Consider the following 57671-nt stretch of genomic DNA (forward strand, 5'->3'; position numbering starts at 1 on the left):
CTCCTGTGCGCTGGGAGAGGAATGGTCGATCACGGCCGCGGCCAGAAGGAGAGTCACATGAGCATAGAGTCCCGGGTATTGTCTCCGGCCCGTTTCAGCGCTCAAATCAGGTCCCACGCCCTGCAAACGCGCATTATGGACCTCATTCTGGAACAAGGTCTGGACGTTGGGGACGCGCTGCCCACCGAGAGCGAGCTTTCGGCGGTGCTGGGTGTTGGGCGCAACACCGTGCGGGAGTCGCTGAAGGTACTTCAGGCGCTTGGTGTGATCGAGATCCGGCATGGTTTTGGCATGTTCGTGGCACCCAACAACTTCAGCGCACTCACCGACGGGCTGGCCTTCCGCGGCCGGCTGTCACTCCGGCACCGGGGTGAAGAGGCCATGGAGCTGATTGACGTGCGTCAGGCACTGGAATCCGGCCTCATCGGATCCGCCATCGACCTCATGACCGAAGAACAACTCGGCGATCTCCGCGGCACCATGGAACAGATGGAAGCGGCCGCGGAAGCGGGGCAACCCCTGGCGGAACTGGACGCGGAATTCCACCGCAGGCTCTATGCGCCCCTGAATAACGAGCTGCTCATCAATCTCATGGATGTCTTCTGGAAGGTCTACCGGCAGATCCATCAGGCTCTCGGCTCAGGCCCGGTCGATCTGGGGGAGCAGGCCCGGGTCCACCGGGAGATCTACCGGGCCGTGGCTGACAAGGACAAGACCCTGGCCTCCGAGCGCCTCCAACGCCACTTCGACGGTATCCGCCTGAAACTCAAGGACGTCGCGGCCCGGTAGACGACCCGCGGGCCGAACCGCCCACGCATCAGCCCGAACCACCTAGAAAGCGACTGTGTGATGGAAATTTTTGTCGTGCCCAACGCGGAGGGAACCGGAGCAGTTGCCGCCGGCATCCTGGCTGCCGTTATTCGCAGCCGACCCGACGCCGTCCTCGGCTTTGCTACGGGAGGCTCACCCCTGCCCGTGTACGCGGCCCTTGCCGGCCACGGGCTGGGCATGTCCGGTGTCCGCGGTTTCGCGCTGGATGAGTATGTCGGGCTGCCGGCAGGCCATCCGCAGAGCTGCGCGGAAGTGGTGCGCCGCGAAGTGACGGAACGGCTAAGCCTCGACCCGGCAAAAGTCTTCGTCCCCGATGGCGGTGCGGAGAATCCTGAAGTCGCGGCGCGGGACTACGAGCGCGCGATAGCCCGGGCCGGCGGGATCGACGTACAAATCCTGGGGATCGGACATAACGGGCATCTGGCCTTCAACGAACCGGGCTCAGCCCTGGACTCCCGTACGCGGGTGGAAGCGTTGACCGAGCGTACAAGTCAGGCGAATTCCCGGTACTTCGACAGCCCCGGTGACGTACCGGAGCGCTGCATCACCCAGGGCCTCGGGACGATCCTTGAAGCCCGGCAGTTGCTCCTGGTGGTCAACGGGGCGGACAAGGCGGACATCCTGAGCGAGGCGCTCACCGGTCCCGTTTCGCCGGAGTGCCCGGCTTCAGTGCTACAGCTGCACGGGCATGTGACTGTGGTCGCCGATGAGGCTGCGGCAGAGCGGCTCGACGCCGCCCGGACGGGCTCCGTCCGCGGGACGGGACCGGTCAGGGTGCGGGCGGGAGCAGCCGCCGTCTGAGCCGGATGACGCCTGCGCGGTGGCACCGGTGCCGGGATCAGGCGGGGGAGTCCAGAATCCGCCCGCCGCGCAGGACGGTCACGAGTTCGAAGCTTGGGTCAACGGCGATGATGTCGGCGCGCGCTCCAGCGCGGAGGCTTCCGATGTCGGTTTCCATGCCCAGGACGCGGGCCGGCACGAGGGTTGCCGCCATGACGGCATCGGCCGGGCTTACCCCAGCCGCCGCGCGGCCTGGCTGTCAACGCGTATTCATCGATTTCGTTGGACCCGCCACTCATCATGGCGTGTGTGCAGCGCACTTCGTCCACTTACCCGGCCCTGTTCGCCAGCACGCATTTGGGAGTGAACATCCTCAGCAACGAACAGCGCGGCGTGGTCTCGGTATTCGCATCCAAGGCTGAGGACAAGTTCGCCACCATCGGCTGGCACGAGGGACCCCACGGTTCGCCCCTTATTGACGGTTCTTCGGCGATGCTGGAAGCCGAAATCCGCGAACGGTTCCAGGCCAAGACGCACACGGTGTTCATCTGCCGGGTCCGTCACGCCGATGTCAGCGCCAAGTCCCCTATGGTTTACAGCGCGGGAAAGTTCTTCGACGGCGCCGAGTTGACCGAGCTGAATAAGGACTGATTTGTAGGACGCCGGTTCCAGTGAGTTCCTGGGTCCGTTCTGTGGCCAGACAAAGAAGAGTCCGCACGGGCTGCCATTGCGGAAGTGCTGGCAGCGCGTGCGGACTCTCTGCGGACTGAACCCTGTCAGCCCTGCGATCTAGCTAGACGCCGTAGTTCTAGACGCCGTAGTACAGCTCGAACTCGTACGGGTTCGGGCGCAACGAGAGCGGACGGATCTCGTTCTCGTACTTGTACTCGATCCAGGTGTCGATCAGGTCCTGCGTGAAGACGCCGCCGGCCTGCAGGAACTCGTTGTCCTCGGTGAGGGCATCCAGGGCCTCCTCGAGGGTGCCGGGAGCCTTGGGGATGTCCTTGGCTTCCTCGGCGGGGAGCTCGTAAAGGTCCTTGTCGATCGGAGCGGGCGGCTCAATGCGGTTGCGGATGCCGTCAATGCCGGCCATCAGCTGGGCAGCGAAGGCCAGGTACGGGTTCGAGGAGGGGTCCGGGGCGCGGAACTCGATGCGCTTGGCCTTCGGGTTGGATCCCGTGATCGGGATACGGATACCGGCGGAGCGGTTGCCCTGCGAGTAGACCATGTTGACCGGCGCTTCGAAGCCCTTGACCAGGCGGCGGTAGGAGTTCACCGTCGGGTTGGTGAAGGCGAGGACAGCCGAGGAGTGCTTCAGCAGGCCGCCGATGTACCAGCGGGCCATGTCCGAAAGCCCGGCGTAGCCCTTTTCGTCGTAGAACAGCGGCTCGCCACCGTTCCACAGCGACTGGTGGCAGTGCATGCCCGAGCCGTTGTCGCCGAAGACCGGCTTCGGCATGAAGGTGACCGACTTGCCCCAGGCGTCGGCGGTGTTCTTGATGACGTACTTGAACTTCTGCAGGTCATCAGCCGCGTGGGTCAGGGTGGTGAACTTGTAGTTGATCTCGGCCTGGCCGGCGGACCCGACCTCGTGGTGGCTGCGCTCGACCTCAAGGCCTGCTTCATCGAGGGCGATACACATGGCATCGCGGAGGTCAGCCTGCTTGTCGGTCGGGGAGACCGGGAAGTAGCCGCCCTTGATCGGAGTCTTGTAGCCGAGGTTTCCGCCCTCTTCCTCGCGGCCCGTGTTCCAGTGGGCTTCCTCGGAATCGATCTTGTAGAAGCTGCCCTGCGGGGAGGACTGGTACTGCACGTTGTCGAAGACGAAAAACTCTGCCTCCGGCGCAAAGAAAGCGGTGTCGGCGATGCCGGTGGAAGCCAGGTAGGCCTCTGCCTTCTCGGCCACACCCCGGGGATCACGGTGGTACGGGTCGCCGGTGCGCGGGTTCACGATCGAGAAGTTCAACGCGAGGGTCTTCTCCAGGCGGAACGTGTCGAGGAACGCCGTCGTAACGTCCGGGATGAGCTGCATGTCCGACTCGGCGATGCCCTGGAAACCGCGGATCGACGACCCGTCGAAAAGCTGGCCGTTGACGAAGAAGTCCGCGTCAACGCTCTTGGCGGGCACGTTGAAGTGCTGCTGAACGCCAGGGAGGTCGGTGAAGCGGATATCGACGAATTTCACGTCTTCGTCTTTGATGAACTTGAGGACTTCGTCCGCAGTCTTGAACATCTATGCTCCTTATGCATGTGAAATATCTGGCCGTCAGGCCATGTGGTCCAGCGCAGTCCGACAGCGGGGAAAACGTAAAGTTCGCCCCGCTCCTATGCCGCCAGCAACTGTTACCACCCTAAGGACACGGGATTTCCCCATGGTGTCCGCTTTGTTTCGGGCAGGTTACAGAATCCCCTGACAGGTAAACGGTAGTCGGTGTCCACAGTGTGGCCTATCCGGTCCCACAGTGTGGCCAGGCGAGGTCCACAGTGTGAACGGCCTGAGGCGGCTGGCTTTGCCGATAGCGCTGGCTTTCCCGATAGGCTGGGAGAGTGGTTGATCGCAAAGACATAGGCTCATGGCTCAGCGGCCCGGACACGTCCGGCATTTCCAAGTACCCGGGGGAGCGGCTGGGCCTGCCGGAATCCGGACCGGGCTCGATCGCACGCGCCGGTCGCCGGATCCTGGCCATCTGCGTCGACTGGGGGATTGCGCTGCTGATCAGCAATTTCGCGTTCACCGGAAACCCCTGGGCCACCCTGGCCGTCTTCGCCGTCGAGCAGGCCCTGCTGATCGGCACTCTCGGCTACAGCATCGGCCACCGCATCATGGGGATCCATGTGACCCGGCTGGGCGGCGGTCCCGCCGGCCCGCTTCCGGCCCTGGTCCGCACCCTGCTGCTGTGCCTCGTCATCCCCGCTGTCATCTTCGATCCTGACCAGCGCGGCCTTCACGACAAGGCAATGAACACTGTGCTGGTCCGGTTGTAACTTCGGACGGCTGAACCTCGCCGCTGCGCTCTCTGCGGCCGGCATCCCCAGAGTTCGCCAGGAATGGCCGCTTTGCGCGTCTGCATAGCGGCCATTTGCGTCAACCGGGCGTGGACGCGGGGCCGTCGCGTGGTGTTCGGTCCCGGGGCGGGCCGCTACACCCCCGCGGTTTCCTCGACGGGCTGGCCCGCCGGCTGTGCCGGCGTGAGGAAACCGTGCCGCCCGGCCCAGCGTTCAAACCAGACGGTGGCGAACGGGAAAACCGCGGAGAGCCCTGCGAACAGCGCCACCCGGAACGGCCACCGCTGCAGTCCCCAGAGGCCCAGGGCGGTGGTGCCGTACGCGATGAAGAACGCCCCGTGGATGGGGCCGGCAATCTCTACGCCGAGCTCCGTGGTCCGGGTGACCCACTTGAGGAACATGCCGATCAGCAGGGCGGCCCAGCTGAAGCCCTCGGCAATGGCGAGTACCCGGAAGATGCGGATCAAGGCCGGCTTCGATGGCAGTTTCATGGGGAGTCTCCGGATTCTGTCCTGCTGGACGTTGATAAGCGTCGTTGATAAGCGTCGGGGATGAGCAAGGGGAGTGAGCCCCGGGGAATAAGAAATCGCCCCGGCTGCCGGCCTGAAAGGCGGTAACCGGGGCGACTCCCGAAGTTTCTGGTGGCCGGGCGCTGCGGCAGGCTAGCGCCCGCGGGCGGCCTTCCGGTCCGGGCGGGCCTTGTAGGGATCAATGCCCTTGGGGATAGGCAGGCGGCTTCCCAGCGATGAAATGCGCTTGGACACGGCGCTGACCTCGATCTTCGTCAGTTCGTTCTTCAGCTTGTTCATCTGCTTGGCGACCTGGCTGATGGGCACCTGGCCTTCGCCGCGTCCGCTTTCGATCACGTGGATGGTGACGTTGGGGAGGATGCGTGCGAGGCGCTTTCGTTCGGCGTCGACCAGCGGCTTGACCCGGTTGCTGGGGCCTTCGCTGACCAGCACGACGCCGGGCCGTCCAATGGCGCGGAAGACGGCGTCCTGGGTGCGGGGGTTCACCGCGACGGGCTGGTCTTCGGTGATCCAGCCGCGCTTGAGGGTGCCCAGTGCAGCGCCCGAGGCGCCCGGCTGGTTTTCAATCTGTGCGAACGCGGCGCGCTCCGCCCGGCGGGAAAGAATCAGGGTGGCGGCGAGGATGCCCAGCGGAATGCCGATAATCAGACCGGTGATCCAGTTGTCCAGCACGAAGCCAACAACGAAGCTGACGGCCACCACACCAAGGAACGCGAGCAGCATCAGCCACGGCACCATCGGATCGTGGCGCCGGGTCATCTGGAAGACCTCGCCGATCTGCTTCAGCCGGCTCGGCTTCTTGACCTTGGCTTCCTTCGGCTTACGGGAGAAAAGGCCACGCTTCGGAGCATCGGCAGCCGGAGTGGAGGTGCTGGAATCAGAGGAATTCGCCATAGTGCCTTAATTCTACGTGATTTATGGCTAAGGGCCGGACGCCGGAAATGTCCGGTGCCAGCCCTTGGCCACAGTCGTTTACAACCGGAGTCAGGAGTGTGCCGCGAGCAGTGAGCTGGCTTCCTGGCGGGTAGTTCCGGAGCTTTCGATGTGGGCCAGCTCGGCCGGGATTTCCCAGCCCTTCTTGCGCATCGCGGTGGCCCACAGGCGGCCGGCCCGGTACGAGGAACGCACCAGCGGCCCGCTCATGACACCGAGGAAACCGATCTCATCGGCTTCCTGCTGCAGGTCCACGAATTCCTGCGGCTTGACCCAGCGGTCCACCGGCAGGTGCCGTTCGCTCGGGCGCAGGTACTGCGTGATCGTGATCAGGTCGCAGCCGGCGTCGTGCAGGTCCTTGAGGGCTTCGGAAATCTCTTCCCGGGTTTCGCCCATGCCCAGGATCAGGTTGGACTTGGTGACCATGCCCAGGTTGCGGCCCTGCGTGATGACGTCCAGGGACCGGTCATAGCGGAAGGCGGGGCGGATGCGCTTGAAGATCCTCGGCACTGTTTCGACGTTGTGCGCGAAGACCTCGGGCTTGGAATCGCAGATGGCCTGGATGTGTTCCGGCTTCCCGGAGAAGTCAGGAATCAGGAGTTCGACGCCGGTGCCCGGGTTCAGTTCGTGGATCTTGCGGACCGTTTCGGCGTAGAGCCAGACGCCCTCGTCGGCGAGGTCGTCGCGGGCCACACCGGTGACGGTGGCGTAGCGCAGCTGCATTGCCTGGACGGAGCGGGCCACCTTGGTCGGCTCGAAAACGTCAACGGGGGAGGGCTTGCCGGTATCGATCTGGCAGAAGTCGCAGCGGCGGGTGCACTCGGAGCCGCCAATCAGGAAGGTCGCTTCCTTGTCTTCCCAGCACTCGAAGATGTTGGGGCAGCCGGCCTCCTCACACACGGTGTGGAGCCCTTCCTTTTTGACGAGGTTTTTGAGCTGGACGTACTCGGGGCCCATCTGGACTTTGGCCTTGATCCATTCCGGTTTGCGTTCCACCGGTGTGGCCGCATTTCGCTGCTCGATACGCAGCATTTTCCGGCCTTCTGGTGCCAGTGTCACAGTAGAGCTCCTTCTTGGGTTGCAACTAGGGCTTCTTCATTGTTGCGCAGTTCTTCGGTGATCCGCGACACGAGGTCTGCCGGGGTGACGTCCCTGCCGGTCTCCTGGGCGATCGTGGTGACGCCGGCGTCGGCGATTCCGCAGGCAATGATCTGGGCGTAGGGCGCAAGATCGTTGTTGCAGTTAATGGCGAAGCCGTGCATCGTGACGCCGTCGTGGACGCGGATGCCGATGGCCGCGATCTTGCGGTCCGGGCCCTTCTCATCCTGTTCGATCCAGACGCCCGCACGGCCCTTGATGCGTACGGCGGCGATGCCGTAGTCGGCCAGGACGGTGATGATGACCGCTTCCAGCCGCTCCACGTAGTCGCGGATGCCCGCCTTGTTTTTGAGCTTGATGATGGGGTAGCCAATGAGCTGTCCGGGACCGTGCCAGGTGAGTTTGCCGCCGCGGTCCACGGGAACCACCGGAGTTCCGTCAAAGGGGCGTTCGTGGTCCTCGGTGCGTTTGCCGGCGGTGTAGACGGCGGAATGTTCGAGCAGCAATACGGTGCTGGGTGCGGTGCCGGCGACGACCTTCTCGTGGAGTTCGCGCTGGAGATCCCAGCCGCGGGTGTAGTCGACGAAATCCGGGGCGAGACCCAGCCGGGAGAACTCAAGAGTCATGGCATCCAGCTTAGACCTCGACCGCCGTCGTACCCGATTGTGTGTTCAAGCTCTCACGACTGTGGATAACTTCTGCGGGATTTCGGGGGATCGGCTATTTCTTGGGTATGGATGATTTCGCACAGGCGCACAGTGCGGCCCCGGTCGTTCCCGGCTACGACGTCGGCCGGCGCCTGGGCCGCGGCGGCAGCGCTACGGTCTGGCTCGTCACCGAACAATCGACGGGCCGCGACTTTGCCCTGAAGTGCTTCGCCGCCGGCGGCACCTCGCCGGAGTCAAAGGAAGCGGAAGAGGAGACGCGGCGCGAAGTCCGCATCCTCTCCGCTTTGGACCACCACCACCTGGTCCGGGCGCACACCGTGGTGCGCCTGCACTGGCCCCCAGAGGAGCACGGCGGCGGAGGCGATGGGCTCGGGCTGGCGCTGGACTACGCTCCCGGCGGCTCGCTGGCAGCGCTCGTGGCGGGCCGGGGACGGCTGGGCCCCGGCGAGACGGTGACGGTTCTGACTCCGATCGCACAGGCGCTGGCGTACCTTCATGGCCACGGGTTCACCCACGGCGACGTGGCCCCCGGCAATGTGCTGTTCACTGCCCACGGCAAACCGCTGCTGGCCGATCTGGGCGTCGCCCGGATGGTGGCCGACGCCAACGCAGTGGCGGAGGCCGGCACCGAGGGGTTCCGCGATCCGGCCCCGGTGGACGCCGTGCGGGCCGGGCTGCAGCCTGAGCGTGACATCTACTCCCTCGCGGCCCTGGGCTGGTACTGCCTGACCGGACACGCTCCGGAACCCGGGGAGCAACGTCCGCCCTTGCCCCTGCTGGTGCCGGGGGTTCCGGCCGCACTGGCCGCCGCCCTGGAAGCAGGTCTCCACGAGGACCGACGGCTCCGGCCGGCCGCTGCGGAGCTGGCCGCGGCGGTCTACCGCAGTGCCGGGGCGGAGCCCGTGGACCTGTCCGGCACCGTCCATCCGACGGTGATACCGCAATTGCTGACCCGCCGTGCCTTGCCCCGCAGCCCGCGAGGGCTCAAGGCTGAACGGCTCCGGACCTGGTTTCGCATCCGCCCTGGCCGTGCCGGCCGAGCTGCAGAGCCGCGCCTGGCGGCCGGGCCGCGCCGGGCGGGCGCCAGGCACCGTTCCGGGACCAACCGTTCCGGGACCAGCGGTTACGGAAGCCGTGGTGACGGCCGCCGCGGCCTTCGCGCGGCCCCGGCGGGGCTGGCATTGGTTCTGCTCCTCTCGGCTGCCTGGCTGCTGGCCGGAACCCGGCTGCCCTCGCCGTTCCCCGCGGCTTCCACAGGCCAACCGGGTCCGGCGGCGTCCGAAAGGAGCGCCGCGGGTTCGACGCCGGAGCCTCCACCCCCGGAGGCAGCCACGCCGGCCACCGTCCCCCAGGATGTGCAGGCCTTGCTCCGCTCGGCGGACCCGGAAGAAGCGGTCCGTGGCCTGGCCCGGCTACGCTCGGTGGCGTTCAACTCCGGGGACATGCGCCTGCTGGACGAGGTCAACGCCCCGGCGTCCTCCGCTGCCGTTGCTGACGGCAGGATCGGTGCCCGGCTCTCGGAATCCGGCCATGTGCTGACCGGCTTTTCCACCCTTCTGACGGCGGTGGAAACGTCGCCGGACAGCAGCCCGTCGCGGGCTGTCGTGGCCGTCAGTGTGGCTTCGAACCCCTACCAGGAGCGGGACGCCGCCGGCGCCCTGGTCGCCGAGGCTGCTGCAGGGGACCAGAAACGGCTCCGGCTGGTACTGGTTCCGGTCGACGGCCGCTGGCGGATCCAGGAGATCCTTCCGGGAAGTTAATTCGTCGGGGGTTAGGTCCAGGCGGTGGGGTCGTTGGGGTAGAGGCCGCGGGCGGTGTCGCGCCAGGCCATCACCGGCGGCCGTTTCAAGGGCCTCGGCCAGCCGGCCGGGTCGACCGGAATGCACCAACGGCCTCAGCGACTAGCTGCTACGCCTGAGCAGCCACGGGCACGCACCGGCAGCCTGACCCCGACGTCCTCAGCGAAAATGAGCACCGGACAGGACATGCCCCGCGCCGGGGCCGGCCGATGGACATATTCCGGTTATGCCCGGTCCCCGGGGCGAAGACTGGGCATGTCCTCCCGGGGAAGTGGCCCGACGCCCCCAGCGGAGCCACTGCACGTGCTCCCGGGTCAGGACATGCCCCGCGCCGGGGCCGCGCATGGACATATTCCGGTCATGCCCGGTCCCGGGCGCGAAGACTGGGTGGTGTCCTCCCGGGCGCGAAGACTTGGGCCTCAACCCCCGACGAATTAACGAAAATGACCACCAGCGCCGGAAGTTGGCGGCGCAGGCCAGCGCCCGAGGTCGGCGGCGCAGGCGCACGCCGAGGCCGCAGGTTCAGGCCCCCGGTTCGCGTCCGGCCACCCACGCGGCTGCCTGCGCGAGGGACGGGTACTTCCATTCAAAGCCCGCTTCGACCAGTTCCGCGGGCTCCATCCGCTGGCTCGCGAGCAGCAGTTCATCGGCGAGCTTGCCCATCACCAGCCGCAGCACCGGCGCGGGGACCCGGAGCAGGGCCGGCCGGTGCAGCGCCCCGGCGAGTTGCGCCATCAGCGAGTTCACGTCGGCGCTTTCGGGGGCGCAGAGGTTCACCGGACCGGACAACGGCGTGGAGAGCAGGAACCCGAACGCGCCGGTCACATCGGGCAGCGTGATCCAGGGCCAGTACTGCCGGCCGTTGCCCAGCGGGCCGCCCACGCCGAGACGCAGCAGCGGCATCAGCCGGCCGAGGGCGCCGCCGGAGCGGCTCAGGACCACGCCGGTGCGCGGCGTGACCACACGGACCCCCGCGGGAGCCTCGTGCGCCGCGGCCTCCCAGTCCACACAGAGCCGGGCCAGGACGCCGGAATCGGCGGGCGCATTCTCCCGCAGCACCACCGGGCCGGCATCGCCGTAGTAGCCGGAGGCCGACTGGCTCAGGAACACCGCGGGCGGGGTCTCCTGCCGGGCCATCGCCGTCGTCAGGGTCCGGGTCGCGCCCAGCCGCGAGCTGCGGAGTTCGTTGATGCGGGACCGGGTCCAGGGCCGGTCACCGATTCCGGCCCCCGAAAGGTTGACCACCGCGTCCGCTCCCCGGAGGGCGGCGTCATCGATGCGGCCCGCCGCCGGGTCCCATTGGAATTCGGCCGGGGAGGCGGGCGGCCGCCGGACCAGGGTGCCGACGTCGTGCCCGGCGTTGCGCAGGGCGCTGGAAAGGGCGGTTCCGATCAGTCCGGAGGCTCCGGCAACAACGATTCGCATGATCCATCTCACCATGCCCGGCACGGCCGGGAAACCTCCCGGGGACCGGGGGTGGTCTTGACTATGATCGAACGATGACCTCTTCGAGTTACTTCCGTTTCCCGCACCTGCACGGCGATCTGGTCACCTTCGTGGCCGAGGACGACGTCTGGATAGCGCCCCTCGGAGGAGGCCGCGCCTGGCGGGTCTCTTCGCTTCAGTTGCCCGCCCGCAACCCCCGCTTCAGCCCGGACGGCAAGCGCCTCGTGTGGACCGTGGTGCAGGGAACGGCCCCGGAAGTTGTCACGGCGGACGTCGAGGGCGGCGGCTACCGCCAGTTGAGCTATTTCGGCCACAGCTCCACCCGGGTCAAGGGCTTCACGCCCGCCGGCGACATCGTTGTGACCAGCGCCTTCCGCCAGTCCGACGGCCGCCACACCCACGCCTACAGCCTGCCCGTTGCCGGCGGCTGGGCAGAGGAGCTTCCGTTCGGCCCGGTCGAGTCCGTGGCATTCGGCCCGGTCGTGGGCGACGAACGCCCGGTGGTTCTCGCCAGCGTGCTCTCGCGTGAGCCGGCGTGGTGGAAGCGGTACCGCGGCGGCGCCGCCGGCAAACTGTGGATTGACCGGGACGGGAACGGCGAGTTCGAGCGGCTCGCGCCCGAGCTGGACGGCAACCTCACGGACCCCATGTGGGTCGACGGGCGGATCGCGTTCCTGTCCGACCATGAGGGTTACGGCAACCTGTACTCGGTACTGCCGGACGGCACCGGTCTCCGCCGCCACACAGACCATGAAGACTTCTACGTCCGGCACGCCGCCACCGACGGCAAGCGTGTCGTCTTCGAATCGGCCGGCGAACTCTGGATCCTGCCGAACCTCGGCTCGGATGCCATCAAGCTCGAGATTTCGCTCGGCTCCGCTTCACAGGGACGCCGCGCCACGCAGCTGTTGCCCTCCCGGCACCTCGGCGATGTGGTTCCGGACCGCACCGGGGGATCCAGCGCCGTCGAAGCCCACGGCACCCTCCACTGGCTGCGGCACCAGGACGGCCCGTCCCGGGTCCTGGAAGCCACACCGGGCGTACGGGCCCGGCTGCCGCGCCCCTTTGGTAATGGCCGGATCGCGTACGTGGCAGACCACGACGGCGTCGAGGCCCTGTACCTGAAGGCCATCGCCGGTCCGCCGGCCGGCAGTCACCAGTCCGGCGAGCACGCGACCGGCAGCCAGACTGCAGCGGCGCCCGCCACCAAGCCCGCCACGCCGCAGGAGGACTCCGACGCCGGCACGCCGCTGCCGCAGCCGGTCTCGGCCGCGGCGCTGACCCGGCCGGACGCCGTGGCCCCGGTGGCCGTCCCCGCCGCCGGGCACGCTTCCGCCGGTCACGACGCTGCCGACACGGCCGGTGCCGTAACGGGCACCGACACCGAAGCCGCCGCAGTTTCCGCCGTCCCGGCGTCCGGGCAGCCGACCAGGGTCGACTTCCCCAAGCCGAGCCGTGCCAGCGCCATCGAGGCCAGCCCGGACGGCTACTGGCTCGCCGTCGGCACCGCCTTCGGTGACATCTACCTGGCCGACACCCGCACCGGCGCCCTGTCGCTCGTGAGCAGCATCGGCGAAGGCAGCATCGACGGTTTCAGCTGGTCGCCGGACTCGGCGTGGCTGGGCTGGTCCGAGCCGGTCACATCCTTCGGCTCCCGCAGCCGGCTGCGGATCACCATGGTCGGCGCTGAAGGGAAGGCAGTGGACGCGAAGCGCGTCATCATCGACGTCACCGACGGCCGCTTCCGCGACGAATCGCCGTCGTTCACGCCGGACGGCAAGTACCTCGCCTTCCTCTCCAACCGCAGCTTCGACCCGGTCTACGACGGCCACTCCTTCGATCTGTCCTTCCCCAGCCCCATCAAGCCCTACCTCGTGGCCCTCGCCGCAGACACCCCGTCGCCGTTCGGCCCCAACGTGGACCTGCAGGACGACGTCAACGCCGGGGTGGAATCCGACGCCGCAGAACGCTCCGAGCAGGACGAGGTACCGGCCGTCCGGGTCGACGCCCAAGGCCTGGCCCACCGCGTCATCTCCGTTCCCGTGCCGCAGGGGAACTACTCGGCGCTCACGGCCACATCCGGGGCCCTGCTCTGGCTGAACAGCGAGCTCTCCGGTGTGACCGGCGAGGGCCGGGCCAGCCTGGAAGACAAGATCGCCGCCCCGAGCCTGGTCCGCTTCGATCTGGCCAAGCGCCGCACCACCACGATCGTCGAGGCGCTGGACAGCTACCGTCTCTCCGGCGACGGGGAAAAGGTGGTCTTCCTGCAGGACAAGCAGATCCGCGTCTCGCCCTCCAGCGCCAAGGCCGATGAGGAGTCCGGCCAGCTGGTCAAGGTGGACCTCAACCGCATCCGCGTGCAGCTGGAACCCCTGAGTGTCTGGGGCCAGGCCTTTGACGAGACCTGGCGCCTCCAGCGGGACTTCTTCTGGACCGAGGACATGGCCGGCCAGGACTGGGACTCCGTGCACGCCCGCTACCGGCCGATCGTGGACCGGCTCGGCTCCCATGATGACCTCGTGGACCTGCTCTGGGAACTCCACGGCGAGCTGGGCACCTCCCACGCCTACGTCCGCCCGGTGGCCGTCACCGAAAACGGCAGCAACGGCCAGGGCCGCCTGGGCGCGGATCTCGCCTTCACGGGTGAGGGCTGGGAAATCACCCGGATCCTGGCCGGGGAGTCCTCCGACCCGCTGGCCACGTCCCCGCTGACCCGTCCGGGCGCGGACGCCAAGCCCGGCGACGTGCTGCTGGCCATCGACGGCGTGGAACTCACGGAAGCCAGGACACCCGCGGTGCAACTGGTCGGCGCCGCCGGCCGTGCCGTGGAACTCACCCTGCGCAACGGTCCCGGACACGGCGCGGCGGCAGGAAAACAGCGCCGTGTGGCCGTGGTTCCGGTCAAGGACGAGGAACGGCTGCGCTACCAGGAATGGGTGGCCGGCAACCGCCGGACGGTCCGCGAAGCCTCGCAGGGCACCTTCGGCTACCTTCACATCCCGGACATGATGGCCAACGGCTGGGCGCAGCTGCACCGGGACCTCGACACCGAAACGGCCCTCGACGGGCTGATCGTGGACGTCCGCCGCAACCGCGGCGGCCACACCTCCCAGCTCGTGGCGGAACTCATCGGCCGCAAGGTCACCGGCTGGAGCATGCCCCGCGGCGAGAAGCCCAGGACCTACCCGCACCACGCCCCGCGCGGGCCCGTCATCATCCTCACCGATGAGTTCGCCGGATCCGACGGCGACATCATCACCCAGGTCTCCAAGCTGCGGGGGATCGGCCCGGTCATCGGCACCCGGACCTGGGGCGGAGTCGTCGGGATCGACAACCGCTTCGCCCTGGCGGACGGCACCGGGGTCACGCAGCCGCGCTACGCCACCTGGTTCGCCGGCGGCGTCGGCTGGGGCGTGGAGAACTTCGGCGTCACGCCGGACATCGAGGTGACCTTCCCGCCGCACGCCTACGCCGCCGGGACCGACCCGCAGCTGGAGTACGGGATCGGGGCGCTGAAGGAAATGATCCAGGAGCTGCCCACGGACCGTCCGCCGCTGCGTGAAGGCTACCGCCGGGTGCGGCCCGCGCCGCTGCCCGCCCGGCAGCCCGACAAGTAGCCCACGGCGGCTCAAAGCGGCGAATGCACCGAACGGCGAAGGTCCCCGCTCCCTGGAAGGGGAACGGGGACCTTCTGCTTGGCGCGTGACGTACTAGGAGGCCAGTGAGGCGTCCAGGGTGATCTTGATGCCGGTCAGGGCGGCCGAAACGGGGCACCCGGTCCTGGCTTCCTCCGCGAGGCGCTGGAACTCCTCCTTGGAGATCCCCGGAATGCGCGCGCTCATGGTGAGGTGGCTGTCGGTGATGCCGGTACCGGGAACGAAGGTGACGTCGGCCTTGGTGTTGATTTCTTCCGGCGTGTGGCCGGCCTGCGCGACGGCGAGGCTGAAGGCCATCGAGAAGCAGGCCGAGTGTGCGGCGGCGATGAGCTCTTCGGGGCTCGTCTTGCCCTCGGAGGCCTCGGCGCGCGCCCTCCAGGTGACATCGAAGTTGCCCAGCCCGGAGCTGTCCAGGGTTGTGTTGCCGGCGCCCGTCATCAGGTCGCCGTTCCATACAGTGTGTGCGGTGCGTGTTGCTGCCATGTCCACTCCTCATCGTGGTGAATCCGCGATCCGGCGAAGCGCCGGACCGTGCCGTGTCCAATCCTAGGGATTCAGCGCCGCCGGCGCACGGGTGTCCGCTGTCAGAGGATTGTGACCCTGCACCAGGTCGCCATGGAATGCACGGTCCCGGACAGTGCGCGCCCGAGGCGCGGATCGCCGGCGACTGACCGCAGGAAACACCGGCACAACGACGACGGCGACGCACCCTGCGAGGGGTGCGTCGCCGTCGTAAGCGGTGCAGGAGAAAAGCTACTGCCAGAGGGTGGCGATGGCCACGTTCAGCAGCGCGAGTCCACCGACGCCGTGGGCGAGGCCCTTGCTGACATCCTCGCCCTTCTTGTACTTGCGGCGGCCCATGAAGGCCAGGACGCCGACGGCAAGCGCCACGGCGAACTTGATGCCGAGCTTGAAGTAGTTGGCATCCATGTGCAGTGCCGGGATGAGCCCCATCATCACGATGCCGGTGATGAGCTGCAGCACCGCTCCGTCGAACTGGCGGGGGTGGACGGTGGGCTTCTTCATCTGGCCGATCCAGATGCCGACGATCATGGCGGCGCCGACGATGTGCAGGAAGACCATGATGTTATAGACGATGTTCATGGGATCAGTGTAGCCAGAAGATTCTACGCACCGTAGTAGGACCCGCTGGGCATTCCCGGACGACACACGACACAAAAAAGGCGACGGCTGTGCGGGCCGGCCGGTGGTTTCCCGCCGGAGCCCGCACCGCCGTCGCAGTCGGTGTTCTTGAACCCCTACAGGCTAGAGGCCGAGGTCGGCTTCGAAGGCGCCTTCTTCAAGGCGGGCCTTCAGCGTCTGCAGGAAACGTCCCGCATCGGCGCCGTCAACCAGGCGGTGATCGTACGTCAGGGAGAGGTACATCATCGAGCGGATCGCCAGTGAATCATCGCCGTTTTCGTCGGCAACCACGACGGCGCGCTTGACGATCGCGCCGGTGCCGAGGATCGCGACCTGCGGCTGGTTGATGATCGGGGTGTCGAACAGGGCGCCCACGGAACCGATGTTGGTGATGCTAAACGTTCCGCCGGAGAGCTCGTCCGGCCCGATCTTGCCGTTGCGGGTGCGGTCTGCGACGTCGGCGATCTTGCCGGCCAGGCCGGCCAGGTTGAGGTTGCCGGCGTCGGCAATGACCGGAACCAGCAGGCCCTTGTCGGTGTCCACCGCGATCGCCAGGTGCTCGGCGTTGTGGTACGTGATCTCCTGCTTGTCCTCGTCGTAGGAGGCGTTGACCTTCGGGTGCTGCTTCAGGGCCTCGGCAACAGCCTTGGCGATGAAGGGCAGGAAGGTCAGTTTGGAGCCGTTCTGGGCCTGGAAGGAGTTCTTGGCCTTGGCACGCAGCTTGGCGACCTTGGTCATGTCCACCTCGTGCACCTGCGTGAGCTGGGTGGAGATGTCCAGGGATTCGCGCATCCGGCGGGCGATGACCTGGCGGATCCGCGGCGCCTTCTGCACGGTGCCGCGGAGCGAAGACAGCTCAGTTGGTGACGGTGCTGCGGCCCGCGCGGCCGGAGCGCCGGACGCTGCCGGTGCGGCTGCTGCCGGGGCCGGAGCGGCCTTGGCCTCCGCGGCTGCCAGCACATCCTGCTTGCGGATGCGGCCGCCGACGCCGGTTCCGGTCAAGGAGGAGACGTCCACGCCCTGTTGGTTGGCAAGCTTGCGGACCAGGGGAGTGACGTAGCCGGACTCGGCCGCTGCGGCAGCCGGGACCGCTTCCTGCTTGGGTGCCTCCTGCTTCGGGGCTTCCACGGGTGCCGGAGCTGCCGGGGCCGCCGCGGGTGCCGGGGCGGCGGGCGCTTCGTCCTTGGGCGCTGCGGGAGCAGGAGCTGCGGCGGGCGCGGCAGCGCCGGAGCCGATGACGGCCAGGACGGAGCCGACCTCGGCCGTTTCGTCCTCGTTGACGCGGATTTCCTGCAGCGTGCCGGCGACCGGGGACGGGATCTCGGTGTCGACCTTGTCGGTGGAAACCTCGAGCAGCGGCTCGTCCACCTCGACGGTGTCGCCGATGCTCTTCAGCCAGCGGGTGACGGTGCCTTCGGTGACGCTTTCGCCGAGGGCCGGGAGCGTCACTTCGTGGCTTTCGCCGGCCGGTGCGGCAGCGGGTGCTTCGGCAGCGGGTGCTTCGGCAGCCGGCGCCTCAGGGGCGGGAGCCTCGGCGGCGGGGGCCGGAGCTTCGGCAGCCGACGGAGATTCGGCGGGCGCTTCTGCAGGGGCTTCAGCGGCCGGGGCGGCTTCACCGGCGGAACCAGAGCCGATGCGGACCAGCGGGGCGCCGACTTCAGCGGTCTCGTCTTCGGCGACGAGGATTTCCTCGATCACGCCGGCGATCGGAGAGGGGATCTCGGTGTCTACTTTGTCGGTGGAAACTTCGAGCAGCGGCTCGTCCACCTCTACCCGGTCACCTACCTGCTTGAGCCAGCGGGTGACGGTTCCTTCGGTGACGCTCTCACCGAGGGCGGGCAAGTTAACGGATTCAGACATATCGTCCCCGTTCTCCTTATTGATCTTTAGTGCGGATGGTTTGCTGCCTTGGTCGAGCTTAGTGCACCCGGCAATTCGAGCCGGGTGCACTAAACCCTGTGGTCTTGCGGTAATGCCTAGCCGTGGAGGGGCTTGCCGGCCAATGCCAGGTGCGCCTCGCCCAGGGACTCGTTCTGGGTCGGGTGGGCGTGGACCAGCTGGGCCACGTCCTCGGGGTAGGCTTCCCAGTTCACGATCAGCGCGGCTTCGCCGATCTGTTCGCCCATGCGGGCGCCGATCATGTGGACGCCGACGACGGGGCCGTCCTTCTGGCGGACCAGCTTGACGAGCCCGCTGGTGCCCAGGATGGAGCTCTTGCCGTTGCCGGCCAGGTTGTACTCCTGGGTCTGGATCTGGTCGTCGCCGAACTTCGCTTTGGCGGCCTGCTCCGTGTAGCCCACCGTGGCGATTTCGGGCTCGGAGTAGGTGACCTTGGGGATGTTGACGTCTTCGACGATGACAGGCTTGAGGCCGGCGATCTCTTCGGCGACGAAGATGCCCTGCTGGTAGCCGCGGTGCGCCAGCTGGACGCCGGGGACGATGTCGCCGATGGCGTAGATGTTGCCGACGCCGGTGTGGAGGCGCTCGTTGGGGATGACGAAGCCGCGGTCGATGGTGACCCCTGCGTCTTCGTAGCCGAGGTTGGCCGTGACGGGGCCGCGGCCGACGGCCACGAGCAGGAGGTCTGCCTCGAAGGTCTTGCCGTCCACCAGGGTGACCTTGACGCCGTCGTCGTTCTGCTCGACGCCCTGGAAGAAGACGCCGGTGGAGAACTTGATGCCGCGCTTCTTGAACGCGCGCTCAAAGGCCTTGACGATCGTCGCGTCCTCGTTCGGGACCAGCGAGGGCAGGCCCTCGACGACGGTGACGTCGACGCCGAAGGACTTCCAGACGGAAGCGAACTCAACGCCGATCACGCCGCCGCCCAGGATGATCGCGCTCTTGGGGATGTAATCCATGGTGAGGGCTTCGTCGGAGGTGATGACCTTGCCGCCGATTTCCAGACCCGGCAGCGTGCGGGAGTAGGACCCGGTCGCGAGGACGATGTTCTTGCCCTTGTACGAGGTGCCGTTCACGACGACGGTGTCGGTGCCCTGGAGCTTGCCTTCGCCTTCGATGACGGTGATGCCCTTGCTCTTGATGAGGCCCTGCAGGCCCTTGAACTTGCCGGCAACGATGCCGTCCTTGTAGGCGTTGACAGCGGTGATGTCGATGCTGTCGAGGGTGACGTTGACGCCGTACTTGGATGAGTCCCGGGCGTGGTCGGCGAGCTCTGCGGAGTGCAGCAGGGCCTTGGTGGGGATACAGCCGTTGTGCAGGCAGGTGCCGCCGAGCTTGGCCTTTTCGATGAGGCCGACGGTGAGGCCGAGCTGAACGGCACGCAGGGCAGTTGCGTAGCCGCCGCTGCCGCCGCCGAGTACCAGGATGTCGAATTCTTGCGCAGTTGCCTGATCGGCCACTAAAACGCTCCCTCGCGTGAACGATGACACGAGAGTACGCATCATCTGGTCTTGGAACTTCCTGCCGCGATTATGCCAGCAGGCCCGTTCCCTTTCATTTGTGACTATTTGTATGGGTCTATCGTGGTTCACCTTAGCGAACCACTTATCCATGCTCCACCTTGCCGTGGCGTTTGTGGAGCGCTTGTGTCCAGTGTCACGCGGCCTTGTGGCGAGGGCGTCATGCCCCCGCCACAAAGCGCCGCGGACACTCAGACGGTGCTAGCCAGGATGTCCTCGGCATACGCCACGAGGGTCCGAACCGTGGAGCCGGTGCCCTGCTTGTGGTTGTAGCCGTAGGGACTGCCGTTGTTGAAGGACGGTCCGGCAATGTCGATGTGCGCCCAGGGGATCTGCTCCCCGTCCTTGCCGTTGCCGACGAATTCCCGCAGGAATACCGCTGCCGTCATCATTCCGCCGTGGCGTTCGCCGATGTTGGCGATGTCCGCGACCTGCGAGTCGAGGCTGGCACGGAGCTCCTCCGGCAGCGGCATCGGCCAGACCAGCTCGCCGGCGCGGTCCGCGGCGGCCTTGATCGGACCGGTGACGGAGTCGGAGCCCATGACGCCGGCGGTGCGGTCGCCCAGGGCGATCAGCTGCGCGCCGGTCAGGGTGGCGACGTCGATGATGGCGTCAGGGTATTCCTGGCTCGCCGCGACGATGCCGTCGGCCATGACGAGGCGGCCTTCGGCGTCGGTGTTGAGGACCTCCACGGTCTTGCCGCCGAATATGGTGAGGACATCGGCCGGTCGCTGCGCGGCGCCGGAGGGCATGTTCTCCGCGATGCACAGCCAGGCGGTTGCCTTGACGGGCAGGCCCAGGCCGGCGAGGGCCAGTACGGTGTTGAGGACGACGGCGGCGCCCGCCATGTCGCTTTTCATGTCGCCCATGCCCAAGGCCGGCTTGATGGAGATTCCGCCCGTGTCAAAGGTGATGCCCTTGCCCACGAGGGCGATCTTGGTGGTGGCCTTCGCCGGGGCGTATTCGACCTTCACGAGGCGCGGCTGCCGGGTGGAGCCCTTGCCGACGCCGAGGATGCCGCCGAAGCCCTCCTTCTCAAGGCGCTTCTCGTCCCAGACTGTGACCTTGACGGGCAGGCCCTTGGAGAGTTCCTTGGCGGCTTCGGCGAACGACTCGGGGTAGAGGTGGCTCGGGGGCTGGTTGACCAGCGAGCGGGTGGCGTTCACGGCCTTGCCGATCAGGGCCGCGCGGTTCAGTGCCGGCTGCAGCCCCTTGTCCGCGGCGAGGCCGGTGACGATCACGACGTTCTTCACCGGGTCCTTCAGGCCGTCCCTGGAGGAGCGGTACTCGGTGAACGAGTAGGCGCCCATCGCGGCGCCCTCGGCGACGGCCGCGACGTCGGCCAGGGACGCCGTCGGGAGGGCCAGGGTGACGGTGGCGACGCCGGCGAGCTGGCGGACGGCGGAGCCGGCCGCACGGCGCAGCGCCTCCTCGGTGAGCGGCTGGTTCGCGGCAAGCTTGCCGACGCCGGCGAGCACCAGCACCGCCGCTCCGGCTTCAGGCAGGCCCGGAAGCCGGTGGGCCTGGTCGGCTGCCCCGGTGACGCCAAGAACGTGCAGTGATTCCGCCAGCGCCTCGGCGGCCTTGGCCGACAGCGGGTTGCTCAGCAGGACGGGACCGTCCGGCCCCTGTCCCACGCCGATGACGAGGGCGTCGCTGGGGGACTTCTTCAAATTCCCAGCAATTGCACTAAGTTTGACTTCAGTATTCTTGACCACGAGGACAGTCCTCAATTCTCTCTGATTTTTCGGCAGGAACTGCATGTTCGGCGCCCTGCCATGGGAACCTGAGCCACAGTCGGCTTGAGACGTGACGTAAGTGTCTTCAAGGCGTCCATCAGGCCAGTTCCGATCGTAGTCTCTCCGCCGTGCGGGTGTTCAATTGAATGAGAGCTGGAGCACACCGGGGGCAGGAATTCCACCGCGCGTCGGGGCGTTGAAAGAGGTATCGGCGCCACCGCCCGCTTGGCCGTTGCCTCCGGAAAATCCGCCGCGCAGGGCCGCGTCCCGCGCCTCCCACCGCCGCTACCGCGAAAGGAACATGCCGTGATTGAACGGATTTCCGGCTCGTTGCTGGACCCCGAATCGCTCTATCTGCGTGATGACGCGCTGTTCCACAGCCCGGAGCTGCGCGGACTGAACCTTGTTATGGGTTTCACGGGCTTCGCCGACGCCGGCCACGTCGTCAAACAGATCACCGCCGAAATGCTGGACACCCTCGACTCGGAGATGATCGCCGAGTTCGACGCCGACCAGCTGATCGACTACCGGACCAGGCGTCCGCAGGTGAGCTTCGTCGAAGACCATCTCCAGGACTACCAGGCGCCGAGCCTGGCGCTGTACCGGCTCTTTGACGGGCTCGGAAGCCCTTTCCTCCTCCTGGCCGGGTTCGAGCCGGACCTGCAATGGGAGCGGTTTGCCCGCGCCGTCGTCGGAATCGTGGAGGAGCTGGACGTCAACCTGGCCACCTGGATCCACTCGATCCCTATGCCGGTCCCGCACACGCGGCCCGTGGGCGTGACCGTTCACGGCAACCGCCCGGACCTTATCGAGGGAATCTCGGTGTGGAAGCCGACGGTCGAGGTCCCTGCCGCGGTGGGACATGTCCTTGAGATGCGGCTCGTCGCTGCAGGCCGCAATGTGGCCGGCTACGTGATCCACGTCCCGCACTACCTCGCGGAAGCCGAATACCCGCCGGCCGCCGTCGCCGGGCTGGAATACCTCGGCGCAGCCACCTCGCTCATGCTTCCCAGCGACCGCCTGCGCGAGGCGGGCCGCGAAGTAGGCCGCCAGATCGCCGAGCAGATCGATGCCTCGGAGGAGGTCCAGCAGGTCGTCTCCCGGCTGGAAATACGCTATGACGAGAAGGCCGAAGGGACCGTGCGGCGGTCGCTGCTGGCCGACGAGAACGACCAGCTTCCGAACGCCGACGCCCTGGGTGCGGCCGTTGAAGCCTACCTGGCCCGTAAGGAGCCCGGTAAATAAATACTAGGTATATAAATAAGATTTGTTCAGTGGAGGGCATAATGGGGTAGTGACCTCACCCCGCGCCTGGCTGATCTGGATCGTCGGGATCTTCGCCTATCTGGTGGCGGTCAGCCAACGGACGTCCTTCGGCGTGGTTGGGCTGGAAGCCACCGAGCGCTTCCACGCCAGCGCCGCCGAAATCTCCTTCTTCACCGTGCTGCAGCTCCTCGTCTACGCCGGCCTTCAGATCCCGGTGGGCGTGCTGGTGGACCGCCTCGGCTCCCGTGTCATGATCGCCGCAGGTGCACTGCTGATGGGGCTCGGACAACTCGAGCTGGCCTTCGCGGACAGCATCCCCGGCGGCGTCCTGGGCCGCGTGCTCGTGGGCGCGGGGGACGCCATGACCTTCATTGCCGTCATTCGGCTGATCCCGCTCTGGTTCGCCCCCGCGCGCGTGCCGCTGCTCACGCAGCTGACCGGTATGTCGGGACAGCTGGGCCAGCTCTTCAGCGTCGTGCCGTTCGCCATCATCCTGCACTCGGCCGGCTGGACCCCCGCCTTCCTCACGCTGGCCGCCATGTCCGCCCTCGCCGTCGTGCTGGTGCTGGTCCTGCTGCAGGACCTGCCGCCGGGACATCCGGCGCCCGAACCGTCCCAGGGGCTGCGCGCCACCGGAGTCTCGCTGTCCCACGCCTGGCGGCAGCCCGGAACCAGGCTCGGGCTGTGGAGCCACTTCACGGTCCAGTTCAGCGGCACCGTGTTCGCGATGACCTGGGGCTATCCCTTCCTGATCTCCGCCCAGGGCCTGGACCCGGGCACCGTCTCGGCCCTCATGACCCTGTACGTGGCGGCCGCGATCGCAGCGGGGCCGCTGATGGGCAGCTTCGTGGCCCGGCACCCGCTGCGCCGTTCCACCATGGTGCTGCTGATCTCCGCCGCCACCGCCGCGGCCTGGGCGGCGGTCCTGCTCTTCCCCGGCCGGTCCCCGCTGTGGCTGCTGGCCGGACTGGTGGTGGTGCTGGCCATCGGCGGTCCCGGCTCCATGATCGGCTTCGACTTCGCCCGGACCTTCAACCCGGCCCACCGGATCGGAACGGCCACCGGGATCGTCAATGTCGGCGGTTTCATCGCAGCTCTCGTGGCCATCTTCGTGATCGGCCTCGTGCTCGACGTACTGAACACCACCGGGTTCTCCCAAGGGGAGCTTTATGCCCTCGATCCGTTCAGGATCGCCCTGAGTGTCCAGTTCCTTCTGTTGGCCGGGGGAGCCGTCGCCATCCTGATCACCCGGCGCAAGGTTCGCCGGCAGATGGCAGCCCAGGGCGTCGTCGTGCCCCCGCTGCGCGTAGCCCTCTCCCGGCAACGCAGGCTCGGCGCGGAACGCCGCCGCCGGCCCTGATCCGGGAGTCCGGTTCTCCACATAGGACAGATCCTTGGCTGACGGCGGAAGGTGGGGCGACGAAGCTGGCGTTATGACAGCTCCCGATCACCTGAAAATCACCGGCCCCGAAGACATTCTTGGGTTCATCCCGCATTCCCTGGGCTACTGGCCGTCGCACAGCCTCGTCGCCATGACGATGCAGGGCAAGCGGCTCGGAGCCACCCTCCGGGTCGACCTCCCCGGCGACGGCAGCCCCGGCAGTCGCGGCAGTTTCGCCGGCTTCGCCCGCACCGTGGCCGGCTATCTGGAGGCCGACGACGAGGCGGACGGCGCCCTGCTGGCTTTCTTCACCGGTACCGACGGGTCCGTAACGGGCCGGGACGGTGCCGCCTGGGCCGAACTGCTCGAAGAGCTGGAGCACGCGCTGGCGGAAGGCGGCATGCCCGTGCGGGACGCCTGGCTTATCGGCGCCGAGCACTGGCGCAACGTGTACTGCACCGACCCTGCCTGCTGCCCCACTCCCGGCCGGCCGATCGATGAGATCAGGAACAGCCGGCTAAATGCGGAGATGGTCTTCCGCGGCAGCACCGTCGGACCCGCCCCCGGCGCCGCCGCACGGTTCCCCTCCCCGCTGCCCGAGGACCCGGCGGTGCTCGAGTCCGAGCGGCACTGGGCACAGCTGTTCTCGGGACACACAGGGGACCGGGTGCAGTTCGGCCAAGTGATGGATGTCTGGGCCCTGGTGCTTCGGTCGCCGGCCGGTCCTCGGCTTCCCGTGGGGCTCGCCGGGTACCTGCGGGCCGCGCTCCGCGTCCCGGCCTGGCGCGATGCCGTGCTGGTGATGGCGGCTGCCGGGCCGGAGGCCGCCGAGCAGGGCGCCGCAGGCTTCGGCATCTTCGACAGCCCATCCTTCGGCGGCCCATCGTTGAACACTTCGGCCCCGCCCGCCGAGTTGCCCGGCACGCCGGCGGCCACGCAGGCACTGCCCGGGACGCAGCCCGGCCCCGGCGTGCTGGCTCGGCCGCTCCCGGTTCCGCTGCCGCCGCTGGAGGGCTTGCCTCCGCTCCTTCCGGCGCGGGTGGAAAGCGCCGGTATCGGGGCCGGCAGCGGGGCATCGGCGGCCCCGGGGTACGGGGAGGTGCTGCTCGGCCTGGCGCCGCCGGTGCCGGACTGGCCAAAAATGGCCAGCCTGGAGCGGATCCTCCTGCAGTTGGGCGAGGCCGGCGGGGAGGCCGGGGCTGCCGCGCTTACCGGACGCGGCTGGATTGAATGGTGCCGCGGCAAGGGGTCCTTTGCCGACGCGTTGTTCAGCCGGGCAGAGGCGGAGCACCCGGGCTACCGGCTCGCCGAACTGCTGGCTGAGCTTGTGAGCCGTGGCACCTTGTGCGGATGGGCAGGAAGGAGGGACGCCGCGTGGCAGAAGTTTGAGCCCGGCGCCGCGTGATGGTGAACGGAATGTGGTGCGCCACCATGTTGCGAACCCGGCACCGTGACGGCACCGATTCTGAAAATCGTGAGACAATGGTTGCCGCGACCCGGTTGGGTCCGTGTATCAAGAGCTCGTAGCGAACCTTGGAAACAGGGAACATTACGGCCGCCTCAGCAGTTCTACTTAGTGGCTCTGCTGGCCGTGGCGGCTCCTGATGTGAAACACGGACTTGACAGGGTCATAGTGGTGTTGCCCGTATGGTGATTCCACAGACCGCCGCTAGAAAGGTTTTCTGTGACCCCGTCTTCCGCGAAGAAGGAACCCGCCGACCAGGCCGTATTGTCTCCCGAGGAGAAGAAGGCGGCGACGAACGCCAAGCGCGCCGCCACGCGTGCAGCCAACAAGGCTGTCCAAGACGCAACCTCGGCCGAAGGTGACGACACCGCATCGGCAGTCGCCAAGCCTGAACCCAAAAAGCGCGGGCCCAAGCCCGGCGCTAAAGCCGCGGCGCAGGCCGCCGGCAAAGCCGCCCGCGGTGACGACGACGATGACGACGTCGAGGTGGACCTCGACGAGGTGGCCGGCGTCGAGATCGGCGAAGACGGCGAAGAGATCCCCGCCAAGGCTGCCGCAGCCCCCACCGGCTCCGGTTTTGTCTACTCCGATGCCGACGATGACGATGCGCCCGTGCAGCAGGTCATGTCGGCCGGCGCCACCGCCGACCCCGTCAAGGACTACCTGAAGCAGATCGGCAAGGTCGCCCTGCTGAATGCCGAGCAGGAAGTGGACCTGGCCCTGCGCATCGAGGCAGGCCTCTTTGCCGAAGAAAAGATCAACGCCGACGACGGGTCCATGGATCCGAAGCTCAAGCGTGAACTCGAATTCGTCATCCACGACGGCAAGCGCGCCAAGAACCACCTGCTGGAGGCCAACCTCCGCCTCGTGGTGTCGCTGGCCAAGCGGTACACCGGCCGCGGCATGTTGTTCCTGGACCTGATCCAGGAAGGAAACCTGGGCCTGATCCGTGCCGTCGAGAAATTCGACTACACCAAGGGCTTCAAGTTCTCCACGTACGCCACCTGGTGGATCCGCCAGGCGATCACCCGCGCCATGGCCGACCAGGCCCGCACCATCCGCATCCCCGTGCACATGGTGGAAGTCATCAACAAGCTGGCCCGTGTGCAGCGCCAGATGCTGCAGGACCTCGGCCGCGAACCCACCCCGGAGGAGCTGGCCCTCGAGCTGGACATGACTCCGGAAAAGGTCGTTGAGGTCCAGAAGTACGGCCGCGAGCCGATCTCCCTGCACACTCCGCTGGGCGAGGACGGTGACTCCGAGTTCGGTGACCTCATCGAGGACTCCGAAGCCGTGGTCCCCGCCGATGCCGTGAGCTTCACCCTGCTGCAGGAGCAGCTGCACTCCGTGCTGGACACGCTCTCCGAGCGCGAGGCCGGCGTGGTGGCAATGCGCTTCGGGCTGACCGATGGACAGCCGAAGACGTTAGACGAAATCGGCAAGGTCTACGGGGTCACGCGCGAGCGGATCCGCCAGATCGAATCGAAGACGATGTCCAAGCTGCGGCACCCGTCGCGGTCCCAGGTCCTGCGGGACTACCTGGACTAAAGCCCGGGCCGCAGCACAACGCGGGGTCACTCCGCGCCGATCCTCCCCGGAGGAATGGGCGCAATGTGACCCCGCGTTGCCGGTTAATCATGCTGCTGGTTAATCATGCTGCGCGTTCGAGAACCGCCGGGCAGAGAACCGCTCGTTAAAAACGCGGCCCCTCCGGAACGGAGGGGCCGCGTTGCTGAGAGCAAAGGGACTAGTCGACGGGAAGCGGCGCTTTCTCGTTCAGGCGTCCGGTCTCGTCGTGCCAGTCAGAGCTGAGCGGCCTAAGTGTCGGTTCTACGGCGCGTGCGTGGTGGCCGCAGAAGAGAAGCTCACCGCCGGAGGCGCCGAGAACAACCCGGACATATGCCTGTGCTCCGCAACGATCGCACCGGTCAACGGTGGTCAGTGTGCGGTCCGCAACTGCTGTTGTCATGTTCGGCCTCCTTGGTAGTTCGGTATACCTATATAACCAGCATTCGCAGCCAATCCATCACAAGGATGGTCCACTTTCGCTGTACGCGTATCACGTCTCGGTAACAGGTCCGCCGGCGCCGGGCCGGATGCGGGAGTGGCAACCCGGGGGACAGCCGCACTCCGACTACCCTTGGAAGAGCGTCAAGCATGCTTTGAATGATCCGTCCCTGAAGGAGTTTCCGCCCCGTGGCACCAAGTTCTGACTACACCGCCCGGCATCTCTCCGTGCTGGAAGGCCTCGAGGCCGTCCGCAAGCGCCCGGGCATGTACATCGGCTCCACCGACTCCCGCGGGCTCATGCACTGTCTCTGGGAGATCATCGACAACTCCGTCGATGAGGCCCTCGCCGGATTCGGCCACGACATCAAGATCATCCTGCACGCCGACAACTCGGTGGAGATCCACGACGACGGCCGCGGCGTTCCGGTGGACATCGAACCGAAAACGGGGCTGTCCGGCGTCGAGGTCGTCTTCACCAAGCTGCACGCCGGCGGCAAGTTCGGCGGCGGCTCCTACACCGCTTCCGGCGGCCTGCACGGTGTCGGCGCGTCGGTGGTCAACGCCCTGTCCGCACGGCTGGACGTGGAAGTGGACCGCGGCGGCAAGACCTACAAGATGTCCTTCCGCAGGGGGGAGCCCGGCCGGTTCAAGGACCCGGGAACCAAACCGGACCCGGCGACCCTCTTCGAGCCGTTCATCGACGGCTCCGTGCTGGACATCGTGGGGAAGGCCAAGCGCGGCGTCACCGGAACCCGGATTCGCTACTGGGCGGACCGCCAGATCTTCACCCCGGACGCCAAGTTCTCCTACGACGAGCTCGCCGCCCGCGCCCGCCAGACCTCCTTCCTTGTCCCCGGCCTGAAGCTGACGGTCCGGGACGAACGCAGGGCCGCCGGGACACCGGGGGAGTCCGGCCCGCACGAGGAGGTCTTCCACCACGACGGCGGCCTCTCCGAGTTCGTCGAGTTCCTCGCCGCGGACCCGGCCGTCACGGACATCTGGCGCCTGCACGGGGCCGGCAAGTTCAAGGAAACCGTGCCGGTCATCGACGAAAAGGGCCACAGCCAGCTGGCGGAGGTCGAGCGGGACTGCGAAGTCGACGTCGCCCTGCGCTGGGGCATCGGTTACGACAGCACCGTGCGCAGCTTCGTCAACATCATCTCCACGCTGAAGGGCGGCACGCACCAGGCCGGCTTCGAGCAGGCCCTGCTCAAGACCTTCCGCAAGGCCGTGGAAAGCAACGCCCGCAAGCTGAAGGCCGGCAATGACAAGATCGAAAAAGACGATATCTTCGCCGGGCTCACAGCGGTCCTGACCGTCCGTCTGGCTGAACCGCAGTTCGAAGGCCAGACCAAGGAGATTCTGGGCACTTCCGCCGTCCGGGCCATCGTGACGAAGGTCGTGGAGCAGGAGATCAACGCCAAGCTGAACTCGGCCAACCGCAATGACAAGGCCCAGTCCGCGCTGCTGCTCGAGAAGATCGTCAGCGAGATGAAGTCACGCATCTCGGCCCGCGTCCACAAGGAAACCCAGCGCCGAAAGAACGCGCTGGAAACCTCGTCCATGCCCACCAAACTGGCGGACTGCCGCACGGACGACGTCGCCCGCTCGGAACTGTTCATCGTGGAAGGTGACTCGGCCCTGGGCACCGCAAAGCTGGCGCGTTCCTCCGATTTCCAGGCGCTGCTGCCGATCCGCGGCAAAATCCTCAACGTGCAGAAGGCCTCGGTGGGGGACATGCTCTCCAACGCCGAATGTGCCGCGCTGATCCAGGTGGTGGGTGCCGGCTCCGGCCGGAGCTTCGACATCGGCGCCGCCCGCTACGGCAAGGTCATCCTCATGACGGACGCCGACGTCGACGGCGCCCACATCCGGACTCTTCTGCTGACGCTGTTCTTCCGCTACATGCGCCCGATGATCGATGAGGGCCGTGTGTTCGCCGCCGTCCCGCCGCTGCACCGGGTGGAGGTCATCAACGCCGGACAGAAGGCCAACGAGATGATCTACACGTACTCCGAGGCGGAGCTGCACGTGCTGCTGGCCCGCCTCGCCCAGGAGGGCAAGCGGTACAAGGAGCCGATCCAGCGGTACAAGGGCCTGGGTGAGATGGATGCGGAGCAGCTGGCCGAGACCACGATGGACCCGCGGCACCGTACGCTGCGCAAGGTCGGGATCGAAAATGCGAAACAGGCCGAGGAAACCTTCGACCTGCTGATGGGCTCCGACGTCGCACCCCGCAAGGACTTCATCATTGCCGGCGCCGCAAGCCTGGACCGGGAGCGGATCGACGCCTGACGCCCTCCGGCCTTCCAACGCCGGCAGCACCTTCCAACGCCGGCAGGAGCTTCCAACGCCGGCAGGAGCTTCCGCCCGGACGCCCGGCGGGGACGGTCCAGTCTGTCGGGATCAGCCGAGCAGGCCGGGGACGATCAGCAGCGCGGTCGGAACGGCGAGGAGCAGGAGGCAGGCCGCCAGTACGGCAAGCCGCAGCGGCTCCGGCAGCGGGGGCTGCGGGGAGAGCAGACGGCTGACCCGGGAGGCCGTAGTGCTCGCCGAACCGGCCCCGCCGGTGGCGCCGGGCTGGCCGGGATCGACGTCGGGCAGCTCCGCCTCACCCAATGCCATCCGGGCCACCGGTGCGCCGGAGGAGCCGCTGGCCACGATTGCGATCGCTTTGATCAGTGTCGCCTTACTTTCCGTCTTCAGCGCGACGTCGTCGGCGAGCATCTCGATGAGCGAGTTGACCGCGTCCTGCGCCAGCCGGGTGGTCGGCAGCCACGGCAGGGCCTGGCGCCAGGCGGCGAAGGCCCAGAGCAGGAGATGGTGGCGCTGGCTGAGATGGGCGTTCTCGTGGATCAGGACCGCCCGGAGCTCGGCGGGTTCCAGCGCCGCCATGAGCCCGTCGGAGAGTACCGTGACGGAGCGTGCGCCACCCGGCAGGCAGTAGGCCACGGGGGAGTCGAGGCTGAGCACCATGGTCTTCGGGCCGTCAGCGGACGGAGAGGCGAGCAGGGCCAGCAGTTCCCGGTGCCGTTGCCGTTGCCGCTGGATCTTGTAGTACGTCAGCAGCAGGGTGAACACGAGGTGCGCCGTCAGCAGGGCCGCCGCGGAGAGCCCAAAGATGTGCCAGAAACCCAGCACCGTGGTGGGTGCGTTGTTGAAGACCATGCCGGTCAGCGACTTGAGCCCGGCCAGCAGGTTGTCCCCGGCGGGCTCCAGCCCGTAGACGAGCATGGCGCCGATCATCGACAGGCCGCCGGCAAGGGCGATCGCCTGCCAGAGCAGCATGGCGGTGAAGGGCGACCGGGCCGGCCACTGGGCGCGGGAGAGCAGGATAGGTACCGGCCATGCCAGGACTACCGCGAGGACCGCCAGGAACCATGAGGTCCAGAACATCGGGCGCTAGCTGAGGCCCAGCAGTTTGCGCAGCGTTTCCGCTTCAGTATCGGTGACGGAACCAATGAAGCGCGCCAGCACGGCCTCGCGGTCCGGCGCGGACCCCAGAACCTCGTGCATGAGCTCGGCGGTGTGGTCAGCCCTGCTTGATACGGCCTGGTAGCGGTGCGGCCGGGTGCCGCGTTCGCGCTCTACCAGGCCCTTGCGCTCGAGGCGGGACAGCACGGTCAGCACCGTGGTGACGGCCAGATCCTTGCCCACGTGTCCTGCGGTGCCGCCCTCCGCGCGGGTGCTCTGCGCAAGCAGATCCCGCAGCGTGTTGGCCGTTGCCGCCTCCTGGCCTGCCCAGAGCAGATCCATCACTGCCCGTTCCAGTTCACCGAGACTTGCCATTGGGTACATCCTTCGTGCCGGCCGCCCGGGTGTGGCTCGCTGGCCTGCCGGGCGGCGTGTTTACGCTTCAGCATTAAAGTTACCGCGTTTTGCACTTTCTTTCTACATGAAGTAGAACTATCCGCTTCGGCGAGTCGCGGGCGCTGGCGTCAGCCGTCGGCCGGTCCGTTGCGGCCCTTGCCCCGCCGTGGGACGCTGGGATGCAGGGACGCACCGATATGTTCTACACTCTGTAGAAGAATCACTTCTACGTCATGTAGAAGTTGCTCAGCCAAAAGTAGGGACTGCCTTGGACGCCTTGGAAATCGCACGCTGGCAATTCGGCATCACCACCGTCTACCACTTCATGATGGTGCCGCTCACGATCGGCCTTGGCCTGGTAGTGGCCGTCATCCAGACGCTCTGGTACCGCACCGGCAGGCCGGAGTACCTCCGGATGACCAAGTTCTGGGGCAAGCTCTTCCTGATCAACTTCATCATGGGTGTCGCCACCGGAATCGTGCAGGAGTTCCAGTTCGGCATGGCCTGGAGCGAGTACAGCCGCTTTGTGGGGGACGTCTTCGGCGCGCCGCTGGCGATGGAAGCGCTCCTGGCCTTCTTCGTGGAATCCACCTTCCTGGGCCTGTGGATCTTCGGCTGGAAGCAACTCAGGCGCGGCGTCCACCTGGCTTGCCTCTGGATCGCCGTCATCGGTTCCGTTTTCTCCGCGTACTTCATCATTGTGGCCAACAGCTGGATGCAGCACCCCGTGGGCGTCGAAATGATCGACGGCCGCCCCGTCATGACGGACGCCTGGGCGGTCTTCACCAACAACACCGCCCTCGTTGCCGTGCCGCACACGCTCTTCGGAGCCCTCGCCGTCGCGGGGGCGTTCCTGCTGGGCATCGCCTGGTACCACCTGTGGCGCCGCCGCCACGACGGGATCGACACGGTCGCGGCGGACGGCAAGGTCATCCCCGGCGAGTCCACCGTTCCGGGACGCGACCGTGCGGACCATGCCGTCTGGATCCGCTCGCTGCGGATCGGCGCCGTCGTCGCCATGATTTCCTTCGCGGGAACCGCGGTCACCGGCGACCTGCAGGGCAAGCTCATGTTCGAACAGCAGCCGATGAAGATGGCCGCCGCCGAGGCGGCCTGCCACGACGGCACCGGCTTCTCCGTGCTGAGCGTCGGCAACCTCGGCTCCAAGAACTGCGATGACATCGTCGCCGTGATCGAGGTCCCGGGCATCCTGTCCTTCCTCGCCAAGGGCGACTTCACCACCGAGGTCAAGGGCGTGAACAGCCTCCTGGACCGGTACAAGGCCGACTACGGCACGCACCTGCCGGACAACCCCATCTACGGGGACCGGGCGGGCCAGGAGATCCAGTACGTCCCGGTCATGGAAGTCACCTACTGGGGGTTCCGGATGATGATCGGGTTCGGCGGCTTGGCGGCCCTCGCGGCGCTCGTGGCGTTGTGGGTGACGCGCAAGGGAACCGTCCCGGCCTCCAGCGGGCTCATGCGGGTGGCCGTGTTCGGGATCCTCGCCCCGTTCGGGGCCAACGCCGCCGGCTGGATCTTCACCGAAATGGGGCGGCAGCCGTTCGTCGTCGCCCCGAACCCGGATCCCAGCGGGATCGACCAGGTCTTCATGTTCACCGCCGCGGCCGTCTCCCCGGGCGTATCCGCCGGGGAACTGCTGACCTCCCTCGTGGTGCTGACCGGCGTGTATGCGGTCCTGCTCGTGGTCGAGGTCAAGCTGCTGGTCAAGTACATCCGGGGTGGCGTCGTCTCTGCCATGCCGGAGCTCGTGCACGCCCCCGTTGACGAGAACGAGGACGGCACGCCGAAGGCCCCCGGTGAAGGCCCGCCCGGTCCCGGCAAGCCCGGGGACGACGTCCTGGCTTTCGCCTACTAAGCATCCGCCACCGAAGAAACGCAGAGGATACTCAGCATGGAACTGCTTCCCACCATCTGGTTCATCGCCATCGCGGTGCTGTGGACGGGCTATCTCTTTCTGGAGGGCTTTGACCTCGGCGTCGGCATGCTGATGAAGGGCTTCGCCCGGAACAACACCGAACGCCGCGTCCTGCTCAACACGATCGGCCCGGTCTGGGATGGAAACGAGGTCTGGCTGCTGACCGCCGGCGGCGCGACCTTCGCGGCCTTCCCGCTCTGGTACGCGTCCCTGTTCTCCGCGCTCTACCTGCCGCTGCTGGCCGTCCTTGTGGCGCTGATCTTCCGCGCCGTGGCCTTCGAATACCGCGGCAAGGTGAACACCCCGCAATGGCGTGCCCGCTGGGACTGGGCCATCTCGGCCGGTTCCCTCGTTGCAGCCTTCGGCGTCGGCGCCGCCCTGGCACTCACCACCACGGGACTGCCGCTGAACGCCAACGGCGACCGCGAGGGCGGCCCGTTCGCCTGGTTCAACGCCTACGCCGTGCTCGGCGGCCTCGCCGTCGTCGGCTTCTCCCTCCTGCACGGCCTGGCCTTCCTGGCCCTGAAGACCGACGGCGAGGTCCGGCACCGGGCGCGGCAGTGGTTCGTCCGGCTGCTGCCGGTGCTGCTGCTGCCGATCGCGGGCTGGGCGGTGAGCCTGCAGCTGCTCAGCGGCGAGGCCTGGACCGTGGCGGCCGTGGTAGCCGCCGTCATCGCCGCCGTCTTGGCCTCGATCTTCGCCCGCAACGGTGCGGAGGGCAGGGCGTTCCTGGCCCTCGGCGCCTTCCTGCTGCTCGGCAGCGCCTCGATCTTCGGCGCGGCCTTCCCGGTGGTGCTGCCCTCCTCGGTCAACCCCGAGTTCGACCTGACCATCTCCAACGCCTCCTCCTCCGACTACACCCTGGGGCTGATGAGCATTGTCGCCTGCATCGGGCTGCCGCTCGTGCTGGCCTACCAGGCCTGGACGTACTGGGTGTTCCGGCGCCGCGTGAGTGCCGCGCACATCCCCGAGGCCCACAGCTTCCTTCCCGCGATCGCCGCCAAAGCGCTGGCAGCCAAGGACTAACACCCGATGAGACCGCAGTTCCCGTCCGGCCCTGCCACCCGTTCCGCCCTCTATCTGCTGGGCGTGCTCGCCGCCCTGAAGGCGCTGTCCCTCGTGCTGATGGGACAGGCGGTCGCGTCCATGCTCGCCGGGCTGATGGCACACAATCCGGCGTGGAGCGAGCAGCTGGTCTGGGGATTCGCCGGGGTTGTCCTGCGTTCCCTGACCGTGTGGGCGCAGTCCGTCGCGTCACGCCGGGCCGCGCTGGGAGTCAAGGAGGAGCTGCGCTCCCAACTGTTGGAGCGCGCGCTGCGCAACGGGACCCGGAACGCGGGACCCACCGACGGCGGCCTCGCCATCCTGGCCACGCGCGGACTGGACGCCCTGGACAGCTACTACACCCAGTTCCTGCCGGCCCTGGTGAACTGCGCCGCGGTTCCGTTGCTGCTCGGGGCCCGGATCCTGTTCGCGGACTGGATCAGCGCCGTCGTGATTGTGCTGACGGTACCTCTCGTGCCGCTGTTCATGGTCCTGATCGGGCGCTACACCGAGGACCGGGTCCGGGAGGCCCAGTCGGCACTTGCCCGGTTGTCCGGCCACATGCTTGAGCTCGCCAAGGGCCTCCCCGTGCTGGTGGGACTGGGCCGTGCCACCGCCCAGCGGAAGGCGCTGGAGGACATCTCCGAGGAATACCGCTCCCGCACCATGGGGACCCTGCGCACCGCGTTCCTCTCGGCGCTCGCGCTGGAACTGATCGCGACGATCTCCGTGGCTGTGGTCGCTGTCTTCATCGGCGTCCGGCTGGTGAACGGGGACATGGGGCTCGAAGCGGGGCTGCTGGCGCTGATCCTGGCTCCGGACTGCTACCTCCCGCTCCGGGAGCTGGGTACCGCCCACCACGCGAGCGACGAAGGCCGCGCCGCGCTCGCCGAAACCACCGCGGTCCTCGAGGCGCCGGAAGCCACACCCCTGAGCCCCGCCTCCGGCCAGCCCGCCGCGGCCGGCGAAACGGCCCTGCCTCCCGCCGTCACCGTCCGCGGACTGACGGTCCACTACAGCGGCAGGCGGGACGCCGCCGTCGGGCCGCTCAGCTTCACCGCGGCCCCCGGTAGGATCACGGCCCTCGACGGGCCCAGCGGGTCCGGAAAGAGCACCGTGCTGGGGGTGCTGGCCGGCACCGTCGGGGCAGGCGGCGGAACTGGCCACCAAACCAGCGTCAGCGGACGCCTCGAAGGATTCACGACGGCGGACCTCGCCTGGGTCCCGCAGCATCCCGTGATGGTGGCCCCGACAGCACTCGACGAGATCCGGCTGTACCTCGGCGCCCCGACCCTGGGAAGGGATGCGGCGGACGCCGCGGCCCGCCGCTGCCTGGCAGCCTGCGCCGCGGGGCACCTCGCCGCGAAGCATCCCGCCGAGCTCAGCCCGGGGGAGCTGCGCCGCGTGGCACTGGCCCGCGGCCTGGCCCGGATCGAGGCCGGAGCCACCGTGCTGCTCCTTGACGAACCCACCGCCCACCTGGACCGCGAATCAGCCACCATGGTCAGCCATGCCATCGCCGGGCTGCGCGGGAAAGTCACTGTATTGCTCGTGGCGCACGACCGGCAGACCCGCGAGCTGGCGGACCAGCTCGTGGCAGTGGCGCCCGGCAAGGGCACTGCGGCCCACACCGCACCGGCCGCCGCGGCGCCCGGGGTGGAGCCACTGCAGGAGGCCCTGCCGGAGCCACTGCCGGAGGCCTTGACTGCCGGGGGGTCCGCCGCCCACGACGTGGGCTGGGCGGAAACCGCGTCCGAGGAACCCCAGGACAAGGTCGCCGCCGGCACCGGTTCAACGGCTTATACAACAGTCCAGGTGCGCCGTCTCCTGGCCCCCGTCGCCGCCAAGTTCGCCGCGGCAGGCACCGTCGGCACACTGGCCGCCCTTTTCGCCGTCGCCCTCGCCGGGCTGTCCGGCTGGCTGATCATCCGTGCCAGCGAACAGCCGCCCATCCTCTACCTGCTCACCGCGATCGTGGGCGTGCGGTTCTTCGGCGTCGGCCGGGCGGCCCTGCGCTACGCCGAGCGGCTGTTGCTGCACGACGCCGTTTTCGCCGCCCTGACCCGGCTCCGCGGCCGGCTCTGGGAATCACTGAGCCGCCGCGCCCTGTCCCTGCGCCGGCTCCTGCAGGGCGGAAGCATCCTCGGCGCCGTGGTGGACGACGTCGACACGGTCCGGGAGCTGCTGCCCCGGGTGGTCCTGCCGCCGCTGACCGCCGCGGCCGTCGCGGCCGCCGCCGTCACCGGGATCGGCCTGCTGCTGCCGGCGGCCCTCCCGGCCATGATTGCCGCGGCGGCGCTCAGCCTTGTGGCCGCCCCGGCCCTGGCGCTGGCGGCGGACCGGATGTCCGCCCGCACCGAACAGCGGCTCCGGTCCGGCGTGCTGCGCAAGGTCGCGGCCACGCTCGACGCCCGCGCCGAACTCCACGCCAACGGCGTCTCCGCCCCGGTGCTCGCCGCAATCACGACGGCGGACCACTCCGCGACCGCAGCCTCCCAGCGGTCCGCCTGGGCCGAAGGCCTCGGCCAGGGGCTGACGGTGTTGGCCTGCGGGGCCGCCGCCCTGGCCAGCGCCGTGCTGGCCGCGCCGCTGGCCCTCAGCGGAGCGGTGGAGCCCGCGAGGGTCGCCGTCGTCGTGCTGTTGCAGCTCGCGCTCGTGGAGCCGTACGCAGCCATCACGACGGCGGTCCGCCAGTACCCGGCGCTGCGCACCGTGCTGCGGCGGATCAGCGAGGCCGGCGTGCTGGACCGGCCCGACCGCGCTGCCGACGGAGCCAGCGGGCTCGTGCCGGTACCGGCGCGGCCTGACGCCACACCGGGAGTCGAACTCCAGGAGCTCTCCGCTGCCTGGCCCGGAGGAGGTGCCGTCTTCACCGGACTCAGTGCCACCGCGGAACCCGGACGCTGGCTCGCAGTGACCGGGGCATCCGGCTCGGGTAAATCCACCCTGCTGGCCGTGCTCCTGGGCTTCCTGCCGCCGCGGAGCGGGCAGATCTTCGTCAGCGGCCGTGCCGCCTGGTGCCCGCAGGAGGCGCACCTGTTCGACTCAACGATCCGCGGCAACCTCATGCTCGGACTTCCGGACAGCCGGTCGGACAGCCGGTCGGACAGCCGGCGGGACGGGCAGCTTGGGCAGCTGGAGCAGCAATTGCAGGAGGCTCTCGCCGCGGTGGGCCTCGGGCCCCTCGTTGCCCGGCTCGGCAGTGGCCTGGACGGTGGCCTGGACACCAGGATCGGTCCGGGCGGCGCCTACCTCAGCGGCGGCGAGCGGCAGCGCCTGGCCGTCGCCCGCACGCTGCTGACTGGCGCGGACGTGATCCTGCTCGATGAGCCCACTGCCCACCTGGACGCGGAGTCCGGCCGGGCCCTGCTGGCCGAGCTCCGGAAAGGCCTCAAGGACCGCACCGTGGTCCTCGTCACGCACAACCCTGAGGATATCGACGCCGGCGACAGCCGCCTGGATCTGGACAACACGGCTGCCACCGCCCTCGGCGCGGCTGCAGCCACGGCCGGCGCGGTGCTGGCGCGGCGCTGAGCCGGAGGCTAGCCTGTCCCCATGATTGGACAAGCATGATTGGACACGCATGATTGGACACGCATGATTGGACAAAGGGGGACCGACGCCCGCGCCTGCCTCAACCCCAGGCTTACGTGGCGGTCCGCAGGGACCGCGGACCTTGACGGCTGGGCCGCCCTGATCGCCCGGGCGGCCGCCGTCGAACAGCCTGTCTGGTTCGAGCGGCGCGCCGACCTGGCGCAGATCCTCGACTCGACGAACAACCCGGCCGCCGCGAACACCATCCTCGGCGTCGACGGTGACGGCGTTGCCCGCGCCTACGGCCGGATCACCAAGAACCGCGACGGTGACAAAGCGCTCGGCTTCGGCTGCGTCGATCCCGGGTGGCAGGGCCAGGGGATCGGGAGCGGGCTGCTGGGCTGGATGGAACAGCGGACCCGCGAACGGTTTGCCGGGGATGCCGCGTCCGGGCAGCCGGAGGCGGGCCCCGCACCCAGGCTGCGACTCCACATGGAGCAGCAGCACAGGCACCAGGCGGCGCTCTTTGAGGGCGCGGGCTACCGGATGGTCCGCTACTACAACGAGATGCACCGGCCGTTAGCCATCGGGATCCCCGAGGCCGAGCTGGAGGCGGGGCTGGAGCTGGTGGCGTTCGGCCCGGAACTGCACGAGGCGGTCCGCCTGGCCCACAACGACGCCTTCCGGGACCACTGGGGCAGCGAACCCCGCGACGAGGAAGCCTGGGGCTTTGTGGTGCATGATCCGCTGGCCCGCCCGGACCTGAGCGCGGTGGTCCTGGAGCGGTCCAGCGGCACAGTGGCCGGCTACCAGCTCGCCAGCCACGACGCCGAGGGCGCAGCGTCCCGCGGCTTCAGCGAGGGCTACACGGACCTGCTGGGCGTACCGCGGGAGTTCCGCGGCCGCGGGATAGCGCAGGCGCTGCTCGCCGATGCGATGCGCCGCTTCGCCGCGGCCGGGATGGACAAGGCCTAGCTCGACGTCGACTCGGAGAACCCGACCGGAGCCCTGGCGCTCTACACCAAGATGGGCTACGTCACCGTCAACCGCAGCATGGCCTGGGATAAGGAACTGTAGCTACTCATCCACGCGCTATCCGCACGCGCTAGCCATCCACGCGCTAGCCATCCACGCGCTATCCGCACGCGCTAGCCATCCACGCGCTAGCCATCCACGCGCTATCCGCACGCGCTAGCCATCCACGCGCTAATGGGCATTTTCGTTGGTTCGTCGGGGGGTTAGGTCCAGGCGGTGGGGTCGTTGGGGTAGAGGCCGCGGGCGGTGTCGCGCCAGGCCATCACCGGCGGCCGTTTCAAGGGCCTCGGCCAGCCGGCCGGGTCGACCGGAATGCACCAACGGCCTCAGCGACTAGCTGCTACGCCTGAGCAGCCACGGGCACGCACCGGCAGCCTGACCCCGACGTCCTCAGCGAAAATGAGCACCGGACAGGACATGCCCCGCGCCGGGGCCGGCCGATGGACATATTCCGGTTATGCCCGGTCCCCGGGGCGAAGACTGGGCATGTCCTCCCGGGGAAGTGGCCCGACGCCCCCAGCGGAGCCACGGCACGTGCTCCCGGGTCAGGACATGCCCCGCGCCGGGGCCGGCGCATGGACATATTCCGGTCATGCCCTGTCCCGGGCGCGAACACTGGACATGTCCTCCCCAGGGGTGGCACGATGCCACGCGCTATCCATCCACGCGCTACCCATCCACATCGTGGAGGTGATGCACGACGTCGTGCAGGAAGTACTGCGCCAAGGTCAGCACGGTGAACTCCGAACCGTTGCTGCGGGTCCCTTTGCGGCCCCAGCGCTCCTCCGGAACCCCGGCGAAGGCCGCGGCGATCTGCTCGCCCCCGGCGGTCAGTTCGGCGCTGACCCCGGCCGGATCGGCGTTGGCGTAGTCCTTCTCGATCGCCGTGAGGTCCTGGTCCCAGTCGTCGAAGCGTGCGTTGTCCCCGGCAAGCATGAGCGACAGCCGGTGGTCGAACAAGGTGAAGACATCGCGGACATGGCAGGCGTACTCGAGCACGGACCAGGTGTCCTCACCGGGACGGTCTGCGACGTCCGGACGCCGCAGGGCGGCCCGCCACCGTGGCAGCATGCTGGTCACGATTCCTGGCGCCGTCGCGGGAGTGGCCGTGGCGGAGTCGAAACCGCACTCCGGGCAGGGCCGCTGCAGCACCCAGGTCCAGTCCTTGTGATCGGGGATGATAGGCATCCCGGCAGTCTATATGTGCCTTTCTCCCCGGCCCGCTGAAGGACGTTGATCCGCCGCCGGCATCGCCCGGGAAACCGGGCACTGTTTGGCGGGTACGTGACCTTCCCAAAGGAGTAAGATTCCTTCCGGGGGGCGGGCCTGGAAAGAGAATAGCCATGCTAAAGGATAAGCAAGTCGGCGCTGTGCTGCCGGCGGCGGACATCGCCCGTGCGCGTGATTTCTACCGTGACAAGCTCGGGCTCGAACCCGAGAACCCCGATGCCGAGGACAACCTGCAGTACAAATGCGGCTCCGGAACCGGGTTCCTCCTCTACCAGACGCCCAATGCCGGGACTGCGAAGAATACGCAGATCGGCTGGATGGTCGATGACCTTCCCGCTGCCATGGCCGAGCTCCGGGCCAGGGGAATCACCTTTGAGGAGTACGATTTCCCGGGCCTGAAAACCGAAGACGGCATTGCCACCGAGCCGGACGGGAGCTCGGCTGCGTGGTTCCTGGACACCGAGGGCAACATTTTGAGCCTTAACCACATGTCCTAGGGTGCCAGCCCGAAGAGTGCCGGGACACCAAGCCCGGGCGCCCGCGGAAGCGCGGCCCGCCCGGGCTCCGTGCGTCCCGGGAGCCTGACCTTCCTTAGGGGGCGGCGGCCCCGTCGGCGTCTTCCGCGGTCCAGGCCATGCTGGGCCCGATCGCGTCTATGGCCTGCGAGAGCGGAATCCCGGAACCGTCGCGGCGGCCGTGCTCCCCGGGCAGGGAACGTGCCACCCCGGCCAGCGAGGATGCCTTCGCCGGACCATGCCCGGCCCACGCAAGTAGGAGGGTGTCCTCGCCCTTCAGGAAGCGGTGCGCCCGGACCCCGGCCGTGGCGCGGCCCTTCGCCGGATACTCGGACAGGGCGGTGACTTTGGCGGCCCCGGGAGCAGTGCCAGGGAGGGCCCCCTCCGTGCCGGCGACGGTCACGACGACGGCGGCCGCGTCCCCCGCGTCGGCGGCGCCGAAGAATTGCACCTTGTCCCCGGCGGCCAGCTTGATCCCGGCCATGCCGCCGGCCGTGCGGCCCTGCGGACGGACCGCCGAGGCGCCGAAACGCAGCAGCTGGGCCTGCTGCGTCACGAAGACGAGGTCGACGTCGTCGGACCCCGCGGGAGCCACGCCGATCACGGTGTCCTGGTCCTTGAGCACGATGACTTCCCAGTCCTCGCGGTTCAGCGGGTAGTCCGGCTGGACCCGCTTGACCACGCCCTGCGCCGTGCCGACAGCCAGTACATCGTCCAACGGGGCGAAGGCGACGAGTGATTCGTTCTTCAGCAGCGTGATGAAGTCCTTGGCCGGCACCCCGCCTGCCATATTCGGTGTGCCCGAGGTCGGCGGCAGCACCGGCATGTCCATCACCTGCAGGCGCAGCATGCGCCCCTGGGAGGTGACGGCGGCGATCTCGCCGCGCGCCGAGGTCTTGATCGCGGACTGGAACACATCGTGCCGCGTCCGCGGGCCGGACTCGGCGAGGCTGTCCTGGTTCGCGGTGCGGGCGATCTGCCCGGACACGGTGAGAATGGCCCAGCACGGGTCGTCGGCGATCTCGAGCACCAGCGGGGCGGCCTTGCCCTTGACTCCCGGGGCTGCGGCAAGGGCAGCGGCGACGGTGGGCGAGACGGCCTCGGACTCGAGCAGCACGGTCCGTCGCGGGGTGCCAAACTTCTCGGCGATCTCGGCGAGTTCGGAAGACACGAGGGCGCGGAGCCGCTCGCTGGAACCGAGGATGGCCTCAAGTTCGGCGATTTCCCGGCGCAGCTCGTCCTGCTCCTTTTCGAGCTCGATCCGGGAGTACTTGGTCAGCTGCCGGAGCCGGAGCTCCAGGATGTAGTTGGCCTGGATCTCGGAGAGGTCGTAGATGGACATCAGGCGGGTCCTGGCGGCGGCTGCCTCGTCCGAGGAACGGATGATCTGAATGACCTCGTCGATGTCCACGATGGCGATGAGGAGGCCCTCGACCAGGTGCAGCCGGTCCTTTTTCTTGCCCAGGCGGTAGGCCGTGCGGCGCCGGACGACGGTGATGCGGTGCTCGACGTAGACGGAAAGCAGCTGCAGCAGGCCCAGGGTCTGCGGCTGGCCGTCCACGAGCGTGACGTTGTTGATGCCGAAGGAGTCCTCCATCGGCGAGTAGCGGTAGAGCTGCTGCAGCACGGCGGTCGGGTTGAAGCCGTTCTTCAGCTCGATCACGAGGCGCAGGCCGTGTTTGCGGTCCGTAAGGTCCACGATGTCGCTGATGCCGGTCAGCTTCTTGCCGTTGACCGCGTCCTTGATCTTCTCGATCACCTTCTCCGGGCCCACCATGTACGGCAGTTCCGTGACCACCAGGCCGGTGCGGCGGGCCGAGAGCTGCTCGATCTCCACCTTGGCCCGGGTCCTGAAGGAGCCGCGGCCGGTGGCGTAGGCGTCCCGGATGCCGTCCAGGCCCACGATCCGGCCGCCGGTGGGCAGATCCGGGCCCGGGACGAACTTCATGATGTCCTCGAGCGTGGCGTCCGGGTTGTCGATCAGGTGCCGGGCGGCGGCGATCACTTCCACCAGGTTGTGCGGGGCCATGTTCGTGGCCATGCCGACGGCGATTCCGGTGGCGCCGTTGACCAAAAGGTTCGGGAACGCGGCCGGCAGCACATCCGGCTGGGTCAGCTGGTTGTCGTAGTTGGGCACGAAGTCGACGACGTCCTCGTCGAGGTGGTCCGTCATTGTCAGCGCCGCCGCCGCAAGGCGTGCCTCGGTGTACCGCGGGGCCGCCGGGCCGTCGTCGAGCGAGCCGAAGTTGCCGTGCCCGTCGATCAGCGGCAGCCGCAGCGAGAAGTCCTGCGCCATGCGCACCATGGCGTCGTAGATCGCTGTGTCGCCGTGCGGGTGCAGCTTGCCCATCACCTCGCCCACCACACGCGCGCTCTTGACGTGGCCGCGGTCCGGGCGCAGGCCCATGTCGCTCATCATGTACAGGATGCGCCGCTGGACCGGCTTCAGGCCGTCGCGGGCGTCCGGAAGGGCCCTCGAGTAGATCACCGAATAGGCGTACTCGAGGAACGATCCCTCCATCTCGGAAGTGACGTCGATATCGACGATGTTCTCGACGAATTTCCCTGCGGAATCAGTGTTGGCTTCCCCTGCCGGGGGCGTGGTTTGGCGGCGTGCCATGAGGCTGGTGGGTCCTTCTGAGGGGTGCTGGGCGGGTGCTGCGGAGGTTTATGACTAGGCTAAGCCTATGGTGGATCAGCCCGCGGACGGCGTATATCCGGAATATTGGGAAGCCGATGTTGTCCTGCGCGACGGCGGGACCGCCCACCTTCGCCCGATCCATCCGGCCGATGCCGACGCCGTGCAGGCCTTCCACGTGGGCCAGTCGCAGACGTCCATCTATATGCGGTTCTTCGCGTTCAAGTCCAGACTCTCCAGCAAAGAACTCAAGCGTTTCACCGAAGTGGACTACCGGGACCGGGTGGCCTTGGTGATCACGATCGGCGGGGAGATCATGGGCATCGGCCGCTACGACCGGCTGGACGATCCGGAAGAAGCGGAAGTGGCCTTCAACATCGCCGACGCCCACCAGGGCCGCGGCATCGGGTCCATCCTGCTGGAACACCTGGCCGCCGCCGCCCGCGAAAACGGCATCCGCAAATTCAGCGCCGAGGTGCTCCCGGAGAACCGCAAGATGTTGATGGTTTTCTCGGACGCCGGGTACGACGTCAAGCGCCACTTCGACGACGGCGTGGTCAGCCTCGAGTTCAACATCGACCCCACCGAGAAGTCCCGCGCCGTGATGGAATCCCGCGAGCACCGCGCGGAGGCGCGCAGCATCCAGGAACTGCTCGCTCCGTCCTCCGTGGCCGTGATCGGGGCCAGCCGCAGGTGGGGCACCGTGGGCTACCAGCTGCTCGAACACGTCATCGAAGGCGGTTTCACCGGCCCGGTCTACGCCATCAACCCGGAGGCCCTGGAGCTCGCCGGGATGCTGTCTTTCGCCAGGCTCGCCGAGGTCCCGGGCCCCGTGAAGCTCGCCGTCATCGCCGTCCCGTACGACGAGGTGCCCAAGGTGGTCGAGGAGTGCGGTGCCGCCGGCGTCAAGGGGATCGTCGTCGCGACGGCCGGCTACGCGGACGACGGCGAACGCGGACTGGCCAGGCAGCGCGAGCTCGTGCGGCAGGCCCGCGCCAACGGCATGCGCGTGATCGGCCCGGCATCGCTGGGCATCGTCAACACCAGCCCGGCGGTCTCGCTCAACGCCTCGATGGCACCCTCGCTGGCCCGCCGCGGCGGCCTGGGGCTGTTCAGCCAGTCGGCCGCGATCGGGGTCTCCCTCTACGCCGCCTCGAGCCGCCGCCGCGTCGGCATCTCCACTTTCCTCTCGGCCGGGAACCGCGCCGACGTCTCCGGCAACGACATGATGCAGTTCTGGGAAGACAACGCCGACACCACTGCGGTGGGCCTATACCTCGAATCGATCGGCAACCCGCGCAAGTTCTCCCGCCTGGCCCGGCGGCTGGCCCGGACAAAGCCCGTCATCGTGGCCAAGTCCGACGCGATGGGACTGCATCTGCCCCCTGGCCACGCCGTCCGGACCACCCAGGCCCCGCCCGAGGCGGTCGACGCGATGATGCGCCAGGCCGGAGTGATCCGGGTCGAGACCATCGAACAGCTCATGGACGTCGCCCAGATCGTCTCGAGCCAGGCCTTGCCAACGGGCCCCGGCGTTGCCGTCTTCAGTAACTCCCGGGCCCTTGGAAAGGTCGTCGCGGACAGCGCCGCCGTCCAGGGGCTCGGCGTGGAACGCATCGTCACCGACGTCGACCTCGACGCCGGGATGTCGCGGGCGCTGCCGGCGCTGCGGCGCAGCCTGCAGGAAACGCTCACGATCGACGCTGTCCACGCCGTCGTCGTGGCACTGCTCCCGGCCCGCGGGCTGACCGTGGAGAAGATCGCCGCAGTGCTGGCCGAATGCTCGGCGGCCGCCGGGAAGCCGGTGGTCGCCGCCTTCAGCGGCATCCTGGATCCCTCCGTGTATGTGGAGGGCATGGTCGGCGCAGATGCCGCAGATGCCGCAGGCGCCGCAGCGCCAGCGGCCAGGACCACGGTGCCGTGTTATTCCAACCCCGGGGCCGCCGTCGCAGCCCTCGGCGCCGTCGTCCGCTACGCCCAATGGCTGGACCGGGACCAGGGACTCTTCGTGGAACCCGCGGGCTGCGACCCGGAGGGCACCCGCGCGGAGCTGGAAGAGCTGCTCCGCAGCGTGGGCGGCGAGCACCTGCGCAGACTCGACCAGTCGACGGCTGCCGGGCTCCTGGCGCGCTACGGCATCCAGGTGGTGCCCTCCGTGGGCTTCGAGACCGCCGAGGAAGCCGTGGCCGCGGCGGACAAGCTCGGCTGGCCGGTGGCCCTGAAGACCACGGACCCGGCGCTGCGGCACCGGCTGGACCTCGGCGGGGTGCGGCTGGACATCCAGGACGCCGCATCGCTGCGGCTGAACGTGTTGCAGATGCGCAAGTCGCTGGAACGTTATGGCTCGCCTTCGCTTGAAGTGCAAACCATGGCGCCGGTGGGGCAGGCCTGCACCTTCCGCGCCGTCGAGGACCCGCTGCTGGGCCCGGTGATCTCCTTCGGCCTGGCCGGGGATGCGGTCAACCTGCTCGACGACTGGGCGCACCGGGTCCCGCCGCTGTCCGGCTCCGACGTCCACGACTTCATCCGGGGCCCGCGCGCCTCGCGGAAACTGTTCGGCTACCAGGGGCTGCCGCCCGTGGACGTTCCAGCCCTCGAGGATCTGGCCGCCCGGCTGACCAGGCTCAAGGACAACCATCCGGAGATCGCCCTCGTGGAGTTCAATCCCGTCCTGGCCGGACCCGACGGCGCCTCGATCCTCGCCGCGGACGTCCGGATCGCCAATGCCGCTCAGCGCACCGACAGCGCGCGCCGGGCGATGCGCAGCTGAGCGCTGCGGACGGTCCGCCGCCCAGTCACTGCCGGCTGGCCGCTTCCGCGCGGCTGGCCCTGCCGGCTGGCCGCTTCCGCGCGGCTGGCCGGTGCGTGCCGCCGTGCAGTTAGCATGTCCCCAGCCGATCTGTGAAAATGGAGACCATGAGCTCCCAGTCTCCGACACCCAAGTCCCCGGCGCCCGTCTCCGGACGCCAGGGCGCACCGCACCACGGCCTGCATGACCACAGTGAGCAGGGTCAAAGCCTCGAGGGGGCCCTTCAGCAGTCCGGTTTCTACCCCCGGCTCGTGGCCGACGTGGTCGCTGACGCCCTGGACGGCCGCGACTGCGTGGCGCACCTGGTCCATCTCGAGACGCATTTCGACCGGGCCGAGGTCCGCCGCCACATCACCGTGCTGGTGCTGACCGATGACATGCTGGTCATCACCCACGTGGATGACCAGCAGCTCGATGACGCCGGCGAACAGACCGTCGCGCAGGTCTCCACGGAATCCGTCCCCGTGACCCAGATCCGCTCCGTCGTGCTCAGCTACGTGTACGCCCAGCCGCAGGACTACAAGTCCTCGGACCCGGTCCGCGAGCTGACCCTGTCCATCGCTTGGTCCGGCGGGCAGCGGCTCGACATGGGCCCGGCCAGCTGCGGCGATCCGCAATGCGAAGCGGACCACGGCTACAGCGGCACCATCGCCCAGGAGGACATTGTGCTCCGGATCAGCGCCGAAGCCGACGGGCTACAGGCCGTCCAGGACGCCAAACTCTTCGCCCGCGCCCTCCGGGCCGTGAACACCGGGTCCTCGGCCCCCACACCGCACACCGGCCCCGGTCTGCCGCCCCGCGCCCGCATGGGTGTCTTCGGAAACCGCCTCAGCCGCGGCCACCAGCGCTGAGATGGCGCCGGTCCGCGTGCCCGAGCCGCTCTCTGTGCCTTCCGCACCGTCCCTGCCCCTGACGCTCCCCACCGCACTGCCGGCCGCGCCGGCGTTCGGCCACCGCTCCGTCGCCGAGGTGCTCAGCAGCGCCGCGGCCAGCATCGGGGTCCCCGGATTCGAAAACCGGCTGGATCTGCCCGCTGGCAAGCGGATCTGCGTCGTGCTGGCCGACGGGCTGGGCCGGAACCTGCTGAAGCAGAAGTCGGCGCACACTCCGTTCCTGCGCTCCGTCATGCAGGCAGGCCAGGGGCGGGTGCCGGTGTCGCTGGATTCCGCCTTCCCCTCGACCACGGCAGCATCGCTGGCCAGCTTCGGCACGGGTCTGGCCGCAGGGCAGCACGGCATGGTGGGCTACGACGTGCTGGACCCGGACCAGGACCGCGTGGTCAACATGCTGGGTAACTGGGACGCCGGGGTGGATCCGCAGAAATGGCAGCCCTTCCCCACGGTGTTTGAGCGGGCCGCGGAGCACGCGGACGTCACCACCGTGGGCCTGCCCCAGTTCAGCAACTCCGCCATGACCCGGGCGTCGCTCCGGGGCGGCCGCTACGTCACGGCCACCACCTCGCACGCCAGGACCGCCGCTGCCGCCGAGGCCATGGCCGGTGCGGGGAACTCGCTGATGTACTTCTACATCAACGAGCTGGACAAGGCCGGGCACCGGCACGGCTGCCAGTCACCGCAGTGGGAGTACCAGCTCGAAGAACTTGACGCCACCGTGCGCCGGCTCAGCTCCACCCTTCCGGCCGGCACCACGGTATTGCTCACGGCAGACCACGGCATGCTTGACGTCCCGGAATCCCAGCGGATCGACTATTCGGCGGAACCGGCCCTCATCGCCGGCGTCCGGCACACCGCGGGGGAGCCGCGGATGGTCCATCTCTATCTGGAGGACGGGACGGACGACGCCGGTCGCGCCCGGCTGCTGGCGGCCTGGCGTGCCCGCTTCGGCGACCGGATCTGGGCGTTCACCCGTGAAGAGGCCGTCGCCGCGGGGCTGTTCGGTGAGGTCCGCGCCGAGGTTGCCCCGCGGATCGGCGACGTCATGATCGCCGCCCGGGACGCCCTGGCACTCTATGACACCCGGCGGGTGCGGCCGACTGCCCTGGAGGTGGTGGGCCAGCACGGTTCCCTGACCAAGGCGGAACGCGACGTCCCGCTGCTGTGCTTCACGGCCGACGGGGCCAAGGCGCCACGCCGCTGAAAGAGTGCCGCTGGGACAGTGCCGCTGTCGACTCGCGGTTAGTCGCCGCGGGTGCCGAAGACTATTTCGTCCCAGCTGGGGACGCTGGAACGCTTGGGTTTGGCGGGCTGGCGCTCCGGCTGCTCGGACTCCCGTTCGGTGCGGACGTCGGCTCCGGCGTCACGGTGCTGGCGGCGCGGGCTCCCGCCGCCGAGGAGTTCGTCCAGGCCTTTGCTCTGGGTGGGGCCCTGCTGGCCGGCCGGACGGAGCTGGGACGCCGCAAGGGTGATCTCCCGGGTCTCCGTGCTCACACCGTCGTGCAGTTTGAGGGCGTCGTCGTCCGCGTCGTCATGCCGGGGGGCCAAGGTGAGCCGGGACATGATGGAGGGCCGGCCGTCGCGGCGGCGTCCCCAGGTGTCCGCACCGGGCTGCTCTGTGTCCGCACCGGGCTGCTCTGTGTCCGCACCGGGCTGCGCTGTGTCCGCACCGGGCTGTTCTACCGCTGCTACCGCATCCGCCCGTGCGTCCGGGCGGTCAGCTTCCGGGGCCGCGGGCAGCTCCTCGGCGGAATCCGTTTCCGGCTCAGCTTCGGCTTCGGCCGGAACTTCGGATGGCCGCGGGTGGGCCGCCGGGACTCCGTTGGTCAGGAGCAAGGCGAGGGCGTCGTCGGCGTCTTCGTCGACGCCGAGGCGCTGGCCCCGGCGGGAGCGCAGCATGTCGAGCAGCCCGTCCGCTTCCTGATCCTGCTGGAGCTGGAGTTGCTGGATGGCGTTGTGCTGGGCAGTCGCTGTCCGGGCCGCCGCATCGGCGTCGGTCTCAAAGTCAAAGGGCCGGTCCGAAACGGCCGAGAGCCGGCGTGCCGGGACGGGCCCGTCGAGCGGTTCCAGTTCGCTGAGCTGCTGCGCCCAGCGGTTGGCGTTCTGCAGGGATTTGCGGGCGGGATTGAACGTCCACATCGCCGGCGGCTCCTCGCCGATGCCGGAATGGCCGGGCTTCGGTTCGAAGCGGGCCACCACGTTCCAGCTGCCGTCCGTGCGCCGCCAGGAGTCCCACTCGACCGTCGAAGGATCGATGCCGTGCGCCGGCAGGCGGTGCGTCACCATGTCGCTCAGGGAGGCCGGGTTGTCACCGAACACCGAGCGGTATATGTCCTGGCCGGGGGCGGGGGAGGCAACTTCCACCTTGCGGGCCTGCAGCGCGATGTACTCGCGCTCGGCAAGTACCGGACCCTCATAGCGCTGGACTTTGGCGAGCGGGATGCCCGAGAGCTCCGCCACCTCCGCCGCCGTCGAACCACTGCGGATCCGGGCCTGGATATCGCGCGGAGACATGGCAATAGGCGTGGTGCCTGCGCCGGAAGCGGCCTTCGCCGACGCCCGGCTGGCCGCCACCCGAAGTGCTTCATCGATTGGCAGCTGGAACATCTCGCCGCCGGCGCCGCTCAACAGGAGATGCTCCCCGTCGTCGTGGACGCCTACAAGCCGTAGATCCTGCATACAAATCCTCCACCCTGGCATTACTAACAATCGAAACTCTGCCACCCGGAGGGGACTTTTCGGGTGAGGACAGAGGGCGCGCCGCGAATTTCCGCGACTTTCCGGCACTTTTCGGCCCGTCAAGGACCGTCCGGCGGGCCGTGTACCACTCGCCTCTGGTTTTCACCAGACGCTTAAGCAAAAATGACCCGACATCGGGCACAAAAACCGCGTGCCCGGCGTTGTCATCGGTGAACCGGGCCCGGAGGGGTCCCGGGCCTCAAGCCCGGTAGGACCAGCCGGGGCTCGGCGAACCAATCGAACCAGCGGAGTGTGAGCAACAAATAATGGCGACAGACTACGATGCGCCACGCAAGTCCGAAGAGGACCTCAACGAGGACTCAATCGAGGAGCTGAAAGCGCGGCGTACGGACAAGCCTTCCGCAGTGGTGGATGAAGATGAATCCGAGCTGGCTGAAGGCTACGAACTCCCCGGGGCAGACCTGTCCGGGGAGGAGCTCCTGGTCCGGGTGATGCCGGCCCAGGCGGATGAATTCACCTGTGCCTCCTGCTTCCTCGTCCGCCACCGTTCGCAGATCGCCCGCGAAAAGGATGGGCTCAAGTACTGCAAGGAGTGCGAGGGCTAGGCTGCGAGGGCTAGTCTGCGAGGGCTAAAAAAGCGGCCGGGGAGCATTAGTTCCGTGACCGGAGGGCGGCGAGCAGCTGATCCGGGTGCCTGGTGGACGTCAGCCAGTACGGCGTGCGGTCCGATGGGTCCGTGATCTCGATCCGGACCACCGGATCCACCCAGCCCCGGATGCACATGAACGCCAGGCCGTTGAGCCGGGTGCCGCGCTCCGCCGTCGCTTCCTTTCCCCGGTAGGCCTCCGCGGTCCCGAGGAAGCGGCGTTCGATCGTGGCCCGGCCGACGCGCAGGGTCGAACCCGTCACCGTGATGGCCGGCGTGGAGACTATCAGCAGTACGGAGATGATGACGAAGAGCACGACGGCGGCCGTGATCCCGGCGGCGATGCTGATGGGTGCGAAGACCAGGATCCCGGCGCTGGACAGTCCCGCCGACACCAGCCAGATCCAAAAATTCGGCCAGATCTTCTCCCGATAAAGAACGGCGGCGTCACTGGGGGTGTTGGAGGCAGGCACAGCTGCGCTGGATTCGGGCATGAGCCCAGCCTTCCACTTTTCCCGGGCTATTTCATCTTGCCCGCCGGGCTTGGTCCGGTCCGGCACACCCACTGCCCGTTGCTGTGCCGGCCGAAGGCCGCTGCGGATAGGCCGAAACCACCGCCGGGCGTTAGAGTGAGGGATTGTGACTGAAGAAAAAACCGCCGTGACCACCCGCCCGGACGAGCCAGCGGAAACCGGCGCCGGGGAGTACGGAAACCCCACCCTGACCGTGCAGTTGAAGATGCTCGACGCCGGGCTGGAACCGCCGTCGTACGCGCACCCGGGGGACGCCGGCGCGGACCTGCGCGCCCGCGAGGACGTCGTGCTGAAGCCGGGGGAGCGCAGACTGGTGCCGACCGGCGTGTCCATCGCCCTCCCGGACGGCTTCGTGGCCCTGATCCACCCGCGGTCCGGCCTGGCCACCAAGCACGGGCTGACGGTCGTGAACGCGCCCGGAACCGTTGATGCGGGCTACCGGGGCGAAATTGCCGTGACACTGCTGAATACTGACCGGCATGAGGCGATCGAACTCAAGCGCGGCGATAGAATTGCACAAATGGTTATCCAGCGCGTCGAGTACGCACGGTTCCTCGCCGTCGAGGAACTGGGCGACTCGGTTCGCGGCGGCGGTGGCTTCGGATCCACTGGTGGCTTCGGCGCCGCCACGGCCTGAACCAGAGAAGAGCGACCCGCAGCACTGCGCAGCGGGCATTGCGCAGGGGGCCTTGGGCAGTGGACCTTCGGCAACGGGCCTTGGGCAGCGGGCATTGGATGGTGGCAAAGATCCGTGGCATACGGTTCTGCGGCACGAATTCAGGATTTTGAGCAGGTACCCTAAACCGGCGGTGCCGAGGGAACGGGCAGACGCCACGCGGACGCAAAGCGTCGCGGCGGCACATCACAACGAAGGAGACAACCCGATGGTTTTTGGGCGTGGCAGGAAAGCCAAACAGGAACAGCTGAGCGAGACCGGGGACACCCTGGAGAGCGCAGCTGAAGGCTCCGCCGCGGATTCCGCGGACGGTGCAGCCCGCGGCGCCACCGGTCCCTTCGACGTCTCGGAAATCGAGAACCACGACGGGTATGTGGACCTCGGTGCGCTCCTGATCGCCCCCCAGGAAGGCCTTCAGCTCCGGCTCGAGGTCGAGGAGGCCACCCAGCGCGTCGTCGCTGTCACCATGGACCTGGACGGCTCAAGCCTCCAGCTGCAGGCGTTTGCCGCGCCCCGGTCCGAAGGTCTCTGGGACGAAATCCGCGAACAGATCGGACAGTCCGTCGGAAGCCAGGGTGGCCAGGTCGAGGAGATCCAGGGCAACTTCGGCACCGAACTCGTCGCCAAGCTTCCCGCCAGCGGCTCGGACGAAAGCCAGGGTTACCGCGTGGCACGCTTCATCGGCGTCGACGGTCCGCGCTGGTTCCTCAGGGGCGTCCTGGGCGGAGAGGCTGCAGTGGACCGCGACGCCGCCGCCGGACTTGAAGGGCTGTTCCGTCGGATCGTCGTCGTCCGGGGCGAGAACCCCATGCCGCCGCGCGACCTGCTGCAGCTGCGCCTCCCCAAGGACTCCGCCGCCCCGTCACCCAAGGCTGCTCCGGACCTCGAACAGCCTGAGCGTGGACCGGAGATCACCCAGATTGGTTGATGCCGCCCGCAAGGGAACCGCCGCCTCGCTCTCCATCAGGGGACTGCCGAACCGCGGCCGCGTGCTGTGCCACGGCTTTATCGAGGCGGTAACCTACGCGCCGGCAAGCCAGGTGGCGGCCTTCACCGCCATCGTTGCCGATCACGACGCTCCGCCGGCGAAGTCCAAGTCCACCCGCAAAGGCGCCCCGGCCCGTTTGCGGGTCATCTGGCTGGGGCGGCGGCGGATCTCCGGGGTCGCCGCCGGCACGGAGCTGCGGCTCGAAGGCATGGTCACCATGCGTGACGGCATGCCCACCATGTTCAATCCCCGCTACGAGATACTCTCCCGCCAGGAGGAGCAATGACCTTGCCCGAGAAGTCCCAGCCCCCTGCTGAACAGAACACTGCTGACCAGCCCCCTGCTGACCAGGGCACTGCTGAACAGGGCACTGCTGAACAGGGCACTGCTGAACAGAACACTGCTGACCAGCCCACCATGGCACAGCTTGCCGAGGGATACGCGAGCAAGGCCGGCCTGCACCGTTCCGGGAACGGCAACATCGACGTGCTCAAGAGCGCCGGCGGCATCCAGGGCATTGCCGAAAGCATCCTGCCCGGACTGGTCTTCCTCATCGCCTTCACCATCACCCGGGAACTGCCGCCGGCACTCATCTCCTCGCTGGCCGCCGCCGCAGCCTTCACCGTCGCCCGGCTGGTGCAGCGGAAGCCGCTGACGCAGGCCCTGGCGGGGATCGTCGGCGTCGGCCTCTCTGCGTGGATAGCCAACTCCACCGGCAAGGCGGAAGACTTCTACGTCCTCGGTTTCTTCACCAACATCGCGTACATCCTGGCGATGTCCCTCTCGATTGCCTTCCGCTGGCCCTTCGCCGGGCTGCTTTTCGGGTTCATCCGGAACGAGGGCCTGGAGTGGCGCAAGCACCCTGCCCGGGTGAAGGCGTACCAGATCGGTACCTGGGTGATCGTCTCCGTGCTCGTGCTGCGGCTGCTGGTCCAGGTTCCGCTGTACTTCATGGGGGAGCAGGGCCTTGCAGGCCTGGCCACGACCCGGCTCCTGATGGGGGCGCCGCTCTACGTCCTCGGCGTCTGGGTGGCCTGGCTCCTGACCCGGCCCGCCCGATGAGCTATCAGCAAACGTCGTTCCCAGCCTTCAGAACGATGCTTGCTGATAGCGCAACCGTGGACTAGCCGTCGAAGCCCTCGTTCTCTGTCGGCTGGTTCCCGGCGCCGTGCCGTTCAGAGGTGACCGGGTGCTGTTCCTCGAGCGTTGATTCCGGCGAGAGCAGGGCACGCAGCTGGTCCTCGGCGGCGATCGTGGTCACGAAGAACAGTTCATCTCCGCCGTCAATCACGTCGTCACGGCTCGGGGTGATCGGCGCCTGGTCCCGCAGGATCGCCACGAGGGTGGCGTCCTCAGGCCACTCGATGTCGCCGACGGTCAGTCCGATGACGTGCGAGTCGTGCGGGACGGTGAACTCGACCAGCGATGACACCCCCGTGTGGAGGGTGAGGAGCCGGACAAGGTCGCCGATCTCCACCGCCTCCTCGACAAGGGCCGTCATCAGCTGCGGCGTGTTGACTGCGACGTCGACACCCCAGGAATCGTCGAACATCCAGTCGTTCTTGGGATTGTTGACCCGCCCCACCGTCCTGCCCACGCCGAACTCCGTCTTTGCCAGCAGCGAGACCACGAGGTTGACCTTGTCGTCACCGGTGGCGGACACCACGACGTCGGCGTCCTCCAGTTTCGCGTCCTTGAGCGTGCTCAGTTCGCAGGCGTCGCCGACAAGCCAGTGGGCGCCCCGCAGGCCGCTGCGTCCGATCACCTCGGGCTTGAGATCGATCAGCAGGATTTCATGTTTGTGGGCCAGCAGCTCGCGGGCGATCGACGAACCGACACTTCCCGCCCCGACGATGACAACTTTCACTTAGGACTCCTTGGCGGGGGACTTGGCAAGAATATGGGCGACTTCGGTGCTGCGGTCCACATCCAGCATCGCGTGGACCGTGTCGCCGTCCTGGTAAGAGGTGCCGGCCCCGGGCAGCATTCCCTCGCCGAAACGGGTCAGGTAGGCCACCCGGATGCCCGCAGCCTTCTCGATCGCGCTCACGGGGTGCCCGATCCAGCCGGCTTCCAGGTCCACCTCGGCGAGCACGAGCCGGCCGGAGGGGTCGCGGAAATCGCCGGCGATGTGCTGCTCCGGCAGGATCCGGCGGAGCACCTGGTCGGCGCTCCAGCGAACGGCCGCGACCGTGGGGATGCCGAGCCGCTGGTAGATCTCCGCGCGGCCCGGATCGTAAATCCTGGCCACGACGTGCGGGACGTGGAAGGTCTCCCGGGCCACCCGGGTGGCCAGGATGTTGGAATTGTCGCCGCTGGAGACGGCGGCGAAGGCGTAGGCCTCCTCGACGCCGGCCTGCTTCATCGTTTCCCGGTCAAAGCCGACGCCCGTGACTTTGCGCCCGGTGAAACCGGGGCGGAGCCGCCGGAAGGCACGGTCGTCCTGGTCGATGATGGCCACCGAATGACCGGCGTCCTCGAGAGTGTGCGCCAGGGTTGCCCCCACCCGGCCACAACCCATGATGACGAAGTGCGCCACACGTGCCTCCTAATGCTTCGCGGTCTGCTGCTGCGTAAAACTCTACCGGCCATGCGGCGCCCCGCAGCCAGTGCCGCAGCCAGTGCCGCAGCCAGTGCCGCGCCCCGCCGCCGGGCGGGGGAGGCTTGCCGCCAAGACCCAGCGGACGGAGCCGTCATGACATCGCGTGCGAATGCGACTAGCTTTGTCTGGTGCTGACAATTTTCAATGCCGTGAAGCGGGTGCTGGTAGGCAAGCCCTTCCGGAACGAGAGTCTGGCCCACACCCTGCTCCCGAAGCGGATCGCGCTGCCCATTTTCGCCTCCGATGCGTTGTCCTCCGTGGCATACGCGCCGGACGAAATCCTCCTGACGCTGGCCCTGGCCGGGGTCAGCGCCGTGGCGTTTTCACCCTGGGTGGGGCTGGCCGTCATGGTGGTGCTGCTGACGGTCGTCGCCTCCTACCGCCAGAACGTCCACGCCTACCCGTCCGGCGGCGGCGACTACGAGATCGCCAACGTAAACCTGGGCAAGTACGCCGGCCTCACTGTCGCCGCAGCGCTGCTCGTTGACTACGTGCTGACAGTGGCCGTGTCGATGTCCTCCGCCGCCGCGTACCTGACCACCGCCATCCCCTCGCTGCACGGCCAGCAGGCCGCCATCGCCACCATCGGCGTCGTGATCCTGGCCCTCGTCAACCTGCGCGGCATCCGCGAAGCCGGCAGCGTCTTCGCCGTCCCCACCTACATCTTCATGGCCTCCATCCTCGGCATGACGGCCGTCGGCATCTTCCAGGCCGCCACCGGGCAGCTGGGCGAGGCGCCCTCGGCGGCCTTCACCATCGTGCCGGAGCAGGGCTTCGACGAAGGACTCGTCGGGCTGGCGGGCGCCTTCCTGCTGCTGCGCGCGTTCTCCTCCGGCGCCGCCGCCCTGACCGGCGTCGAGGCGATCAGCAACGGCGTGCCGAACTTCCAGAAGCCCAAGAGCAAGAACGCGGCTACCACGCTGCTGCTGCTTGGCGTGATTGCCGCCTCCATGCTGGCCGGCATCATCTACCTCGCCAACGCCACCAAGGTGCACATCGTGCTGGACCCGGCAAAGGAATTCCTGCTGGACGGCAAGCCGGTGGCGGAGGACTATATCCAGAGCCCCGCGATCAGCCAGATCGCGCAGACCATCTTCGGCGCCGGATCGATCCCGTTCTACCTCGTGGTCGCCGCGACCGGCGTGATCCTGGTGTTCGCCTCCAACACGGCCTTCAACGGGTTCCCGGTCCTCGGCTCGATCCTGGCCCAGGACGGCTATCTGCCCCGCCAGCTGCGCACCCGCGGGGACCGCCTGGCCTTCAGCAACGGTGTGCTGGCGCTGGCCGCCGGCGCCCTGGTGCTGATCATCGCCTTCAACGCGGACGTCACAAAACTCATCCAGCTCTACATCGTGGGCGTCTTCATCTCCTTCACCATGAGCCAGCTCGGCATGATCCGGCACTGGGGCCGGGAACTGAAGCTTGCCAAGGACCCGGCGGCGAAGCTGCGGATGGTCAAGTCCCGGACCATCAACACGATCGGCTTCGGCATGACCGCCCTGGTCCTGGTGATTGTGCTGATCACGAAGTTCGAACAGGGCGCCTGGATCGCGCTGCTGGCGATGTTTGTGCTGTTCCTCATCATGTGGAGCATCCGGGCGCACTACGACAACGTGGCCAAGGAACTCGCCGTGGATGAGGACTCCTCGCCGCGCGCCCTGCCCACCCGCGTGCACGCCGTCCTGCTCGTCTCGCACGTCCGCAAGCCTGTGCTGCGTGCGCTGGCCTACGCCCGGGCCTCGCGCCCCTCCCGGCTCGACGCCATCACCGTGGACATCAGCCCGGAGGAGACCGAGCAGACCGTCGCCGACTGGGAGAAACTGGAAATCCCGGTACCGTTGACGGTGCTGGCCAGCCCGTTCCGCGAAACGGTGACGCCCATCATGGAGTACGTCAAGAACATGCGGCGCGACTCCCCCCGGGACCTGATCGTCGTGTACATCCCGGAGTACGTCGTCGGCAAATGGTGGGAGCAGCTGGTCCACAACCAGACCGCGCTGCGCATCAAGACCCGGCTCCACTTCGAGCCGGGAGTCATGGTTGCCAGCGTGCCCTGGCAGCTGAAATCGTCCGAAGAAGCCAAGAAACTGCAGGATATCCAATGAGCCCCGAAACAGCCACGCAATCCCACACCGACCTCGTGGTCGACGTCGGGCCGGTGGCCCATGGCGGTCACTGCGTTGCCCGGCATGAGGGACGCGTGGTGTTCGTCCGGCACGGGATCCCGGGCGAGAAGGTCCGGGTCCGCCTGACCGAGTCGGCTCCGGACGCCAAGTTCTGGCGCGGCGACGTGGTGGAGGTCCTGGCGGCATCCCCTGACCGGGTGGAGCACTTCTGGGACTTTGCCGACTCCCGCCGCTCCTGGTCCCACCGCCACCCGCCCCTCGGCGGGGCGGAGCTGGGCCACATTTCACTGGCACGCCAGCGCAGCCTCAAGGCCGAGGTGCTGGCCGAACAGCTCAAGCGCCTGGCCGGCGTCGAGCGCGTGACCGAAGTCGAGGCCGTGGACGGCCCCGCGGCGGCAGGAACGGCCGACGGCCTGGCCTGGCGGACCCGGGCCGGCTTCGCCGTAACACCCGGCGGGAAACTCGGCATGCACGCACACCGCTCCGACACTGTCCTGCCGGTCCGGGAGATGCCGCTGGCGGTGGACGGCATCAACGCCCTCCGGCTCTGGGAGATCGATCTGCAGGGCATCGAACGTGTGGAGGTCGCGGCCCCGGCCAACGGTTCCCGCCCGCTCGTACTCCTGGTCCCGGCCCCGGCCCCGGGTACCCGGGCCAAGCGCCTCAGCGCCATCCTTGCGCAGCTTCCCGAGGACGTCTCGGTGGCCAGCTTTGACCCGGCCAAGGGCGAGGCCCTGCAGCTGCGCGGGCGGACCTACGTCCAGGAGACCGCGGCCGGCCATG

At 68.0% G+C, this 57671-nt stretch carries 47 protein-coding genes (1 of these 47 running past the window's edge); 26 read left to right on the top strand and 21 right to left on the bottom strand.

Annotated elements, in window-relative coordinates:
• The first annotated feature begins 57 nt into the window (after positions 1-57).
• Both ACQCSU_RS20205 and ACQCSU_RS20210 read left to right on the top strand, forming a co-directional pair.
• Entirely contained in the window at positions 58-789 is a 732-nt protein-coding gene (locus ACQCSU_RS20205) for a FadR/GntR family transcriptional regulator (RefSeq protein WP_426977093.1), read from the top strand.
• Between the two features lie 60 nt (positions 790-849).
• Positions 850-1632 (top strand): glucosamine-6-phosphate deaminase, encoded by a 783-nt coding sequence (locus ACQCSU_RS20210; protein WP_426977094.1) that lies wholly within the window; start codon positions 850-852, stop codon positions 1630-1632.
• A 37-nt stretch (positions 1633-1669) separates the two neighbouring features.
• Here ACQCSU_RS20210 and ACQCSU_RS20215 read toward each other — a convergent pair whose 3' ends face one another.
• Positions 1670-1825, bottom strand: coding sequence for an amidohydrolase family protein (locus tag ACQCSU_RS20215; protein WP_426977095.1), 156 nt, complete (start codon positions 1823-1825; stop codon positions 1670-1672).
• 86 nt (positions 1826-1911) lie between these two features.
• Here ACQCSU_RS20215 and ACQCSU_RS20220 point away from each other — a divergent pair, with 86 nt between their 5' ends.
• Positions 1912-2262 (top strand): flavin reductase family protein, encoded by a 351-nt coding sequence (locus ACQCSU_RS20220; RefSeq protein ID WP_426979875.1) that lies wholly within the window; start codon positions 1912-1914, stop codon positions 2260-2262.
• Positions 2263-2419: 157 nt separating this feature from the next.
• On the opposite strand, the gene glnA is transcribed toward ACQCSU_RS20220, so the two are convergent.
• Positions 2420-3844, bottom strand: coding sequence for a type I glutamate--ammonia ligase (glnA, locus tag ACQCSU_RS20225; protein ID WP_426977096.1), 1425 nt, complete (start codon positions 3842-3844; stop codon positions 2420-2422).
• Between the two features lie 314 nt (positions 3845-4158).
• On the opposite strand from glnA, the gene ACQCSU_RS20230 reads away from it, so the two are divergent.
• On the top strand, positions 4159-4596 hold the full coding sequence (locus ACQCSU_RS20230; RefSeq protein ID WP_426977097.1) for an RDD family protein: 438 nt from the start codon (positions 4159-4161) through the stop codon (positions 4594-4596).
• A gap of 155 nt (positions 4597-4751) precedes the next feature.
• Here ACQCSU_RS20230 and ACQCSU_RS20235 read toward each other — a convergent pair whose 3' ends face one another.
• The 4 genes from ACQCSU_RS20235 to lipB form a co-directional block, all read right to left on the bottom strand.
• On the bottom strand, positions 4752-5108 hold the full coding sequence (locus tag ACQCSU_RS20235; protein ID WP_426977098.1) for a DUF3817 domain-containing protein: 357 nt from the start codon (positions 5106-5108) through the stop codon (positions 4752-4754).
• Positions 5109-5279: 171 nt separating this feature from the next.
• Positions 5280-6041, bottom strand: coding sequence for a DUF4191 domain-containing protein (locus ACQCSU_RS20240; RefSeq protein ID WP_426977099.1), 762 nt, complete (start codon positions 6039-6041; stop codon positions 5280-5282).
• Between the two features lie 90 nt (positions 6042-6131).
• Positions 6132-7139: a lipoyl synthase gene (lipA, locus tag ACQCSU_RS20245; protein ID WP_426977101.1), complete on the bottom strand. Its 1008-nt coding sequence runs from the start codon at positions 7137-7139 to the stop codon at positions 6132-6134.
• Positions 7136-7804 (bottom strand): lipoyl(octanoyl) transferase LipB, encoded by a 669-nt coding sequence (lipB, locus tag ACQCSU_RS20250; RefSeq protein WP_426977103.1) that lies wholly within the window; start codon positions 7802-7804, stop codon positions 7136-7138. Before lipB ends, lipA begins: the two co-directional genes overlap by 4 nt.
• Before the next feature lie 107 nt (positions 7805-7911).
• Here lipB and ACQCSU_RS20255 point away from each other — a divergent pair, with 107 nt between their 5' ends.
• Positions 7912-9606: a serine/threonine-protein kinase gene (locus tag ACQCSU_RS20255; RefSeq protein WP_426977105.1), complete on the top strand. Its 1695-nt coding sequence runs from the start codon at positions 7912-7914 to the stop codon at positions 9604-9606.
• Positions 9607-10167: 561 nt separating this feature from the next.
• Here ACQCSU_RS20255 and ACQCSU_RS20260 read toward each other — a convergent pair.
• Positions 10168-11070 (bottom strand): TIGR01777 family oxidoreductase, encoded by a 903-nt coding sequence (locus ACQCSU_RS20260; RefSeq protein ID WP_426977106.1) that lies wholly within the window; start codon positions 11068-11070, stop codon positions 10168-10170.
• A gap of 74 nt (positions 11071-11144) precedes the next feature.
• On the opposite strand from ACQCSU_RS20260, the gene ACQCSU_RS20265 reads away from it, so the two are divergent.
• The gene (locus tag ACQCSU_RS20265) at positions 11145-14708 is read left to right on the top strand and encodes a S41 family peptidase (RefSeq protein ID WP_426977108.1); all 3564 of its coding nucleotides are present in this window, start codon (positions 11145-11147) and stop codon (positions 14706-14708) included.
• Positions 14709-14801: 93 nt separating this feature from the next.
• On the opposite strand, the gene ACQCSU_RS20270 is transcribed toward ACQCSU_RS20265, so the two are convergent.
• From ACQCSU_RS20270 to ACQCSU_RS20290, 5 genes are all read right to left on the bottom strand, one after another.
• Positions 14802-15230: an OsmC family protein gene (locus ACQCSU_RS20270; RefSeq protein ID WP_426977109.1), complete on the bottom strand. Its 429-nt coding sequence runs from the start codon at positions 15228-15230 to the stop codon at positions 14802-14804.
• A gap of 270 nt (positions 15231-15500) precedes the next feature.
• Positions 15501-15851 (bottom strand): hypothetical protein, encoded by a 351-nt coding sequence (locus ACQCSU_RS20275; RefSeq protein ID WP_426977110.1) that lies wholly within the window; start codon positions 15849-15851, stop codon positions 15501-15503.
• Between the two features lie 162 nt (positions 15852-16013).
• Entirely contained in the window at positions 16014-17750 is a 1737-nt protein-coding gene (gene sucB / locus ACQCSU_RS20280; protein ID WP_426977112.1) for a 2-oxoglutarate dehydrogenase, E2 component, dihydrolipoamide succinyltransferase, read from the bottom strand.
• A gap of 116 nt (positions 17751-17866) precedes the next feature.
• Positions 17867-19249 (bottom strand): dihydrolipoyl dehydrogenase, encoded by a 1383-nt coding sequence (lpdA, locus tag ACQCSU_RS20285; protein WP_426977113.1) that lies wholly within the window; start codon positions 19247-19249, stop codon positions 17867-17869.
• 251 nt (positions 19250-19500) lie between these two features.
• Positions 19501-21027: a leucyl aminopeptidase gene (locus ACQCSU_RS20290; protein ID WP_426977114.1), complete on the bottom strand. Its 1527-nt coding sequence runs from the start codon at positions 21025-21027 to the stop codon at positions 19501-19503.
• Positions 21028-21354: 327 nt separating this feature from the next.
• Between ACQCSU_RS20290 and ACQCSU_RS20295 the strand changes: the two genes are divergently transcribed.
• The 4 genes from ACQCSU_RS20295 (at position 21355) to ACQCSU_RS20310 (ending at position 26708) form a co-directional block, all read left to right on the top strand.
• A complete protein-coding gene (locus ACQCSU_RS20295; RefSeq protein ID WP_426977115.1) occupies positions 21355-22293 on the top strand; it encodes a proteasome assembly chaperone family protein in 939 nt (312 codons plus the stop codon).
• Positions 22294-22342: 49 nt separating this feature from the next.
• The gene (locus ACQCSU_RS20300) at positions 22343-23674 is read left to right on the top strand and encodes an MFS transporter (RefSeq protein WP_426977116.1); all 1332 of its coding nucleotides are present in this window, start codon (positions 22343-22345) and stop codon (positions 23672-23674) included.
• 73 nt (positions 23675-23747) lie between these two features.
• On the top strand, positions 23748-25100 hold the full coding sequence (locus tag ACQCSU_RS20305; RefSeq protein ID WP_426977118.1) for a DUF4192 family protein: 1353 nt from the start codon (positions 23748-23750) through the stop codon (positions 25098-25100).
• A gap of 279 nt (positions 25101-25379) precedes the next feature.
• On the top strand, positions 25380-26708 hold the full coding sequence (locus ACQCSU_RS20310; protein ID WP_426977119.1) for an RNA polymerase sigma factor: 1329 nt from the start codon (positions 25380-25382) through the stop codon (positions 26706-26708).
• 199 nt (positions 26709-26907) lie between these two features.
• Here ACQCSU_RS20310 and ACQCSU_RS20315 read toward each other — a convergent pair whose 3' ends face one another.
• The gene (locus ACQCSU_RS20315; RefSeq protein WP_354243168.1) at positions 26908-27129 is read right to left on the bottom strand and encodes a DUF7455 domain-containing protein; all 222 of its coding nucleotides are present in this window, start codon (positions 27127-27129) and stop codon (positions 26908-26910) included.
• A 227-nt stretch (positions 27130-27356) separates the two neighbouring features.
• Here ACQCSU_RS20315 and ACQCSU_RS20320 point away from each other — a divergent pair, with 227 nt between their 5' ends.
• Positions 27357-29465, top strand: a complete 2109-nt coding sequence (locus ACQCSU_RS20320; protein ID WP_426977121.1) for a DNA gyrase/topoisomerase IV subunit B — start codon at positions 27357-27359, stop codon at positions 29463-29465.
• A gap of 111 nt (positions 29466-29576) precedes the next feature.
• Here the strand turns inward: ACQCSU_RS20320 and ACQCSU_RS20325 are convergent, their stop codons facing one another.
• A complete protein-coding gene (locus tag ACQCSU_RS20325; RefSeq protein WP_426977122.1) occupies positions 29577-30566 on the bottom strand; it encodes a M56 family metallopeptidase in 990 nt (329 codons plus the stop codon).
• Between the two features lie 6 nt (positions 30567-30572).
• Entirely contained in the window at positions 30573-30959 is a 387-nt protein-coding gene (locus ACQCSU_RS20330) for a BlaI/MecI/CopY family transcriptional regulator (protein WP_426977123.1), read from the bottom strand.
• 289 nt (positions 30960-31248) lie between these two features.
• Between ACQCSU_RS20330 and ACQCSU_RS20335 the strand changes: the two genes are divergently transcribed.
• From ACQCSU_RS20335 to ACQCSU_RS20350, 4 genes are all read left to right on the top strand, one after another.
• Entirely contained in the window at positions 31249-32859 is a 1611-nt protein-coding gene (locus tag ACQCSU_RS20335) for a cytochrome ubiquinol oxidase subunit I (RefSeq protein ID WP_426977124.1), read from the top strand.
• Between the two features lie 36 nt (positions 32860-32895).
• Entirely contained in the window at positions 32896-33945 is a 1050-nt protein-coding gene (cydB, locus tag ACQCSU_RS20340; RefSeq protein ID WP_426977125.1) for a cytochrome d ubiquinol oxidase subunit II, read from the top strand.
• 6 nt (positions 33946-33951) lie between these two features.
• The gene (gene cydD / locus ACQCSU_RS20345) at positions 33952-37497 is read left to right on the top strand and encodes a thiol reductant ABC exporter subunit CydD (protein ID WP_426977126.1); all 3546 of its coding nucleotides are present in this window, start codon (positions 33952-33954) and stop codon (positions 37495-37497) included.
• Between the two features lie 63 nt (positions 37498-37560).
• The gene (locus ACQCSU_RS20350; RefSeq protein WP_426977127.1) at positions 37561-38472 is read left to right on the top strand and encodes a GNAT family N-acetyltransferase; all 912 of its coding nucleotides are present in this window, start codon (positions 37561-37563) and stop codon (positions 38470-38472) included.
• 729 nt (positions 38473-39201) lie between these two features.
• Here the strand turns inward: ACQCSU_RS20350 and ACQCSU_RS20355 are convergent.
• Positions 39202-39720, bottom strand: coding sequence for a DinB family protein (locus tag ACQCSU_RS20355; protein WP_426977129.1), 519 nt, complete (start codon positions 39718-39720; stop codon positions 39202-39204).
• A gap of 155 nt (positions 39721-39875) precedes the next feature.
• Here ACQCSU_RS20355 and ACQCSU_RS20360 point away from each other — a divergent pair, with 155 nt between their 5' ends.
• The gene (locus tag ACQCSU_RS20360; RefSeq protein WP_426977131.1) at positions 39876-40259 is read left to right on the top strand and encodes a VOC family protein; all 384 of its coding nucleotides are present in this window, start codon (positions 39876-39878) and stop codon (positions 40257-40259) included.
• 94 nt (positions 40260-40353) lie between these two features.
• On the opposite strand, the gene ACQCSU_RS20365 is transcribed toward ACQCSU_RS20360, so the two are convergent.
• Complete coding sequence (locus ACQCSU_RS20365) at positions 40354-42897, bottom strand: DNA gyrase/topoisomerase IV subunit A (protein WP_426977132.1); 2544 nt, start codon at positions 42895-42897, stop codon at positions 40354-40356.
• 67 nt (positions 42898-42964) lie between these two features.
• On the opposite strand from ACQCSU_RS20365, the gene ACQCSU_RS20370 reads away from it, so the two are divergent.
• From ACQCSU_RS20370 to ACQCSU_RS20380, 3 genes are all read left to right on the top strand, one after another.
• Entirely contained in the window at positions 42965-45685 is a 2721-nt protein-coding gene (locus ACQCSU_RS20370; RefSeq protein WP_426977133.1) for a GNAT family N-acetyltransferase, read from the top strand.
• Between the two features lie 146 nt (positions 45686-45831).
• Positions 45832-46575 carry a DUF5998 family protein gene (locus tag ACQCSU_RS20375; protein WP_426977135.1) on the top strand — a complete coding sequence of 248 codons (744 nt, stop codon included), beginning with the start codon at positions 45832-45834 and terminating at the stop codon, positions 46573-46575.
• Position 46576: 1 nt separating this feature from the next.
• A complete protein-coding gene (locus ACQCSU_RS20380; protein ID WP_426979876.1) occupies positions 46577-47821 on the top strand; it encodes an alkaline phosphatase family protein in 1245 nt (414 codons plus the stop codon).
• Positions 47822-47859: 38 nt separating this feature from the next.
• Here the strand turns inward: ACQCSU_RS20380 and sepH are convergent, their stop codons facing one another.
• Positions 47860-49296 (bottom strand): septation protein SepH, encoded by a 1437-nt coding sequence (sepH, locus tag ACQCSU_RS20385; protein WP_426977137.1) that lies wholly within the window; start codon positions 49294-49296, stop codon positions 47860-47862.
• 326 nt (positions 49297-49622) lie between these two features.
• Between sepH and ACQCSU_RS20390 the strand changes: the two genes are divergently transcribed.
• Entirely contained in the window at positions 49623-49922 is a 300-nt protein-coding gene (locus tag ACQCSU_RS20390; protein WP_426977139.1) for a DUF4193 domain-containing protein, read from the top strand.
• A 46-nt stretch (positions 49923-49968) separates the two neighbouring features.
• Here the strand turns inward: ACQCSU_RS20390 and ACQCSU_RS20395 are convergent, their stop codons facing one another.
• Entirely contained in the window at positions 49969-50457 is a 489-nt protein-coding gene (locus ACQCSU_RS20395) for a DUF3093 domain-containing protein (RefSeq protein WP_426977140.1), read from the bottom strand.
• Positions 50458-50602: 145 nt separating this feature from the next.
• Between ACQCSU_RS20395 and dut the strand changes: the two genes are divergently transcribed.
• From dut to ACQCSU_RS20415, 4 genes are all read left to right on the top strand, one after another.
• Positions 50603-51133 (top strand): dUTP diphosphatase, encoded by a 531-nt coding sequence (gene dut / locus ACQCSU_RS20400; protein WP_426977142.1) that lies wholly within the window; start codon positions 50603-50605, stop codon positions 51131-51133.
• 247 nt (positions 51134-51380) lie between these two features.
• On the top strand, positions 51381-52100 hold the full coding sequence (locus ACQCSU_RS20405) for a DUF3710 domain-containing protein (protein ID WP_426977143.1): 720 nt from the start codon (positions 51381-51383) through the stop codon (positions 52098-52100).
• Positions 52093-52446, top strand: coding sequence for a hypothetical protein (locus tag ACQCSU_RS20410; protein ID WP_426977145.1), 354 nt, complete (start codon positions 52093-52095; stop codon positions 52444-52446). The genes ACQCSU_RS20405 and ACQCSU_RS20410 overlap by 8 nt, the downstream gene beginning before the upstream one ends.
• The gene (locus ACQCSU_RS20415) at positions 52443-53222 is read left to right on the top strand and encodes a DUF3159 domain-containing protein (RefSeq protein WP_426977146.1); all 780 of its coding nucleotides are present in this window, start codon (positions 52443-52445) and stop codon (positions 53220-53222) included. Before ACQCSU_RS20410 ends, ACQCSU_RS20415 begins: the two co-directional genes overlap by 4 nt.
• A 61-nt stretch (positions 53223-53283) precedes the next feature.
• Here the strand turns inward: ACQCSU_RS20415 and ACQCSU_RS20420 are convergent, their stop codons facing one another.
• Positions 53284-54027: a potassium channel family protein gene (locus ACQCSU_RS20420; protein WP_426977148.1), complete on the bottom strand. Its 744-nt coding sequence runs from the start codon at positions 54025-54027 to the stop codon at positions 53284-53286.
• Complete coding sequence (locus ACQCSU_RS20425) at positions 54028-54699, bottom strand: potassium channel family protein (RefSeq protein WP_426977150.1); 672 nt, start codon at positions 54697-54699, stop codon at positions 54028-54030. It abuts the gene before it with no gap.
• Between the two features lie 191 nt (positions 54700-54890).
• Here ACQCSU_RS20425 and ACQCSU_RS20430 point away from each other — a divergent pair, with 191 nt between their 5' ends.
• Positions 54891-56867: an APC family permease gene (locus tag ACQCSU_RS20430; RefSeq protein WP_426977152.1), complete on the top strand. Its 1977-nt coding sequence runs from the start codon at positions 54891-54893 to the stop codon at positions 56865-56867.
• Positions 56864-57671 carry the 5' portion of a class I SAM-dependent RNA methyltransferase gene (locus ACQCSU_RS20435; protein WP_426977153.1) on the top strand. Its footprint extends 545 nt past the window's final position, so only the first 808 of its 1353 coding nucleotides appear in the window; the start codon lies at positions 56864-56866; its stop codon lies off the right edge, out of view. Before ACQCSU_RS20430 ends, ACQCSU_RS20435 begins: the two co-directional genes overlap by 4 nt.

The sequence above is a fragment of the Pseudarthrobacter sp. O4 genome (genome assembly GCF_050157025.1).
In the GTDB taxonomy this organism is placed as follows: Bacteria; Actinomycetota; Actinomycetes; order Actinomycetales; family Micrococcaceae; genus Arthrobacter.

Excerpts from the sequence above, each read along its gene's own strand:
- ACQCSU_RS20205 (WP_426977093.1), top strand. The coding sequence starts at position 58 with ATGAGCATAGAGTCCCGGGTATTGTCTCCGGCCCGTTTCAGCGCTCAA.
- ACQCSU_RS20330 (WP_426977123.1), bottom strand. The coding sequence starts at position 30,959 with ATGGCAAGTCTCGGTGAACTGGAACGGGCAGTGATGGATCTGCTCTGG.
- ACQCSU_RS20325 (WP_426977122.1), bottom strand. The coding sequence starts at position 30,566 with ATGTTCTGGACCTCATGGTTCCTGGCGGTCCTCGCGGTAGTCCTGGCA.
- ACQCSU_RS20370 (WP_426977133.1), top strand. The coding sequence starts at position 42,965 with ATGGTGGATCAGCCCGCGGACGGCGTATATCCGGAATATTGGGAAGCC.
- ACQCSU_RS20265 (WP_426977108.1), top strand. The coding sequence starts at position 11,145 with ATGACCTCTTCGAGTTACTTCCGTTTCCCGCACCTGCACGGCGATCTG.
- ACQCSU_RS20390 (WP_426977139.1), top strand. The coding sequence starts at position 49,623 with ATGGCGACAGACTACGATGCGCCACGCAAGTCCGAAGAGGACCTCAAC.
- ACQCSU_RS20355 (WP_426977129.1), bottom strand. The coding sequence starts at position 39,720 with ATGCCTATCATCCCCGATCACAAGGACTGGACCTGGGTGCTGCAGCGG.
- ACQCSU_RS20235 (WP_426977098.1), bottom strand. The coding sequence starts at position 5,108 with ATGAAACTGCCATCGAAGCCGGCCTTGATCCGCATCTTCCGGGTACTC.
- ACQCSU_RS20220 (WP_426979875.1), top strand. The coding sequence starts at position 1,912 with ATGGCGTGTGTGCAGCGCACTTCGTCCACTTACCCGGCCCTGTTCGCC.
- ACQCSU_RS20255 (WP_426977105.1), top strand. The coding sequence starts at position 7,912 with ATGGATGATTTCGCACAGGCGCACAGTGCGGCCCCGGTCGTTCCCGGC.
- ACQCSU_RS20395 (WP_426977140.1), bottom strand. The coding sequence starts at position 50,457 with ATGCCCGAATCCAGCGCAGCTGTGCCTGCCTCCAACACCCCCAGTGAC.
- ACQCSU_RS20240 (WP_426977099.1), bottom strand. The coding sequence starts at position 6,041 with ATGGCGAATTCCTCTGATTCCAGCACCTCCACTCCGGCTGCCGATGCT.
- ACQCSU_RS20275 (WP_426977110.1), bottom strand. The coding sequence starts at position 15,851 with ATGAACATCGTCTATAACATCATGGTCTTCCTGCACATCGTCGGCGCC.
- cydD (WP_426977126.1), top strand. The coding sequence starts at position 33,952 with ATGAGACCGCAGTTCCCGTCCGGCCCTGCCACCCGTTCCGCCCTCTAT.
- glnA (WP_426977096.1), bottom strand. The coding sequence starts at position 3,844 with ATGTTCAAGACTGCGGACGAAGTCCTCAAGTTCATCAAAGACGAAGAC.
- ACQCSU_RS20375 (WP_426977135.1), top strand. The coding sequence starts at position 45,832 with ATGAGCTCCCAGTCTCCGACACCCAAGTCCCCGGCGCCCGTCTCCGGA.
- ACQCSU_RS20260 (WP_426977106.1), bottom strand. The coding sequence starts at position 11,070 with ATGCGAATCGTTGTTGCCGGAGCCTCCGGACTGATCGGAACCGCCCTT.
- ACQCSU_RS20305 (WP_426977118.1), top strand. The coding sequence starts at position 23,748 with ATGACAGCTCCCGATCACCTGAAAATCACCGGCCCCGAAGACATTCTT.
- ACQCSU_RS20365 (WP_426977132.1), bottom strand. The coding sequence starts at position 42,897 with ATGGCACGCCGCCAAACCACGCCCCCGGCAGGGGAAGCCAACACTGAT.
- sepH (WP_426977137.1), bottom strand. The coding sequence starts at position 49,296 with ATGCAGGATCTACGGCTTGTAGGCGTCCACGACGACGGGGAGCATCTC.
- ACQCSU_RS20210 (WP_426977094.1), top strand. The coding sequence starts at position 850 with ATGGAAATTTTTGTCGTGCCCAACGCGGAGGGAACCGGAGCAGTTGCC.
- ACQCSU_RS20405 (WP_426977143.1), top strand. The coding sequence starts at position 51,381 with ATGGTTTTTGGGCGTGGCAGGAAAGCCAAACAGGAACAGCTGAGCGAG.
- ACQCSU_RS20215 (WP_426977095.1), bottom strand. The coding sequence starts at position 1,825 with ATGGCGGCAACCCTCGTGCCGGCCCGCGTCCTGGGCATGGAAACCGAC.
- ACQCSU_RS20415 (WP_426977146.1), top strand. The coding sequence starts at position 52,443 with ATGACCTTGCCCGAGAAGTCCCAGCCCCCTGCTGAACAGAACACTGCT.
- sucB (WP_426977112.1), bottom strand. The coding sequence starts at position 17,750 with ATGTCTGAATCCGTTAACTTGCCCGCCCTCGGTGAGAGCGTCACCGAA.
- lipB (WP_426977103.1), bottom strand. The coding sequence starts at position 7,804 with ATGACTCTTGAGTTCTCCCGGCTGGGTCTCGCCCCGGATTTCGTCGAC.
- ACQCSU_RS20360 (WP_426977131.1), top strand. The coding sequence starts at position 39,876 with ATGCTAAAGGATAAGCAAGTCGGCGCTGTGCTGCCGGCGGCGGACATC.
- ACQCSU_RS20315 (WP_354243168.1), bottom strand. The coding sequence starts at position 27,129 with ATGACAACAGCAGTTGCGGACCGCACACTGACCACCGTTGACCGGTGC.
- ACQCSU_RS20350 (WP_426977127.1), top strand. The coding sequence starts at position 37,561 with ATGATTGGACAAAGGGGGACCGACGCCCGCGCCTGCCTCAACCCCAGG.
- ACQCSU_RS20270 (WP_426977109.1), bottom strand. The coding sequence starts at position 15,230 with ATGGCAGCAACACGCACCGCACACACTGTATGGAACGGCGACCTGATG.
- ACQCSU_RS20380 (WP_426979876.1), top strand. The coding sequence starts at position 46,577 with ATGGCGCCGGTCCGCGTGCCCGAGCCGCTCTCTGTGCCTTCCGCACCG.
- cydB (WP_426977125.1), top strand. The coding sequence starts at position 32,896 with ATGGAACTGCTTCCCACCATCTGGTTCATCGCCATCGCGGTGCTGTGG.